The organism is Nonomuraea rosea (assembly GCF_039539705.1).
GTDB lineage: Bacteria > Actinomycetota > Actinomycetes > Streptosporangiales > Streptosporangiaceae > Nonomuraea > Nonomuraea rosea.
The window spans coordinates 1-54729 of sequence record NZ_BAABDQ010000044.1; the positions used below are offsets into that span (position 1 = coordinate 1).

Genomic DNA, 54729 nt, shown 5'->3' on the forward strand with positions numbered 1-54729 from the left:
TGACCCGCATCCTCGCGCTGACCAGCGTGATCTGGCACAACGACAAGACCGGCCAGCCGATCAAGCGATCCCTGATCGCCTATGACCACTAACCGCAGCCAGACCCCTTGGCATCAATCATCTAGGCGAGCTGGGCGACCGCGGTGCGTTCGGCCTCGTAGATGGCGCTCAGCCGGGAGCTGAGGCCGGCGAACAGGGGGCCCGTGTCGGCGAGGGTGGCCAGGGAGTCGTTGGCGGCGGCGCGGGCCACCCACAGCTCCTCGGCCGCCTGAGCCGCCTGGGGCCCTCCCGCGGTGCCGTCCGCCATGACGCTCTCCTTGATCGCCGCCGTCAGCTCGCGGATCCGGGCGAACTCCGGCACCTCCGACGGCAGCGCCGACTCCGCCAGCTCGTGCCACAGGGCCTGGATCTCCCTGAACCGGCCGGCCGACTCCGCCAGCGACGGCCGGTCCAGCAGGACGGCGGCCTCGTCGAGGGCGTCGGCGAACAGGTCGCGGAGGTTCCCGCCGTCGATGCCCACCGGCTCGGCCCCTTCCCAGATCGACAGCAGGGCGTCGGCCAGGGAGCGCTGGTCGGCGAACACCTTCGGCCAGGCCTTGGCGTTGCGGGTGTCGACCAGCAGCCTGGCCCATTTGCGCCAGGCGGGCAGTGAGAAGGAGTCCGAGGCGGCCGACAGGTGCGCGACACAGTCGCGCAGGCCCTCCTGGGCGGCCTCGGCCAGCGCCGCCTCGGTCAGCTTCGCCTCGCCCAGCACGTGCGTGACGTTCTTGTACGACCCCACCCGCGCCCGGGCCGCGTCGATCCGCTCACGCGGGAGACGGATCGGCGCCTGCCCGCGATCGTCCAGGTAGACATCGTCCTCGTCGCGCCGGTAGGCGACCACCGGATGCCCGCCGTGCCCGTCCAGCAGCGCCGGAACCTGCCAGTAGCCCGTGTGGTAGCGGTCGGGCAGGATCACGCACGGCCGTCCCGCGTCCAGCTCGGCGGCCAGCCGGTCACTGGCGGCGCGGAGGCCGGAGGTGCGGTGCTCCTCGTACGGGACGCCGAGCCGGGTGAGCGTCTTGGCCATCCAGCGGTCGTGATACTGCCACTGGTTGCGGAAGCCCAGGACGACGTGGCGGGACTGGTCGTGCTGGAACTCCCACAGGATGTAGCCGGCGCCGATCCCGCCGCCCGCCAGGAACACGAGCGGCTCGCTGACGGCCGCGCCCTGGTTGACCAGGACGGAGGTGATCGCTGCGGTGGACGGGTGGCGGCCGCCGGTGAAGCGCCAGCCGCCGTCGGAGGCGGCCCCGGCGTTGCCCGCGACATGGAGGCGGGCGGTGGTGTAGCTTTCCCCCGTCTTGGCCATGCGGGCCCGGACGCGGGCCTTGAGCTGCTTCTTGCTGGTCATGTAGGGCTCTTCCCGCAGCCATCGCCAGGGCCCGGCCCACGCCCGCGGCCCGTGGCGGCCGCGATAGAGCGTCGACCGTTGGAAGCGCGGCTCCCGAGGCGCGTGATGTCCCCTTTGCCCCCACGACCGGCGGGTCGCGTGGGGACCCGCGCCGGAGGTTCGGCGGGAGAGCACCGCCGTGTCTCCGGACAGTAGTACAGAATCGGCCGGCACTCCAGTGACGTTCCGCGGCCATGGCCCGAGCCGGCATCTACAGGCGGGTGAGGATGCGCTCTCGCTGGAACCGTCCGACGACCGTGCGGAAGATCGCGACGTCGATCGCGAGGAGCGCGACGGCGACGATGCCCGCGATCAGGGTGTCGAACAGCATGAGTCCGGTCGCCTGGCCGAGGATCAGGGCGATGACGGGCAGGACGATGAGGACCACCGTCCCCTGCGCGCCCTGCATGGTGGTGGAGCGACCGGAGATCGCCACGATGAGGCAGGTCGCCAGGAACGCCACGAGCGGCACCAGCGCCAGGACGCTGATGGCCCAGGTCCAGGTGGGGAAGAAAAGGCCGCCCATCAGCGACGCCCCGAGCGTGTTGACCAGGACGGTGTAGACCAGGAAGGACGTCCAGGTGAGCAGCACGGCGGGGATCACGGAGGCGAACACCTTGCCCAGCACGAGCTCGCGGTCGGTGAGCGGCGTGTAGAGGAGTCCCTCGATGGTGCCGCGTTCCTTCTCGCCGACGAAGCTGGAGCTGGCGGTGAGGCTGGCCACGATCACCGGGATCAGCAGGAAGAGCGGGGCCATGAAGTAGACGATGACCGCGTACACCATGAGCTGCTCGGAGGAGTATCCGGCCGGCAGGGCCTGCACGGGCAGGTTGTCGAGGAAGCCCTGCAGCCCGGCGACCGTCGTCGTCAGGGCGGCGGAGTTGTTCCCCAGCAGGAGCACGGCGCTCGGGATGATGACGACGAGCACCAGCGGCAGGATGACGAGTGACGCGATGACCTGCGTGTTGCGGGCGAGTTCGCGCCAGTCCTTGCGCATCAGGGCTCGGACCCGGTGGCGGTCGATCATGCTGCGCTTCCGTCGTTGATGGTGGCGAAGTAGAGGTCCTGGATCGTGGGCCGGCGGGGGATGACGGCCCGGACCTGGATGCGGCTGTGCACCAGCGCGGCGACTCCCGACGAGATCGTCTCCTCCTTCCTCAGGGCGAAGCTCAGCCGGCCCTCGACGGTCGAGAACTCCACCGCTCTGCCCAGGGCGGAGGCGATGACGTCGCGGGCCGAGGCGGGATCACCGTCGACTTCGAGGAGGTAACGCTGTTCCGGCCAGCGCTGATGGAGGAGGGTCCGCACCTCGCCGGTCACGACGAGGCGGCCGCTCTTGAGAATGCCGACGTCGTCGCAGAGCGTTTCGAGGCCGTGGAGCTGGTGGGTGCAGATGACGACCGTGGTGCGCAGGGTCTTGATCATGTCCTTGACGTGGTCGATCAGTTCGATCGACGCCTCGGGGTCGAGTCCGGCGGTTGGTTCGTCGAGGAAGAGGAGATCGGGCTCGTGCAGCACCGCCCGGCCGACCGACAGTTTCTGCCGCATGCCCTTGCTCAGCTCTCCGGCCGGCGAGCCGACGCGGTCGGCCAGGCCGAGCAATTCGAGTATTTCCCCGATCCGTCGCTCGATGACGCGCGGGGCGAGCCCGTACAGCTCACCCCAGGTCCGCAGGTTGTCGCGGACGCTGAGATTCTCGTAGAGGCGGGTGTCCGTCTGGACGCCCACCCTGGCCCGCAGCGCGTCCGCGTTGGAGCGGCCGAGCGTCTGGCCGAACAGCGTCACCGAACCGCGGGTCGGGGTGAGCAGGCCGGTCAGCAGTCGTACGGTGGTGGTCTTGCCGGTTCCGTTCGGCCCGAGGAGCCCGAAGGCCCGGCCGGCGCGTACCTCGAACGAGAGATCTGAGACGGCCTCGCGACTGCCGAAGTGCTTGGTCAGGCCCGTGGCCGCCAGCGTCTGGTCAGGGCTGTTCATGATGGTTCACCGTTTCGTGGAGTCAGCGCTTTCTCTCTTTTTCAGCCCGTTGATGAGGCTCGCGGCAGTGTCCGGGTCGGGGACCGTGACCACGAACGTCCGGCCGGACTGCAGGGTGACCGCCAGGGCCGGCCCGCCGGCCGTGATGATGCCGTGGCGCCGGCGCAGGCCGAGCCGCAGGCCCCAGCCGCCGAAGTCCGCCCAGGGCCGGACCCCGAGCACCTCGGCGTGGTGGATGCTGTCGAGCGAGTACGTGAACGACGGTCGCGCGATCAGCGGCCGCGCCTGGATGCCGGTCGAGTCGATCACCACGCGCCACGGCCCGAGCAGCACGACCGCGACAGCCAGGACGACGAACCCGCGGCCCGCTTCGGCCGCCGTGTGCACCGTCCATGCCTGCCAGGCGATCAGTGGAACGGCCGCCCATAGGACGTGCGCGCGGCGGGTCGACGATGTCCAGAGGACTCGTTGCGACGCCGTCAGCGGCAGTGCCCGCCTCTGCGGGGAGTCAGCGGCGGTGCCTGCGGTGCCTGTGGTGCCTGTGGAACGCCTTGGCACGAGCAGCACGCCCGCCAGGGCGATGCCGGAGCCGATCGCCGCTGCCGCCGCGACGAGCCATGGCGGCAGCGCCGAGCCGACCTGTGCCCACGTCGCACCGTAGGCCGTCCAGAGGAAGAACACCGCGGTCAGCGGCCCCCACAAGGTGCGCAGCCGTATCTGCCCGATGGTGGTGTCCGCATCCAGGAGGAGTTGCGTGGCGGCGTGGCTCATCCACGCGCCGATGACGGCGGTGGCGACCGGCGGCCCGAGGACGAGTAGCCACGAGGGCCGGTTCTCCTCCGTCCAGCCCCAGGACATCAGGTGAACCGCCGACGGCTCGGCGCCGTGCGGGAGCACGGTCACCGTGCAGAGCGAGGCCAGCAGGACGAGAGTGCTCGGGACGACGACCCCGGCGGCCGTGATCCGGCCCGCGGCCGGGTCGTCCCAGGATGCCCGCCGACGCTTCAGGCCGGTTCGGGGCACCCTCATCCGTACGACTCCTTGACGAGACGGGACAGCGTCTCCGCCGAGATGCCCAGCTCACGCGCCTCGCTGATGAGCCGTCCCACGGTGGCCGACAACTGACTCAGCCGCTCTGCCTGGGCGGTGACCGTCGCCCCGCGCCCTCGCCTCAGCTCGATCAGCCCTTCGTCGCGCAGCCGCTGGTAGGCGTGCAGCACCGTGTTGCGGTTCACGTCGAGGGACGCACACAGCTCTCTGGCCGTCGGCATCCGTTCCCCGCTCCGGATCGAGCCATCCACGATCCCGGAACGGACCGCGGCGGCGATCTGCTCGAACAACGGCGTGCCGTCCGCGTGATCGATGGCAATCAACATCAGCGATCTGGACCTCCTCGAGCCACCTTCAAATATCCCAATAGTCCTATCACAACTAGGACTATGTTCGAAGGGTGGATGCCGGTGGCTGGCGAGGCCTCCGTGTCTGGAGTACGGGCGGCATGCCCGTCGCAGCAACGCCTTACCGGGGGCAGACCAAGTACGGGAGAAGGGACAGTCGTGCCCACCGGGAGTGTCCAAAGGGTGGCGGGCGACGCTCTCGGGGCGCAGTCTTGTGTCGTGCGGTTATGGCGGGCGGGCCGGGCGCGGCGGATCCTGCTGGTGCTCGCGGTGGTTCTGCTGGCGGTGGGGCTGGCCGGGTTTCTCGCCGACGCGTTGGGCTTGCCCGATGATGTGCTGGCGCTGCTGGATCAGCGCGCCAGCGTGATCAGCATGGTTATCGGGCTCGTCGGCTTGATCGTGCAGGTCCGCTCGTCCCGCCGCTCGCCGGAGCCGCCGTCGTCCCCACGGGTGGTGGGATTGCCCCGGCCGCCCGCGCGGCGATTCGTCGGCCGGGAGCGCGCTCTGAGGCAGCTCACGGCTGCGCCGGAAGGCGGTGCGGGGGTGGTGAGTCAGGCGATCTGCGGGCTGGGCGGCATTGGTAAGAGCGAACTCGCCCTGCAGTACGCCCACGCACACCGTGACGACTACGAGCTGATCTGGTGGATCACTGCGGAGAACCCCGGGCAGGTCAGGAGCGGGCTGGCCGATCTGGGACGGGCATTGGCCGCCGCTACGGCCTGCCGCGGCCAGAACGGACCGGCTCCGATGCCGCCGCTGGCGGACCAGGACGCGCACGCGTACGCGTTGGCCTGGCTGGCCGGGCGCGGAGATTGGCTGCTGGTGTTCGACAACGTGGAGGATCCCTACGAACTCGACCCCTATCTGGGGCGGCTGGAACGGGGACACGTGTTGATCACCTCTCGGCGGGCGATCGGCTGGGAGGCGATCGGCAGCCTGATCTCGCTTCCCGTCCTGTCAGCGCGGGAGGCCATGGCGTTGCTGGCCGGCCGGATCGGCTCTGCAGGGCCTGATGTGGCGCACCTGCATAGCCTGGCCGACGAGCTGGGGTTTTTGCCGTTGGCCTTGGTACAGGCCGGTGGCTACATCGCCAGTACGCCCGGCATGAGTGTGGCCGAATACCGGCGTCTGCTGGCCGCGGCGCCTGGCCGCATGCACGCCGCGTCACCGGCTGGGGAGAGCGACGATGACCGCCGGGCGATCGCCAAGGTCTGGCAGGTCACGCGGGACGACCTGGCCGCACGCGACCCGCTGACAGTCGACCTGCTGCGCCTGCTGGCCTGTTTCGCCCCCGACGACCTACCGACGAACGTGCTCGGCGAGTCGGTGGACGTTGCCGAAGCCGTCGCCTTGCTGGCCTCGTACAGCATGATCACTCTCACCCGGCCGGAACCGGCCCGGCCCGGTGAAGCGCCCGAGCAACCGCTGGTCAGCATGCATCGCCTGGTCCAGGCCGTCATCAGGGCCGAGCTCGATGGCGCGCAACGCCGACTGCTGCGCGAACGCGCTGCCCGACTGCTGGATGCCGCCCTACCGGCCGACCCGGAACGCATCGCCTCCTGGCCGCGCTGTGCCCAGCTCCTGCCGCACATCCGCACCCTCCTGGCCCCCGACTCCGCTGGGACAGCCAAAGCGATCCAGTACCTGGTCGCCAGCGGCGACCCGCGTACTGCCCACGCCTGGCAACTCGACCGGCACGCTGCCCTCCACACCACCCGCGGCCCTGACCACCCGGATACCCTCGCCGCCCGGCACGACCTCGCCCGCTACCGAGGCAAGGCGGGCGATGCCGTAGCGGCCCGCGACGAACTCGCTGCGCTCCTGCCCGTCCAGGAACGTGTCCAAGGCCCAGGACATCCCCAGGTCCTGGCCACCCGGCATGCCCTCACTCTCTGGATGGGGAAGGCCGGCGACCCGGCGGCGGCTCGTGCTGGCGCGGCCGCGCTCTTGCCCATCCGCGAGCGTGTGCTGGGAGCCGAACACTCCGACACCCTCACCACCCGGCATGACCTCGCCTACTGGACGGGGCAGGCCGGCGATCCGCGATCAGCGCGTGATCAACTTCTGGCGCTGCTGCCCGTCAGCGAGCGCGTCCTTGGGCCTGAGCACCCACACGTGCTAGGGAGCAGGCACGTGCTCGCTGTTCTGCTCGGAGTGCTGGGAGACGCGGTGGCGGCTCGCGAGCAGTTCGCGGCACTGGCCCGCATCCGTGAGCGCGTGCAGGGGCCCGAGCACCCGGTCACGTTGAACGCGCGGCATGAGCTTGCCCGCTGGGCGGGGGAGGCCGGAGATGCGAACTCGGCGCGGAACCAATTCGCGGCGCTGCTGCCGGTGCGGGAACGTGTCCAGGGGCCCGACCACCCCGACACTCTGGTCGCTCGTGACGCGTTGGCGTACTGGGAACGGCAGGCCGGCCTGGGCGATTCTCCGCTGACTGAGACCGAGCGCGTTCCCTTCCGGCAATGGCGGAGACGGGCAGGAAGGTGAATATGCCGGAGATCAGTACGCGCCGCCCTCCTCGTGGCTGGAACCCCGCCGAGCACGGCTAAGGCGGGCCTTCCAAGAGGGACAGAGTCTGGATCTCCGAACCGGCGTCCCGGCACACGACGACGTCGCGGCCGGCCCGTTGTGGCCGGCGGAACGGCGGATCCGGGCGGAGGTCATTGCCGCCCTCTTGCTGAGCAGTCCCAAAGCGCCGCGGGCTCACTGCGGCCCACCTGCGTCCGCGTGACGGGCCGGCTTGTCGGCCGAAGCGCTGCGGACGCGTGACGCCCATGTCAAAAGGAACATGTGGATCCAGGGCAGCCACATCGATCTGGATCGGACCAGGGTCGGCGGGGTTTGGCTGCGGCGGGCCACCATCGGGTACCTGTGCGCCGCGTCCTCCACCGTGATCGGGCGTATTGACCTGCAAGGCAGTACGATCACCGGCGAACTCGATCTGATGGGAACGCTGGTACGGCCACCGTCCCCGGACGAAGTGATGATCGACCTGTCCGATGCCCAGGTGGGCAAGACCGTCCTCACTCCCGCTACGGACAGCATGGGCTTGGTATCGCTACATGCCCGGATCGGGACATTGCAGGACCTGTCGGAGGCCGGGCTGACACGGAACTCGACGGCGCCGACCGTCCTGCTCACGCTCGGCACGCTTTACTTCTCCGCACTCCGGTGTGGCACCACCGCATTAGGGACCGAAGGCATCTGCCCCTTGAAGCCCGGTGAACATCCAACCTGGGATCCCTTCCTCTACGCGCTGGACCTGCTCATTCCGCCCGCTCGTGAGTCTGGGACATGACACCGCTTGGGACCCTGTCGGCCCGGCGAAGCTCGTCTGTGATGGCCACTGCCAGCGTACGCGGCGGGCTCAAGATGATCTCCAGTACGCGTTCGATCTGGTCGACGGCGCTCATGCCGCCCGCCGGGCGGCGTTCAGGTGCCCTTGGGGCGGCGAAAGACGGACATAGGCTGGTCATGGGAAGCCGGGTTATTCCATGAACCGACCGACGAGGGGTGCAGGACATGGCCGACGCGACACCGGACCAACCCGACGGGACTTTCCGGCCGGAGAAGCATTTCCGCCGCAGCCGCGGTCGCAACGTGGGCGACGCGATCATCAGCGTATTCGTGCGTGCGGGCCTGGTGCCCAGCTCGTACATACTGACCACCAAGGGCCGCAAGACCGGCCGTCTGCGCACCAACCCGGTGACCGTCGTCGAGGAGGACGGCAAGCGCTGGCTGGTTGCCCCGTACGGCGTCGTGTCGTGGGTGCACAATGCCCGCGCCGCCGGCAAGGTCACGCTGCGCCGCCGGTTCGACGTGCGTGCTTACGCCGTACGAGAGGTCACAGCCCAGGAGGCCGGCCCCGTGCTCAAGCGCTACGTTCGCATCGCCACCGCCACGCGGCCGTACTTCCAGGCCACCAAGGACTCTCCGGTGGAAGACTTCATCGCCGAGGCGGATCGGCATCCGGTGTTCGAGATCACACCGGTCGCTGCAAAGCGCCTCGGAGACAACGGCTGAGTGCGCTTCCCCTTGCGGGAGAGTCCTGCCGAGACGATCACTGTGTTCCTGGGGGCGCAGGACCGGACACGCGCGAGCGGTCTGAGTTCCAGGATGGTGGCACCGATAGCCGCGAGGATCGTGGTGGTCATGTCCCAACGGTCCGGCCGCCCAGCGGGCTCATCGTGATCGGGTGGGCGCTGCCCACGAGCCTGATGCGGTCCAGTCTTGAAATCAGCTCACGGTGGCGGCAGGCGTTCCAGGATCCGGGCGACATGGGCTTTCGTGCTGTTGCCGACCTTCAGCACGAGGTTGCTCACCCGGACCCACATGATGTCCTTCTTGAGGGACGCCTCATCCCCGAGGCCCTTCACGGGCTTGAACGGCTTGCTTCCGTAATGGGCCATCATCTCCTTGGCCACGGCGATCCCGCTCTTGCCCCGCCATGGCGGGGCGAGCCGTACCTGGACGATCACATCGCCGTCGTCGCACACGGTCGGCAACATGGGGACGCCGTCCCCGAGCAGGGCGCACGCGTAGGGCGGCGCGCCGAACCGCCCGTCCGAGGGGTTGACCGCGGGCGCGGGCCGATCCATGGCCTGCGCCACCCACAGCGCCGCCTTCCGCACGTTGTCGCGTTGCCGTGGGTCGACCTTCAGGGCCTCGTCCTGTACCTCTCTGCCGTACTGGATGGTGATCACCGCGTTGCTGAGCCGGTAGATCAGGAGCGTGAACCTTGACGTCTCAAGAGGGACCGCCTCATCACGCACCCCCGAACCAACGGATGCCTTCCCCCTGACAAAAACCTCTCTGCCGCGAGGCGGGATTCGGTCTGCTCCTTCAGATACGTGCCCGCCGCCGCGACGCCGGTGGCCAGGTGGACGACGAGCGTGAGCTTGTACTGGGAGTTCGCCGGCGCTTCGTACGGCGGTCGAGGTGATCGACCTCGTGGGCCTCATCGCCCACGCCCTGCACCGCACGCGCCGCCGTCGTGGTCGCGCCGAGCCCCCTGTCGCCGGTCATCCCGATGCCGGGCTCCTGCCAGATGGTCAGCCGGGACGGGCGGAGGTCGTGGGCCAGGCGTTTCCGGTAGCGCTCGTGCGCCTGCGCGGAGGTGCGATCCCACGGCTCCGCGTCGTCACCGATGGCGTGGAACTCGATCAGTTCCTTGGTGGTGTAGTAGCCCAGCGGCTCACCGTCCACACTGACCGATTCAACCGTCAGGCCCACACCTCGGCTCGTCCAGGCGCAGTCGAGCCCGTCATGCCGCTCGCAGGCGACAACATTCACGTGCTGAAGATCCCGCCGCGGGCGCCTCGCGCAAACGCATTCGCCCTATGACTTCGACGTGAACCCGCTGCCGACGGCCGGATCGAGCGCCGCGAAGTTCTCGGCGGGCTGATCAACGAGTACCAGCGAGCCGGCTGACCGAAGAGGTGCCGTTGTACAGGGCCTTGGCTTAGTTCTGACACCCCTCAGGATTAAAAGCTTGATTCCGAAGGACCTCGCATGTGTGGCCGGTGGCTTGCTGGATCCGCTGGATGTGTCGTGGATCTGGATCGACGACGACACTGTGACATGCAGCCCGCAGGAGGGGTATGTCGGACGGGCTGTCGGAGTAGGCGTAGGCGACCGGGAGGCTGAATCCGGCATCCCGGAGTCTGTCTACTTTCGTCTCCGCGAAGCAGTGTTGATCCGGGACGTGTCCGCCGATGCGTTTTCGGAGCGTGGACGCCAGGACGTGCACCCCTGTGAGTCCGATCTGGCGGCAGAGAGCTTCGGCCAGTGGGCGTGGCGTGCCGGTGGCCACGATGACCGTGTCGCCGTCGTCCAGATGCTTCGATAGCCGGTTGAGGGTCGTGCTCATCAGGTTTCCGCTGTCGGGGCCCGCATGGAGTGCGGCGAATTCCTCGGCGGCCGTGGTGAGGTCGTCCTCTGAAAGCCCGAAGGTCCCTATCCAGAGTTGCATGGTGTGGCCCGCCATGTGGGTCGGTCGCAGCGCCATGAGGGCGTTGAAGATGGGGCTCGTCAGGAACGCGACCACATGGCGGGCTCGGCCGCGGTGTAGCAGCCATTTGTTGAACTGGCGGAGGGAGTCGCCGCGGACAAGTGTGCCGTCGAGGTCAAAGACGGCCACGCCAGTCGATGCCATCCGTCGCCTCCACGACCCTTTGTACGTCAGTCCTTCTGCCGTTTGTAGTGGCCGCTGCGTCCTCCGGCCTTCTCCTCCAGCCGGATGGCGTCGATCCGCATTCCTTTGTCGATGGCCTTGCACGTGTCGTAAATGGTCAGTGCGGCAGCGGAGACCGCGGTGAGCGCTTCCATCTCCACGCCGGTCCGAGCCGTCACTGTGGTGCGTGCGGTTATGGATATCCGATCTGGCGGCAGGGCTTCCAGGGTGACGGTGACGCCGTCGAGTCCGACTGGGTGACAGAGGGGGATGAGGTCGGGGGTGCGCTTCGCGGCCATGATGCCGGCCAGCCGAGCTATGGCGAACACGTCGCCTTTCGGGATGTTGCCGGTGATGATGGCGTTGAGGGTCTCCGGTTTCATCACCACTTCACCCGATGCGACGGCCTCGCGTCGCGTGACGGCCTTCTCCGTGACGTTGACCATACGGGCGTTCCCCGCGGAGTCGAGGTGGTTGAGTGATTCGCTTAGATCGACTTCTGCCGACATTCAAGACTCCTTAATTCAGATTCTTCGAGACTCAGCCGCCGCGGGTGTGCATCTCAAGACGCGGATCCTTCTTGAGCCGATCAAGGCCGACGAACACTGATCGCTCGTTCTCGTTGAGGCGGTTCACGGCACCCTGGTCACGGCGGCGACTCCAGATTGTCGCCACCAACTCCGTAAGTTCTTCGGCCGTCGCACCCTCTCGTAGCGGTTTCCTCAGGTCCGTGCCGGCCATGGCGTACAGGCACCGATACCAGGTGCCGTCCGCCGTCAAGCGGCTGCGGTCACAAGGGGCGCAGAAAGGCTCGGTGGTGGAGGAGATAATGCCGAATACGGTACCGTCGGGAAGCTCGAACTGGTCGGCGGGAGCACGGTCGAGCTTGGGTACCTCTTTGATGTTTCCGTACGTGGCGGTCAGGGACTCGAGCATCTCTGCGCGGCTGAAGACGATTTCCCGGTTCCAGTTGGTCGCGCCGCCCACGTCCATGTACTCGATGAAGCGCACCTCGGCGCCGACGTTCTTCCCGAATTCGATAAGTTGTGGCAATTCGTCGTGGTTGGTGCCACGCATCACCACGGTGTCGATCTTGGTGTGGGTGAAGCCTGCCTCGGTCGCTGCCTGGAATCCATCCAGGACGCTGGAATGAGTGGTGCGCCGAGAAAGCTTGACGAAGCGATCTGAACTCAAGGTGTCGAGGCTGATGGTGAGTCGATCGAGACCGGCAGAGTGCAAGGCGTGGGCGTGCTTTCGCAGGAGCACCCCGTTCGTCGTGAGCGCGAGGTCTTCAATGCCCGGGATGGCAGAGAGGGCCTCCACCAGCTTCGGCAGATCGGCCCGAAGCAGCGGCTCGCCACCGGTCAGCCGAACCTTGTCGACGCCCAGCCCGACGAACACCTCGACCAGACGCCGGTATTCGTCGAAATTGAGAATGTCCGACCGTGAGAGCCACTCGTATTCTTCTTCCGGCATACAATACTGGCATCTTAGATTGCATCTGTCAGTGACCGAGAGTCGCAGCTGGCCGAGTGGTCGCTGCATGGCATCCGTTATTTGAGCACGCTTAGGCAAGCAATTCCTCGCTTTCCGACCTGCCTCTATGAGGTGGCCAAGAAGTTTGCGGCAAAAGGACGCAGATAGGAGCGTGTTCGTCAGGGATCCCTGCCGCGGCAGGGTCATTAATCGCCTCCTTTACGTCCTGTTCGTCGCCATGGGGCCTTCCGGAGTGTGCACGAGGTCCGGGACATCCTCTTTGTGCTCCTTGTTGATGAGCAGGCATCCCACGGTGAAGAATGCGGCCAGCAGGAACGCCATGATGAAGAGGGCCTGGGGGGTGGCCGACACCAGCGCGGTGATCAGGAGCGCCGACCAGACCAGCACATACCCAATGTCACCGGCCATTTCCATCCAGAGCACGTAGCGCGCGCCGCGTCGCCGGGCGTGTGCGTAGTAGGTGCTCACCCAGGGGATCTGCTGGTAGCCGATGGCCGCCGTTGCCGCTCCGCCGATGAGGATGATCGCCACAGGAGTGGTGGCGGCCGCAAGTCGTGCGACGTGCAAGACCATGGTTGCCGCTGTGCCTTCAACCAGGACGCGCCGCGTGGCGCCTCGGTCTCCACGCTTGCCGGCGACCATCAACAGCATGAGGCCGATCGCCTCGGCTGCCGCGGTGAGGATGCCGATTGTGGCGAACTCGCCGATGACGACGGCGAGGTAGACCGGCCACACGAGGAAGTGGACCATGTTGTGCGCATTGAAGGAGAGGTTGGCCAGGAGATCGCGGGTCGGCGCGGGATGGCGGTCCCCGAGGCTGGGTGTGGGGAACCTGGGCAAGTGTCGAGCTGATCTTGCCGGGAACGCCGCCACAACGATGATTCCGATGGCTACATACAGGAGCGCCTGCTGTCCGACGAGGGTGATCAGGATCCCGCCCATCAGCGGGGCGGCCAGGAGGGCCAGGTGGGTAAAGGTGTTCAGCAGCGCCATGTCACGGCCGCGCCGTGCAACGTCCAGCGCCCGTGAGATGTGTATGTGCTGGGAGTTCCACAAGAAGGCGTTCATCCAGGCGAGGGCCGCCGGTGCCAGGACGATCAGCCAGTCTCCGGCACCGCTGACATACGCCTCAAGAAGAATCAGATAGAGCGCAGAGGCCAGCAGTGCAACCCCCAGGCCGAAACCCGGATGGTGTCGTTCCACGAGGACGATGCTGGGGTAGTTGATGAGGAGCTTGCATAAGGCGTAGCCGATGTAGAACAAGCAGATGTGCCACAACTCCGCGCCCCGCTCAAGCATCAGCAACGGCAAGAAGACGTTGACCAGTCCGAGGGCGAGATTCCGCAGGACCAACGCCGTGGCGAGGCCGCGTAGCGGCGCAGACAGGGCCATCAGCTACATCCAGCCGACGCAGTTCGCCGCGAACTCCGCCACGATGTGCGCGGGTGCGGTCGAGAGGTCCGCCCCTTCGGCCCAGAGTGAGGGGTCGATGTAGAAGCCCGACTGGTTGATGTAGATGTCGATGTCGGCGAGCGCGAGCATCTGGGCAAGTGGTGTGGAAACGCTGTGGTGACGAGGTGAGCCGGTGTTCCACTTCAACGGACTGAAGATGTTGTAGAGCCCGACCACGTGCGGACCGCCACCGTCTGGACGCACCGACAGGGCGGCGAGGTGCGTAAGTCCTGTGTCATTGCCGATCACCAACTCCGCTGATCCAAACAAGTCCACGCAGTCTGCCGCGTCCATTCCACAGACCACTCGCATCCGGACACCCGGCGCGATCGGCACCGGAGGCAGGTCTGGATCGTTGGTCAGCAGGGTGAAGCGCAGATCAAGCCCCGTCCGCATGAGAAGGTGGCGCGCCACTTCGGCAAATCCATCGACTCCGTAGTCCTTGCCGGTAGGGCTGCTCGTCGTGGCGACGAAGACAACGTGACCCGCATCGGGCTCGACGACATCGGATCGGTACCGCGGCACGATGTCTCCACTGCCGGGGAGGCGCACGCCAAGATCCTGCTCCATCTGGAGGTAGAGACGGAGCGGCAAGGTCGCGTGCACGTCTACGAGGTCGCCGGACGGGTCATGCCAGATCGGCATCGCCACGGTCATACGATCCGCGTAACGGGGAAAACCGACCCAGCGTGGCGGCCGCACGGGACGTACCTCGATCCTTATCGGATCTCGCCCCTTCGCGGTGACCATACAGCCCGGAGCGTCCTCCTCGACCGTCACCGGGATTTCACACCGGCGCATGAGCCGGCCGCGGGTGCCCGTGTAGGACATCGGTGGGACCTCCACACCGGCGATCTCGGCTGCCTCCCGCAATGCGCGAACGACGACCATGGACAGCAGGAAGTCACCGAGCCGGATCGGCTCGGCAGGAGGCCCGCTGGGTATCTCCGATCTGACGAGGAACTCCACCCGCCAGCCGTCCGCCAGCACCCGATCCAGCAGCTCGGAAGGACCGGTGGGCACCTCACCCAGGGCACGGCGATAGGGCAGGCGGCAGCCCACGGGGAGATCACCGCGCTGAACGCGAAGCGGCCCCCCGCGCAGGCACTGGGTGTCCCGAACGCGCCAACCGTTGAAGTTCACGTCAGGAACGCTCCCCATAGGACTTCAGGCCGCGCCAATCGGGAACCCGCCGGGAACCCGCGCGGATCTCACTCACCAGAATGTCGTACGCGTGGGCGAGTTCCTGGAGCTGTCGTGCGGCGTGTCGGCTCCGCGATCCGCCATCCTCTCGTCTCCCCAGCCGATCCGCACGGACCCAGGCAATGGACAGCCGATCCACCACGGAGCCCAGGGTCTCGGTGTGCAGCGGTGCCGACAGGTTCTGCGAAAGGCTCTTCGTCAGCCAAGCGTCCAGCTCATCGACCAACCGGCTGCGCGTCAGATTCATGGTGTCGATGTGTCGTTTGATCTTGGCGAGCACCTCATCCTCGTCGGCCGCATCCCGGGAGCGATCCTCGGCCTGCCACTGCTCGTCGTGATGCCACCTCAGCCGGCACGCAATGCCGGTCATCAACCTGTCGCCGGCATTCCCGCGATCAAAGCAGGCGAGCAGTTCAGTAGATTGCGGGATCCCATCGCCGGGCACAAGACCAGGCTGCGTGCCCGCAGAACTCGACGTTGTCAATGCCCGCGCCCCCTTTCATCGGCGGCCGCTTTCCGGGTAGATCAGAGCATTCGTACGTGTCAGGCCGTTATAGCACCGAGTCGATCACTCACGCCTCAAGATTCAAAAGATTGTGATCAATAGGCCCGGACCCTTGACTGCTGGGCGTGACAGCGTGGGTAGACGGGCTGTGCCCGTGCCTGCCAAGATCGCTGTCCGACGACACCAGTACCCCCTCCGGCAACGCCAGCAGGGCCCGACCCCTCGCGTTCCGATCAGACCTCGGGAGACCGCCATGGTGCTGCTTGCCCACATAAGTGACCTGCACGTGGGCTCATCGGACCAAAGCGCGGATCGCGTCCGCGCAATCGTGAGCTATTTGCTCGGTCTCGCACGGCCGGTCGATGCGGTCGTCGTCACCGGTGACTTGGCGGCAAAAGGGACCGACGAGGAATACGAAACACTACGGTACCTTTTGGGTCCGCTGAAATCGCTGATTCTGTGTCCAGGGAATCACGATCACAGGTCGACACTCCGTAACGCGATGGGATTCGTCAGCCCGGACAATGATGGCCCTTTCAATCAATGGCATCGCCTCGACGGTGCAGTCGTAATAACGTGCGATTCAACTATCCCCGGTCGCGACGAAGGCGAGATGTCCAGCGATACCCTGACCTGGTTGGATGCCACTCTGGATGCGGCGCGAGATGTACCGGCTCTGGTCTGCATGCATCATCCGCCTACGCCGTTGCATATTCCCAGCTTCGACGTCCTCGGCCTGCGCAACCCGGATGCTCTGGCCACCGTTGTCCAGCGGCACGATAATGTCGTTGGAATCCTCTGTGGACATGCTCATAGTGCCTCCGCCGCTCGATTTCACGGCATCCCCGTACTGGTGGCTCCAGGCGTCGAGTCCACGGCCATTCTCCCTTGGGAGTCGCACTACGACCGAATGAAAGATGAGAAGGCGCCACCCGGAATCGCTTTCCACGTTCTACGCGACGGCAAGCTCGCGACGCACTTTCGAGTGATTACATCATAGTTCGTAAAAGATAAGTCGCTAACTGTTGTGCACTATCTCGGCCTGGATCTCGGGGCAAAGGCCGGGAAACACGTGAGATGCTCTGTGAGCTGGGAAGACGGGAGTCCTCTACGCCGCCATCAGCCCGTTTCAAAGGACGCCTTGTGGGCCTTGGTGATTCGCCGCGGCCGAGGAGAGTTCGGACCGGGTGATCGGCTGGCCGGCAAAGAGCGCCCCTGATCTGGAAGCTTACGGATTGTTGAGCTCAATAACCTTCCAGAGCGAGGAGCGCTCTTCGCGCGCAGACTATCCCGGAGTGGACGCAAGGGCTGGCAGTCACGGTCGGCGGTCAAGGCGTGGTCTCTCACGTCGGTACAGCGGGCCTTCGGATGCCGAGGTCAAGTCGGCTGACGGCCGTGTTGCGGGTGAGGGCGTCAGGTGGTGCACGATGAGCACACGATGCCGCTTCCACCGCGCCAACCCCATCGACCTCGCCCGCCATCGAGTCCACCGCAGGTCCATTCTCGGCGGCCTCATCAACGAGTACCAGATCGCCAGCAGGCACCACCCGAGAACCGGCAGGTCAGCCCCTCAGGCTCGCCAGGTGGCGCAGGGACTGTTTCGGAGCCCGTTCAGTAGGGCCGGGCGGCCTCCGAAACGGTTGGCGCCCGGTCGCGAATGGAAGCCCATGCGATCCTGGATGAGCCGCTGGTGCGCGGCCCTTCGCCGTGGCCGAACAAGCGTCCGAACGGGCGTGTCCCTGAAACTATTCGTGCTGGGTACCTGCCCGCCGTGCGCGCGAGATCACCTCGATGATCACGATCGGGATCTGTCTTGACGCCTCTCGCTGGTAGCCGATGTAGCGCGGCCATATCCCGGTCATCGTCTCCCACAGGCGGAGCCGCTCGCCCTCGGCCGCCGGGCAGGCGACCGCGTCGAGCACCTCGGCCCCGATCTGCACCTTGACCTGTGGCTGAGCGAGCAGATTGTGGAACCAGAGCGGATGGTCGGCGGCACCGCCATTGGAGGCGACCACGAGGTAGCGGTCGCCGTCACGGCCGTAGATGAGGGCGGTGCGCCGGGGTAGTCCTGAACGGCGGCCGATCGTCGTGATCAGCAGCGTGGGCGCGCCGTGGAAGAGGTGACCGCGGGCGCCGCCGGACTCGGCGTAGCTCTTGACGTGCCTGGCCACCCACCCGGTCGGGCTGTCGATCGGCTCTTGGCTCATCGCGCCGCTCCACCCACGCGCCGGTCGGCCCACTCGCGTGCCTGGGCGAACCAGTGGGGCGCGGTGCGGTGGCCGTTGAGCACGTGCCCGGTGCCGGGGACCAGGACGGTCTCCAGCTTGGCGCGGGGACTGTAGAAGGGGGCCTCCTGGGCGTGCAGCGCGGCGGAGGAGGAGCGGGCTCCGGCCAGCAGCTTGTCATGCTCGCCGTTGACGATCAGTACGGGGGCTTGGATGTGCTTGTTGATCGAGGGCGGGGTGTAGGAGTCGCCGGGCGGGAAGACGTCCGTCATCTTGGTGGCCTCGTCGGCGGCGATGACCTTGGAGTCGGCGTTGGGCCGGTGGTAGAACCAGGTGGCCCGCAGGCCGGGCCGGGTGGTGAGGTAGCCGTCGTCGAGCCCGCGCCCGGCGAAGCGGGGGTCGTCGGCGGCGCGGTGGATTCCCGCGCCCATCTGCTCGAATGCGGCCTCGTTCGGCACGCTCGACTCGCCGGTCAGGATGACGCCGTCCACCTCCGCCGGATGGGCGGCGGCCACCGTGCGGGCGAGGGTCGAGCCCAGCGAGTGGCCGACCAGAACGACCTTGGCGAACCGGCCGCCGCCCAGACGGCCCTCGCGCAACTGCCGGATGAGCCGGCGGATGACGATCTGGTGGGTGTCCTGCCCGAAGCGGGTGCTCGGCGGGTAGGAGCTCGCCCCGGTGCCGAGACGGTCAATGGTCAGTGTGGCGTACCCGGCGGCGGTCATCGTCTCCACGTAGGAGGGGCGCTGCCGGTCGCCGCGCATCCGCCAGTAGGTCTGGCCGTAGAAGCCGCCGGGAATGAGCAGCTGAACGGTGGTGGCGCGGCCGCGCGGCAGGCACAGGGTGCCGGCGATGCGCTGGTCGGCGGGGCCGCCGGCGGTCATCGCCACCTTGGCGTTGACTGTCCGGCAGGTGGGGGTGGCGTGCGCCGCTACCGGGATCGAGGTTGCGGGGATCGAGGCGAGCGCTAGAAGTACCGCTGTGGTGATGCGCATAGAACTCCTTAGGGATACCCAAATTTGGTTAACCAAATTTGGGTATCGAACTATGACTGATCCACCTTCCCCCCGTCAAACCGGTCCGGGACCGGTCAGGTCGGCTCCTCGCCGCGTTCCAGCCGCCCGATCATGTCCCGGATCCACGCTGCCTCGCCCGCCGCCTGCGCCGCGCGCAGGGCGAACACCTCGGTCACCTTCCTTGAGCGCTTTCCCTCCCGGGCCGTGACCATGATCTGCGCCCGCTCGTCCTCCAGGGCGCGCACCCGTTCCTTGAGCAGCGCGATCACCTCCTGCTCGGGCAGCGCGGGTAGCAGCACAAGGGCTGCGTTGAGCAGTTCCGGACGCCGATCGGGAACCCTCAGGGCGCTTCTGAGCAGCCCGAGGAACTCCGCCTCGCCCTTGTCGTTGATGGCGTAATCGACGCGGCCCGGCCATTCGTGCACCTCGCTGGTGTCCAGCAGACCTTCCTTGGCCAGCTGACGCAGCGCGTGGTAGATCGAGCCCGATCTGAGCCCTGCCCATTGCCCGGCTTCCCACGACTCCAGTTCGGCGCTCACCAGATAACCGTGTGCCTGACCGTGCAGCCGTACCGCGCCAAGGACCAGCAGTCGCGTCGCCGACATCGTCTCCCTCACTCGCCGGGCCCCGGCACCCGCCAAAGCCCTGCCGAACAGGCTAGCTGTCGTGCCCGTGGGGCCAATTCTCGGCACTACTGCCTGAGCGGCCGGTCTACCACCCAGACCACCCGCTGCGCTGCCACCGCCCGCGTATCAACGATCGGATCGTGTCCGACAAGCCCCTGTAGCTGCTGGTGATGTGCCAGTGTCTGGCCGTTGTGTTCGCCTGAAGGACCGGGCGGCAGTTGCTTATCCGGCTGTCTCCCTGACGTCGTCCGGGGCGGGGCAGCGGGGGCTGCTTGGGTCAGGGCTTGGTGGGCGCGGTGCAGGTTGTGGAACCGTTCGTACTCGCTTAGGGCGCGCCGTAGGTGGCGTTCGTTCCATTGGAGCTCGTGGACGTAGCCAGGCCGGAACGGCTCGCCCGTCGCTGCGCATCGCGCGGCTTCCACCGGGGCAGGCCGGAGTACGCCCGAAAGGGGCGGCCCTCCGTGGCCGCCCTGGTCATGGGCCCGACGTTCCGGCTCGAACGCCGATGAATAATTCGGGTGCCGCTCCGCGACAGTCCGTGTTTTCCCAGGTCGCGCCGCTTGACATCCACTCTCATGTCAACTGGCGGGACGCCTCAGGCGTATTCCGGTCGCACCCCCTGCAGGTACCCCCGAATGCTGATCTTCCGGTGTCATGTGGCCGATGGGGCCATACGATGATCCGCATGTCTGCCGAACGACTTATCCAAAGCGGCACGCTGCCGTCCGAAAGCCCCGTGAACGATCTTGCGGTGGTCGAGGTGGACGGGCGCGCATTGGTGGTCTGCACAGACCGTTGGAACGACGTATGGACCTGGGACGTGCTCCAGGACGAGTGGACCGCGCGCGCACTGGAGGATCTTAGGGAGTATGACGACGAGGGAGTGGACGAGGAGGAAGAAGAAGACGAGATCGCCCCTCACCTCTACCCCGACTTCATGTTCGTGGGTGCGGAGGTCGTCGGCGGGCGGGTGATACTGGCCACGGGCGGCCACCACCAGAGCCCGGCACTGTGGGACTTGATGAGCGGCGAGTTGCTCAGCGGTGTCATCTTGAGCCACGGCGGCGTCCATGCCCTGGACACGACCGTGCTGGACGGGCGCCTGGCCCTCGTCGCGGGCGGCTTCATTCCTGATCATTTCGAGTGGGATCCGTCGTCCCCAGAGTGGATCGACGAGCGGTGCCGGGAGCTTCCCGGGCACTCGGACGACATGGGAGACATCGCGGTCGCACGGGTCGGCGAGCGGGTGCTCGTGGCGTCGGTGTCCGGCGAGGAGGTGCTGGTGACGGACCTGGAACGCGGCGAGCGGCGGCACACGATGATCGGCGCAGGGCTGTTCCACGCCGTCGCGCTGTCGGAGACCATTGTGGCGGCGGCGAACGACGGCGGTGACCTCTGGCGCTGGAGCCTGAGCGACGCCAGACCGGTGGGGGATCCGATCAACGCGCACGAGACCGGCATCCTGGCCATGGATGCCGCGATGATCGGGGGCCGGACGCTGGGGGTGACCGGCGACGGTCACGGGACTGCGCGAATCTGGGACCTCACCCACGGCGTCCAGCTCGGCACACCCCTGGCCCGTCACAAGGGCGAAGTCACCGCGGTGACCATTATGGAGATCCGAGAACGCCCGGTCGCCCTGACCGCCGGCCAGGACGGCGTGGTCCACATGTGGGATCTTGCATTTTGAGTGCGCCACGAGTGTAGAAGGTGAGCTCGTTGTGCAGGTGACCTTGCTGGACGCGGTGCTGTGCAGGAGATGAAGGTCTGGCCCTTCGGCATCGCCTTGGGGGAGATGTCAAACGGTCAACGAGATCAGCGACCTGACGAGGAAGCTCGCCGATTGGAGAGCCCGCGCGTGTCGGCGTACAGCCTCACGTGCAGAGCCAGGTACGGCTGATCGTGCAGGCGTGTTGTGGTGGGTGGTGCGTCACTGACGTGTGCGACGGCTGTCGCGATGGTGGCTCTGCTACCGATCGGCCGCCGCGTTCGTGGTTGGACGAATCAAGACGATGAGCGCCGGCAGCGGGAACAACAGCAGGAACAAGTTGGGCAGCCACCAGGTGAGGGTGAAGTCGCCGCGCAGCGCCCAGAAGGCGACTGCTTGGAGGCCGGCGGTGCTGGTCAGGGTGAGGGACACCGTCATCAGAGGCCGCGGCGAGGACGTGGTGCACAGAGTCGCCAGCCCGGTCAGGCTCGCGGCCAGGTCGAGCAGGACGAACGAGACGTTCCAGTCGGTCAGGATCGGGTTGGTGTAGTCCTGATAGGCCAGTTCGGGCGGGATCAGGCCGGCGAACACCACCGCCCAGTACAGCAGGAGTGCGATGTCGGTGACCAACATGGCGATTTTCGTCGCGCCCAGGATGCGGTTCACGGCTGCCTCGCCTCGCCGCCGAGGGTCGTGTCCTTCACTGTGGTGATGCGGGTCGGCTCGCCGGCAACAGTGCTGCGCCGACGAACGGTGTGGCGAAGACCCGCGAGGGGGATCACGAGACCGGACGGCGTGCTGGGCGGCATCAAAGGCCTTCCTGGATCATTGAGGCCAGCCGCGCGCGAACCTGGCGATGCAGGTCGTCGTGGGGCGGTGCCAGGTCCAGCAACCGCGCCATCCACCATCCGTCGACGGCCAGCCGGACGAGGTAGGCCGTGCTCGGATCGAGGCCGTCGTCGGCGAGCCTGTCCTGCCAGGCCTCATAGCGGCGCCGGAACGCCTCAAGCACGTGCGGGCCGCCGGACAGCGCGGCGAGCAGGGCCACCGCCACCCGGTCGGTGTGCGCCCGTGCTGGGACGTCGGTGTCGGGAATGGTGGCGTCCAGCCAGGCTCGTGTGAAGGCACCAGGCTGCGATCCCGGCGGCGGCAGCGCGGCCTGGAACCGTTCCACCTGCCGGTCGAGCACTCCTTGGAGCAGTGCCTGCTTGGACCTGAAGTGATGGAGCAGGCCGCCCTTGCTGACTTCGGCCTGCGCCGCGACCGCGTCCAGCCGGATCGCGTCCGCCCCTCCGGAGACCAGCATTCGCTCGACAGAGTCCAGAATTCGATCTCGCATCGTCCCTCCCCATGACCAAGTACCGACCGTCTAGACGGTCGGTACTTTAGCGGCGCGGCTTGCCGCTGTCCACGTGAAGCCGATGGTCAGCTTGTGTACGTCTGGCTGTACGTTGGCTCTGCAGCCGGAGCCGTACGCCGACACCGTGCTGACCCATGAAGACCTGGCCGCGTGGGTCGGCGCCGAACGTGTCCGCAGCGCCGATCCATGAAGTTGATCTCTAAACAAGGTCACTTCTGCCAGGGGCTTCGCGGCGTTCCAGGGCCTTCGCTCAATCCAGCGGGCCGTCCGGACGATCACACACCGCGGCTGATCGTTGCCGGAGAAGGCTCAGCGTCAGGTTGCCGGCGCGTCCTCGATGATCCACTGGATCCCGTACGGGATGAGAAAGTCGAGGAAGGCGGTCGGGTGGTAGGCCTGGGCGGGTGCGAGAACCCCCGGCTTGGCAGGGTCGGCGATGAGACGGCGGGCGCTTTCGACGGCGATCACCGCGGTTGTGCCGTAGGTGTCGGGGCCCTGGACGATGCCGCGGGCGCGGCGGCCATCGGTACTGGTGGCGTCGAGCACGTAGGTGAAGTGCTGGGTGCGGCGGCTGTCCTCATCGGGTCCTTCCGGCAGGCTTTCGATGATCTCCGGTGTGAGCGGGGTGTTCAGCCGGTCGCCCAACGCCGCCTCGGTCAGGCCCTCGACATGCCGGACGCGGATGTGACGGGGAATGGTCACCACCTCCGACACGGGGAAGGCCATCACCGGGGTCGCCTCCGACTGTCCCGGCAGCCGGATCGCGGTGTGGCGGGCGGGCATGCCGGGGCGCCAGTCGCCGTCGTCGTAGGACAGGCCTCCCGCCTTGATGGCGTCGATCGTTTCGACCAGCGAGCGCAGTGAGCCGCGCGACATGCCGCCGCCGCCGACGACCACGTGGGTGGTGATGATCTCTTCGACCGGTTCAAGGCGGCCGGCCAGGATGTGGGCCAGGAGGTCTACCGGGACGCAGCCGTCGTTGGCGGCGGGTACGACGGTGACCCCGGCGTTCTCCGCCTCCGTGGTGAAGGTGTCGAAGATCTTCTTGACGTAGAGCTGCTCGCCTGAGGTGTCGACGTAGTGACAGCCGGCGGCGATCGCGGCGCGGACCACGGCCTCACCTGAGGAGGTGAAGGGTCCGGCGCAGTTGATGACGCCGTCGCAGCCGCGGAACGCGCTCACCAGCGCCTCATGGTCGCCGGTGTCGGCCACGCGCCGTTCCGCGTCGGGAAGGCCGACCGCCGAGGCGGCCTCCTCCAGGCGCGCGCGATCACGTCCGGCCAGGACCGTCTCGATGTCGCGTCGTGCCAGCTCGGTGAGCACGAGCTTTCCCTGGTATCCACTCGCGCCATAAACGGCGATCTTCATGTCGTCTCCTCACGATGGGGCTGCGCGGTTGCTCAGCCCATCAGCACAGTAAGGCGCTGGCACAAGACGATTGAATGCGTGATGCGCTCTGGAGTTTGCGTCATCGTCTTTGTCGAGGTCGTCGTTGGTTATGCTGGTTGCGTGGATGTTCTGTCTGATGTGGTGAGTGCGGCGCGTACCGGTCGACCCCACTCGGGCCGGGTGACCAGGTTCGCTCCCTTCGCCGAGCGCTCTCCGGCGATGCCGTCCGCCGGGTTCCACATCGTTCTCCAGGGAACGTGCTGGCTGCTCCCGTCGCAGGGTGAGCCGATCGCGCTCGGGCCGGGCGACGTGGCGTTCCTGCCGCGCGGCTCCGCGCACGGTCTGGCCGACGAGCCGTCCACCCTGGCGAGCGAGCCGCCCGCAACGCTCACCGGAGTCGATGACGGCCGCAACGACGAGACGCCGGCCGACCGGCCGCCGACGGTGGTCATGCTCTGCGGCGCCTACCTCCTGGACGGATCCGGGCCGCATCCGCTCCTGAACGACCTGCCCGAGGTCATCCACCTACCGACGCGGGTAGGGCGCCACAGGGAACTCCGCGCCGCGGTCGAACTCCTCGGCGTGGAGCTGGACAGCGACGAACCCCGCCCAGGCTCCGACACCATCCTGCTCACCCTGCTGGATCTTCTCCTGCTCTACATCCTGCGCGCGTGGTTCGAAGAACAGCGCGTCTCCGGCCACTCCGCCACCGGCTGGGCCGCGGCCCTGCACGACCCCGCCGTCGCCGCCGCCCTCCGCGCCATCCACGCAGACCCCAGCCGGCAATGGACCGTCGAGCAGTTGGGCGCGCAGGCACGTCTGTCCCGCGCCGCCTTCGCCCGGCGGTTCACCCATCTGGTCGGCCAGCCACCGCTCACCTACCTGACATGGTGGCGGATGACCACCGCCGCACGGCTCCTGCGCGCCTCCGACGCCCCCGTCAACACGATCGCCCAGCAGGTCGGCTACAGCTCGCAGTACACCTTCACCCATGCCTTCAAACGCCAGTACGGGTCACCGCCCGGCAGTTACCGGCACCGCACCGGGGGTATCACGACACCCGCGTAGGGATCTTCGGGGAGGTTGCCACTTCAGGAGTGATGCCCCCGCTGAAGATCGGTCACATGCGGAAAACGGGGTTGACCGACGTGTCCGCCAAACCTCGAAGATCCTTAGCCTGACCTTCTGTAATGTCGAAGGGCCTGGCGAGCACTGGACTTGAGGCGCGGGCGCGGCGTGGCTAGGAAGGCGGCCGCTGCGAGGGTGACCTGTTGCCGCGCAACGCGGTGATCTTCGGTGTCACGTTCATGCCGGTCGCCAAGCGTGAACAGCGCCCGGGCGCGATGCGCCGCCGAGGCGCAGGTAGGTGTGGTCGACGCGCCCGAGCCGGCCCGTACAACGACGGCTACCCCGACCTGATCGGCCGCACCGGCGACATACTGGCCACATACCAGAGCTCGCTACGCTGACGGGCCCGTACTTGATCATGCCCGAAGGAACTCTCGTGATCCGTCTCGCGCTCGTGGCCGTCTTCGCCGTGCTGCTGTCGATGATCCCCGGCGTGTCTCACGCCAGGGTTCCGGGCGCGCTGGGCACGGCGGGCAACCTCATGCGTGAAGAGCAGCCGCGCGCCGACGGGATCAGGCACGTGGATACCAAGTCGATCATCGCGGGACTGAAAGCGCTCAACGCGAACACCTACGTCTATCCGATGGCCGGTGACGACGTGCACTGGACCGACCTGCGGGATGAGTTCCTGCCCGCGGCGGCCGCCGCCGGGATCGACGTCTGGGTGCTGGTGTACTCGCCGAGCCAGGCAGGCTGCTGCGTGTCCCGGCCGTTCAAGCATGACTACGTTGCCTGGTCCCGCGAGATCGCCACCCTCGCCAAGAGCCACCCGAACCTGGTCGGCTGGACGGTGGACGACTACGCCTACGACCTCATGACGTTCACCCCCGCCTACGTCGGACAGATGCGGTCGGCGGCCAAGGCGATCAGTCCCGCGCTCAAGTTCGTCCCGACCGTCTACTACGGCCAGTTCACCGACGCGTTCATCGCCGGGCAGATCCCGCTGGTGGACGGCGTGGTCTTCCCCTTCCGTGACGAGCCGTACCGGGACGTCTCCTGGCCGTGGAGCCTGTCGTACCAGGTGCAGCAGCTCGCCAAGCGGCTGCCCGGCACCGAGGTCTACCTGATGCCATACGCCTACCCGCTGAGCCACGCCGCCCAGAAGCCGACGGTGTCCTACGTCGAGGCGGTCACCAAGAAGGCGGTCGAGCACATTCGTAGCGGTGAACTCGCCGGGGTCCTGCAGTACAAGCTCCCGTTCGTCTCCCGCGACCAGGCATGGACGCGCCCCTCGGCCGACAACCTGGCCCGCACGGGCGACGGACGGCTGAGCTTCGTCGTCCAGAAGCAGACAGCCACCAAGGCGGGCATGTCGTGTGGCGCGACGCGGAACACCGTCCTGACCTCAGGGGCGGCCAAGCGGGTGGTGAGCTTCTGGCACCGTGACGCCCGCGGGCCGGAGCATCCGGCTGGGTACCACATCAAGCAGCTCCTGCTCAACGGCAAGGTGGTCTGGGAGCGGGACGTCGCCGCCGATGCAGCGGGCACCTGGGTGAAGGCGACGGTCGACCTCACGGCCAAGCTGAGCGGGACGACGAGCGCGACGCTGCAATGGCGCCTGTACGAGCGCAAGGGCGTGAGCGACTACTTCATCGACGTCAGCGTGGACGACATCGCACTCATCGGCCTGGCGATGAACGACCCCGGCGTGGAGAACGCCGCCGTCTGGACGCCCACCCTGGCCCGCCAGGGCGGTGCGGTCTACTGCTCCGCCCAGGTCTACCACGAGAACTACGGCGCCGACCTCGGTGCACGCATCGCCAAGCTATATGCCGCCGGGTGAGCCCTGAACTCGAGTTCCTGGTCCTTTGGGACAGCGCGCGTACCCGATGCCGACGCTGGTCGGCGACTGCTGTGGCGGGTCGCAGATCATAGCTCCGTCCCCTGTCCTCGGAGACGATCGGAAGGTGAAGGGCGGCGCCCATACCTGAACGGCCGGGGTATCCCGGCCGTTCAGGTTGTCACCGGTATCAGGGTGACCGTGGAGGGCGCCGGTCAGTTCGCCATGCCGGCGAACATGCCGGGCTCGTAGGAACCCCCGGGCTTGCGTACGATCACGTTGAGCCGGTTGTTCGCGTTGATCATGGCAACCAGGGAGACCAGCGCGACGGTCTGATCGTCGTCGTAGTGCTTGCGCACCTCGGCCCAGGTCTCATCCGACACGCCGTGATGGCCGTCGGCGAGCCGGGTGCCCTCCTCGGCGAGCGCCAACGCGGCCCGCTCGGCCTCGGAGAACACCGTCGATTCGCGCCAGGCGGCGACCAGGTGGATGCGGGTCGCGCTCTCACCGGCGACCGCGGCGTCCTTGGTGTGGTAGTCGACGCAGAAGCCGCAGCCGTTGATCTGACTGGCGCGCAGCATCACCAGGTCCTGGGTGGTTTTGGGCAGCGGCGACTTCTCGATCAGCACGGCGACGTTGTAGATACGCTTGGCGATCTTGGCGCCGAGCTCGTTGGTCAACAGGTCGAAACGTTCCATGACGGGGTCCTTACTCGCGAATTGTGTGACGTTCGGGATGGTCATGCGGATCGCTACCGGGCGGGCTGGTAGGCGCCGCCCCGCTGCCGGTTCATGACGGCGAAGCGATTGGTGGCGTTGATCAGGGCGATGAACGCCACCAGCGCCGCGAGCTGGTCGTCGTCGTAGTGCCCGGCGGCGTTCGCCCAGGCCTCATCGGTGACCCCACCGGCACCGTCGGCGATGCGGGTGCCCTGCTCGGTCAGCTCCAGGGCGGCGCGCTCGGCGTCGGTGAACACCGTCGACTCGCGCCAGACGGCGACCAGGTTCAGCCGCGCGACGGTCTCACCGGCGTGCGCGGCGTTCTGACCGTGGACGTCGGTGGCATAGCCGTCGCCGTTGATCTGGCTCGCGCGCAGCATCACCAGATTCTGAGTCGTGGCCGGCACCGCCGACTCCTGGATGAGCACCGGGGCCGCCGCCCCGTAGTGCCCCAGGGCCTTGGCGACGACCGGGCTGGCGAAGAGGTTCAGGCGGGTTTCCATTGATGTGCTCCTTGCTGCTGTCACTGGCTTGCCCATGAGATGCCGCAGGCCCGGATCCTGTGACACACGCATACGTGACATGCGCCACAGCGCCCGAGCCCTGGTGGAGCCAGCGATCATCGAGGAGATGCCGGCCCGCCTTCTCCGTCCTGGTCTCCGTACACCTTCACCGGGCCCACCAGGCATTGACGTGGGTCGGCCCCCGATGGATCCTTGCGATGCCTCCTCCACCTTCCTGGCCGTCCTCGCGTGCGGAGCCAACCGATGAGCAACCCCAAACAGACCTCACTACGCCGGAAAGACGTCGGCAGGCCAAAGAGTGACGACGCGAAGGTGGCCGTCCTCGAGGAGCAACATTTCATCGTCAACGAGGCGGTAACCGGCGACACGGGAACAATCATCAAAAGCAGACGGATGGAGGCCTTCGAACCCCACCTCCCCGTCGCCGCGAAGACGGCTGATGTGATCAGGCTGATCGAGACCAAATCCCAGGAAGAGGTCGAGGCCTTCATCCTGCAGCCTGCCGTCACTCAGAAGCTGGCCGAGGAGGTGGTGCTGCACTTCGCCGCCGAGGATCACCTGGGCGACTGGCCGACGGTGCTGCGGGCGTGGGCCGACTGCTCGAAAGAGAGGAGAAAAGCGGCCCTCCGCATACTTCCCAACGAGGTCAAAACGGTCTTCAAAGACCTGGTCGAGGAGTATGTGAAACAGAATCCGGAAGATTCGGATCCGGACCACGACGATCTCGCCATCACCTACGAGGTGGCCATCGCGTACTACCGGCTCATGGTGCACGGCGACCTGGACGAGGCCGCGAACGCGACCGGCAAGTCGCTCGTTCTCGGACCGCCGAACGTCTACGCGACCCTCCAGGGTGCCATGGCCAAGGTGCCGATGCCCGAAAAGCCCGGCGACCTGTACGTCCACCACTTGGACCCGGTGCTCGACGAGTCGGATGACGCTCCCCGCGCGGACCTCCCCGAGGTGGTGACGCTGACGGCCAAGAACAAGCTGTGGCTGCAGGGCGGCCCGAGCGCCGACGACGTGTGCCAGGGAGAGCTCGGCGACTGCTATTTCCTGGCCCCGCTCGGCGCCATCGCCCACCACGACCCCGCCAACATCAAGCGGATGGTCAAGAAGAGCGACGACAGGTACGTGGTCACCTTCACCCGGACGATCCGGCACCAGAACAGGGCCTACCGCATTCCGCAGCAGGTCGAGCTGCCATCGGCGATCTTCGCGCACAACGACCAGGGCGTCCTGCTGGGCGCACGCGTCCGCGTGCAGCGCGGAGACCCCGTCCGCCGGCGACTCAAGACGATGGGCGGCATGAACGACCAGACCGGGCAGTACGAGGACGGCATCGAATACCTGCAGACGACCTACGAGCTGAAGACCGCCCTCTGGGCGCCGATCGTCGAGCGCGCCTACGCTGCCCTGGCCGGCACGTACGGCCTGCTGGCCGACCAGCCCCCCGTCAGCGACACCGCGAACAACGGCTATGCCGAGATCGGCCAGGGCAGCAGCTCCGGTTACGCGGTCCTCGGCTGCCTGTACGGCAACCGCTTCCGGTACAGCCGATCGATCGAGGTGACCGACCCGGCCGCCGCCGACAAGCCCGGCGCGGAACTGTTCAACCTGCTGCTCATGATCAACGACCAGGCCAAGGGCACATCCCCGTGCCTGGCGATTCCCACCGCGAGCGTCAGCTGGCGCAACGTCAGCAAGGAACTGATCAGCCTCTGCACGCAGCAGTTGCACTCTCACGACGGGCTCCGCGACGCCGCGGATCTCGACCCGCATCTCGGCGTCCTCGTCAAGAAGCTGGCGGAGACCGCGGACGGGGAAGATGACGCGCTGAAGGCTCTGGACTCCGACAACGAGTACAGAATGGCGTGCACTGAGATCATGAACGCGGTGATGTCGCGCCGGTTGGAGGCCCCGTGGGCCGAGCGGGTCGTCAAGCTCCTCTCTGCGCTGGCACTACCGGGGAGTATGCGGGCGGATCGGCCGTACCTCTACGCCCGGCACGCCTACGCGATCGCCGACGTCGACCTCCAGCTCTTCGGGAGGTGGCCCGTCCCCGACTACGAGACCAACCCCGTGCTCGGCACCCCATTCGGCAACCTCGCGGAAATGGCCGCCGCCCTCCCCACGCTCGACACGCACGCCTCGACCATCAGCCTCGTCAACCCCCATCACAAGAACGCCCCCAACCTGAACGGAAGGCTCACCCCCGAGACGGACACCGGGACGTTCCGCCTGTCCCTCGCGGAGTTCCTGGACTTCTTCCACAGCGTCGATTACGGCGTCGTCGACCGCTAGGACACTTGACGCGAAATCAGAAGGGCGTCCCGATACGTGTCAGAACGCCGACCCGAACAGGACCTACCAAGCAGGCGCAGATGCGAATAGTTGAGCAGCAATTCGGGGACGGGTGAGGGCGGTCCCCGAGACGCAGGAGGTCGCCGGGCCGGGAAGGCGGTGGCGGGCCAAGCGTCCAGGTCGGCCGGCAGCACGGCAGCTCGGGCGCGGAGGCAGTTGCTGAGGTACGACCGGTTCTATCGGTTGCGGCACCCTGCTCCCGGCCGGGCAGTCGGTAAATGTCGGCGTTCGGCGGCAGGTAGCCGTTACCGTGCCTCCATGGTGAATGCGCACGAGCGATTTGTGCCCTCCGGGCCGTTGCGGATTTGGACTGAGCGGGTCGGAGATCCTGGGCTTCCCGCTGTTTTGATGATCGCGGGGTCGGCTGCTCAGGGTGTCAGCTGCCCTGACGCGCTGGTCGGCCGGCTTGTCGAGCGTGGGGTTCAGGTGATCCGGTTCGATCATCGGGACACCGGCCGGTCCAGCGTGGTCGACTTCGATGCTCATCCGTACACGATCGGGGACATGGCTCGCGACTGCCTGGCTGTGCTGGACGATTATGGACTGGGTTCCGCCCATGTGGCGGGGACTTCCATGGGCGGCATGATCGCGCAGTGGCTGGGTGTGCACGCGCCGGACCGGGTCCGGTCTTTGACGGTGATGTCCAGCTCGCCGATGGGTCATGATCCGAGTCTGGTGTGGGCACGGGCGCGGGCCGGGGAGCCGGCCGACCCGGATGATCTGCCGCCGCCGTCGCCGGCGTTTCTCGCGCATCTGGCCGCCGGGCTGCCGCCGGATGTGGAGTCCGACGTGGCCTTGTTCCGGGTCTTCAACGGGCCGGTTCGGCCGTTCGACGAGCCGGCCGCCCGGGCGATGCTGGAGCTGGCGCTGTCGCGGGCCACCGACCCGGCGGCCGCGGCCAACCATCACCGGGCCGCGTGGATGGACGCCCCTGACCTGCTCGCCCCGCTGTCGTCGATCACCGCGCCGACCTCGGTCGTGCACGGCGACCAGGATCCGGTCTATCCGCTCGGTCACGGCGAGGCCCTGGCCGCCGCGATTCCGGGCGCGGTGCTGCACGTCGTGCCCGGGATGGGCCATGTCATGACGTCACCCGGCCTGCCCGAGGAGGTCGCCGACCTGATCCGGCTGTGACCCGCCTTGCCGGGGCGGGACCGCGCCACTGAGTCCTCCGGCCTGCGAACCCGGCAACCGGTGAAACCGGCCGAGGGCGCCGTGAAACCGGCGTCGCCGAGAGTGAGGCCATGAGCATCACAAAACTCGGACGTACCGGGGGCGGCCCGGCCTCCGACGAAGGAACCGATCTGGCCGTACGTGCGGAAGGGCTGGTGAAGACGTTCGGCGAGCACCGTGCCGTCGACGGGATCGACCTGGCCGTACACCCCGGAGAGATCTTCGGCGTCCTCGGCCCGAACGGCGCCGGCAAGACCACCATGCTGCGGATGCTGGCCACCCTGTTGAAGATCGACGCGGGCCGTGCCGAGATCTTCGGGGTCGACGTCGCCGGCAACCCGCACATGATCCGCCAACTGGTCGGCGTCACCGGACAGTACGCGTCGGTCGACGAGAACCTGACCGCCCGCGAGAACCTCTGGCTCTTCAGCCGCCTGCAGGGCATCGCCGCGCCGCGCGCCCGGCGTGTCGCCGTCGAGTTGCTGGGCCAGTTCGGCCTGGAGGAGGCCGCCGACAGGCCGATCGCGCAGTTCTCCGGTGGCATGCGCCGGCGCCTCGACCTGGCGGCCAGCCTGATCACCAGGCCACCGCTGATCTTCCTCGACGAGCCGACCACCGGTCTCGATCCGCGCACGCGCGGCCAGATGTGGGACACCATCCGCGGCCTGGTCGCCGATGGCTGCACGGTGCTGCTGACCACGCAGTATCTGGACGAGGCCGATCAGCTCGCCGATCGCGTCGCCGTCATCGACCACGGCCGCAAGGTCGCCGAGGGCAGCCCCGACGAGTTGAAGACGGCGGTCGGCAACTCCGCCCTTCAGCTGCTGCTCGCCGAGCCGGGCGAGGTGGCCACCGCCGTGGAGGTCGTGCGGCGCGTCCTCGGCTCCGACCCGGTGTTCATCCCGGAGCAGGGCCGTCTCAACGTCGCACTCGACCAGGCCGACCTGGCTGCGGACGTACTGATCGCACTGCGCACCGCCGGGGTGTCGATCTCCTCGGTGAACGTGGCCAAGCCCAGCCTGGACGAGGTGTTCCTCGCCCTCACCGGCCACGGGACGAACGGGGACGACGAGACCGGCACGGAGGAGAACCGATGAGCACCATGACCACACCCGCCCGCGAGGCGGTCCGGGCCGCCGATCGCGTGGCGGCCGCCCGGCGGCGCGTCTCCATGGGGGAGACGCTCGGCCAGACCCTGACGATGGCGTGGCGGGCGCTCATGAAGATGCGCCGCAATCCGGAGCAGTTCTTCGACGTGGCGCTGCAGCCCATCTTGTTCACCGCGATGTTCGCCTTCCTCTTCGGCGGCGCCATCACAGGTGACGTGGAGAGCTACCTCCCCCTGATGATCCCCGGCATCCTCGCCCAGACCGTGCTGACGACGTGCATGGCCACGGGCACGCAGCTCCGTGAGGACATGGAGAAGGGCGTTTTCGACCGGTTCAAGTCGTTGCCGATCGCCCGGATCGCCCCGCTCGCCGGTCCGATGGTGGCCGACCTGCTGCGCTACACGATCGCGGCCACTCTGACCTTCGGCATGGGCCTGGTGATGGGCTATCGCCCGGGCGGCGGAGCGGGCGGCGTGCTCGCCGCGATCCTGCTGGCGATCATCACAGGCTGGTCGCTGGCCTGGGTTTTCACCTGGGTCGGCACGATCGTCCGGAGCGTCCAGGCCGTCCAGGGCATCTCCATGATGATCTTGTTCCCGCTGACGTTCCTGTCGAACGCGTTCGTCCCCGTCGAGACCCTGCCCGGCTGGCTAGCCGCGTTCGTACGGATCAACCCGGTCTCGCACCTGGTCACGGCCGCCCGCGACCTCGCCAACAGCGCCCTCGTCAGCGGAGAGGTGGCATGGACGCTCCTGGCGTGCCTGATCGTCATCGCGATCTTCGCGCCGTTGTCGGTCCGCAGCTACAAGCGGCACATGTGACCTCAGCCCGTTACGGCCGGAGATCTGCTCGACGAGACGGCGTGCCTCGTCGAGCAGGTCGGAGCCGCGTCGATCGGCGTACTCGGCCCGCACGGCTGCGAGCAGTCCGGGCGCGGCCCGCTCCGCGTACGGTTCGATCCGCTCGAAGGTCATGGAGGGCATGCTGTCGTTGTACGCGAACCGCTCGGCCAGCACCAGCAACCCGATCGAGTCGCGGGGGGCCATGGCTCCCCGCAGCAGCCCCCAGGCGCCCAGCCCGAAGAGCATCGAGCCGCACACCGGGTAGTCGAAGATGGGGTTCTTCGCGGTCAGCAGGTCGTAGCCGCGGAGGGTGGCGAACAGCTCCTCGCCGTAGCGGACGTCTTCCTCAAGCGCGTGGTACGCGTACGCCGTCAGAGTGACCGACATCGCGATGATCGTCCACGGCGCGAGCTCCGTGCGCGGCACCCCGGGCAGGCGCAGGTCGTGCGCCCGCTGAACGGCCAAGCGGTATTCCGCCAGCGCGGCGGCCGGCTCGCCGCGGGCGAGGGCGAGCTCGGCCGAGCACAACGAGACGATCGTCACCCCGCCGAGCACTGCCTCGTTGTCGTTGATCCGGGTGATCTCGGCGAGCTCGGCCTCCGCGGTGCCGAGGTCGCCGTCGGCGAGTGCGGAGCCCAGCAGCAGCGCGCGGAGCTGGGTCTCATCGTCTGTGGCACCGAGCCTGCTCAGCACCGGGATGGCGATCCGCGCGTGCCCGACCGCCCGCCGGCGATCGCCGAGCTGCATGACCAGGTGGGCCAGCACAGCGTTCATGATCGCGATCGACCAGGGTCCCTCGTCCTCGGGGAGCATCGTGAGGGTTCGCTCGGCGGCCTCGGCCGCCTCGGTCACGTCTCCCGCGTTCTCCAGGACCTGGACGTACATCTGCATCGCCGCCAAGGCCACGTCACGGTCGGCGTTCCGGCACAGCTCCGCCAGCCGGCGGCGCACTTCGGCGCCATCGGCCACGTCGCACGCGATCAGCACCGTGGACATCGCCGCCACGCGGGGATCCGTCGTGTCACTGGTCGGCAGCGTACGGAGGAGATCGCGCAGCGGATCGTCGTGGCGGTCGGCGACGATCATGATGTTCATCAGCGTGATCAGCATGGCCGCCCTGGTCACCCCGACGAGGTACGGCGGCGGCACCCAGCCGGTGATCACCTGGGTGATCGCGTCCCGGTGAACGAACACCCGGAAGTGGTCGCCACGGATCGACCACAACGCGCCGACGCCGGCCAGCAACTGGACCGTCGTGACGGGATCGGACTCGCCGAGAGCCTGCCGGAGCAGCTCGGCGAGGTTACTCTCCTCGGCGTGCAACGCGTCGGCCGCCGCGAACTGCGCCGGGCTGAACAGCGCGGAGGCGTGTTCGAGGCCGTACGCCGTCGCCCACGCCCGCTGCGCCGCCCGGGCGGGCGCCTCCTCGCCGGCCTCCTTCAGCCGCATCCGCCCGAACTCCCTGACGGTCTCCAGCATCCGGTAGCGCAGGCCGTACGTCGTCTCGCGGACGTTCAGCATCGACTGCTCGGCCAGCGCGTCCATGACGTGCAGGGTGTCCGGGCCGAGAATGTGCTCAGCCGTGGCCAGCGTGAAACCGTCGCCGAACAGCGACAACCACCGCAACGCGTGCCGTTCCGGCTCCTCCAGCAGATTCCACGACCAGTCGATGACCGCGAGCAGCGTCTTGTGCCGGCCGGGAGCCGTACGGTTCCCTCCGCGCAGCAGGGCGAACCGGTCCGCCAGACGCCGCGCGATCTCCTCCACCGACATCACCCGCACCTTGGCCGCGGCCAGCTCGATCGCGAGCGGCAGCCCGTCAAGGCGGGCGACGACCTCCTCGACCACTCCCTCGTCGATCCGCACACCCGGGCGGGCAGCCGTGGCGCGCTGGCGGAACAACTCCACCGCGTCGCCCGTGAGCAGCTCGCCGAGCAGGTAGACGCGTTCGGCGGGGATCGACAAGGGCGCGCGCGAGGTGATGAGCACCCGCAGGTCGCGGGTCGTCACGGTCAGGAAAGCCACCAGGTCGGCGACGGCCTCGATCACGTGCTCGCAGTTGTCCAGGATCAGCAGCGCCGGAGCCTGGTCGAGATGCTGGGCGATCCGGGTGCGTACGTCGGAGCGCTGCTCGGCGGTCAGGGCACGACGCCCGCTGACCGAGTCCCGGACCCCGAGCGCCGAGCCCACCTCGCCCACCACGCCCTCCGGCGAGGAGACGCCGACGAGCTCGACGAAGTGAGCGATGGGCTGCGTGGCGTTCCTGCCGACGACATGGGCCAGCCGCGTCTTGCCCAGTCCGCCGGGACCGACGATGGAGACCGCCCGGTTGGTCTGCAGCAGGGCGTGCACCGCACGGATGTCGCCGTCGCGGCCGAGCAGCGAGGAGCCGTCGAACAGGATGCCCGCACGCACCGGCCGATCGGCGACGAGGAGCTCGGCGTACACGCGGGCGAGCTCAGGCCCTGGTCCGGTGCCGAGCCGCGCGACCAGGCCCGCGCGATACCGCTCATAACGCTCCAGAGCGGCGGCGGCACCTCGTACGGCGGCCTCGCTGCGCAGCAGGCAGGCGAGCAGCTCCTCGTCGTGCGGCCGCTCGGCCGCGGCCTCCTCCAGCAGCGGCAGCGCGCCCTCGTGAGCGCCGCTGCGGCTCCGCGCGATCGCCGCGACCCGCCGCGCCTCAGCCACCCACCCTGCCGCGACGCCTCTCAGCTCGGCAAGCGGGCCCGCGGCGCCGTCCACGCCGCTGGCCGCGATACCCATGGCGTCTTCGGCACGGTGACGCGCGAGCACCATGTCGCCCTCGCCCAGCGCGGCCCGTGCCTGCTCCACCAGCGCGCTGAGCAGCAGCGCGTCCACCTGACCGGCGGGCAGCCCGAGCCGGTAACCACGCGGGATGCGCACGACGACGTCGGCGCAGGTCACCGCCCGGGTCCGCGAGACGACCACCTGCAGAGCCTTAGCCGGGTTGGCCGGCTCCTCGTCGGGCCACAACTCCTCGACCAGGCGCTCGACACTGACCCCTGCGTGGCCGTGCATGGTGAGTACGGCCAGCAGGGTCTGCGCGCGATCGCCGACCACGCGCACACCCCGCCAGCGGACGTCGTCGAGCAGGACGAGTGCGGGAGACACACCCTCAGCTTACGGACGACTCACAGGTAAGGAGCATGATCGAGAGGCCGCTGCAGGTGAGGACGTCGATGGCCGGGTCCGTCTTCACCACCGGCAGTGGCCGGCCGCAGCTTCGCGCGGAAGAGCTACGCCGACGTGACGGCCAGGGTGCGTCGCCTGCTGGTGCCGATGCTGCCGGCCGGTGTCGGCGCCGGACCGCACGTGACGGCGCTGTGGATGCTGGCGGGTATGAGTGGCGGGTACGCGGGGTGGTAGTTCCCACCAGGACTGCGTGGCTCACCGTCGCCGCTCTGGCCGGCCTGCTCTTGGGGGCCTTCCGGCGACGCTGGTACGTCACCAGCGTCTGGCTGGCGATCTTCGGCGCCGTCGCGTTCGCCTCGGCCACCGCCGGCGACCCTCCACCCGATACCGGCTCCATGCCGGGCATCGAGGCGCAGAACGCCTATGACCTGATGGCGGTCGGTGAGCGCCGCCGGCCGGATGGGCCCGAGGTTCGTCAGGCCCAGGGGTCGAGGGGGATGCCTGGGGGCTTGGCCTGCGCGAGCGACCCCTTCATGGACTCGGTGCCGATCTTGATGGTGGCGTGGCCGTGGTAGATGAACTTGTTCCGGAAGGCGATGCTGCCAGCCCACCAGCCGGGGGAAGACCCAGCCGCCGCTGACGTTCTCGATGCGGTCGTCGGAGGCGTTGGCGGGGCGGAACACGTGCGAGCCACCGCCCTGCTTGTTGTAGACCGCCTTCACGTGCGAGCCCTCGAAGCGCAGGTCCCTGGGGAAGAGCCCTCTCCAGTCACCGTGCACGAGACGAGCTGGATGGCGTTGTCGTGCACCCACACGATGATGTGCTCCCAGTCGTGCCGGTGGCCGCAGCCGGGCTCGCTGCTGCAGCCGTCCACGGTCTGGTCCTTCTCGAAGTAGCTGGCGTACATGATCGCGCACCAGCCGTCGTTGCACTTCGCCCGCGCGTAGGTGTTCGCCTGATCCAGCTGTGCCCGGTCGTGGCAATGGCCGTTCACGGCACCGCCGAGATGCAGGCCGGAATTGACCTGACCGGACATGGTGATGGCGGCCGTGGCGTAGCAGCCGTCATTGTCGTAGTCATAGGCGGGAGAGTACGTCTGTTCCAGGCCATCGGCGTTCTGCGGCATCTTGGGGACGACGTCGCCCCAGGCGACGCCGGACATGCTCAGGACGAGCGCGAGAGCGCCGAGCACGGCGCGCAGGCGCTTCCCGCGTCCGGGAGGTTCCAGGACTGAACCGAGGTCCGGTCAGGGTCATGATGATGCGCTCCTGTCTGATTCGGTGCGGTTGCACCGATGGGTGCCGCGGGCGGGCATGGCGGGGCCACCGCTTGCCTGCGGGACTCGCCGCCGCTGACCGCGGTGTCGATGCGGCCTGGAGGTCGTGGACGGGCTGGGCTCCGTCACGGGGACCGCGCTGCAGATCGCTAGCTTCGGGCGGTGCGCACAGGGTGCCGAAAGGGTGACTGCGGCGTGCTGCGGGCGCCGGGCCCGTTCACTGTGCGGCGGGTCGCCGGGCCGGTTCGCCTTGCGCCGATTCCGGCGTCCGGTGGCGGCTGGAACGGGATGGCACGCCCATGGGGTGTAGGCCCATCACTCGAACCATGGGGAAATCCATGAAGAAGTCGTTCTCCGCGCGAGCGGGCGGTGCCGTCCTGGCCGCCGTCGCGCTGCTGGCCCTCACCTCTCCCGCCCAGGCCGCAGGACCGGTCCTGCCGCCGTCCGGCGCCGTGGTCTATGTGACGAACGCCCGCTCCGGCGACGTCTCCTCCTTCGCGATCGGCCTGGGGGCCGTTCTCTCGCCCATCGGCAAGCCCGTGAAGACCGGGGGCGAGTTCCCCCGGGGCATCGCGCTCGCCTCGAACGGCGCCACCGCGTACGTCGTCAACAGCGACTCCGACGAGCTCTCGGTGTTCCGCGTGGGGGCGCGGGGTGCGCTCCAGCCGGATCCGCTGATCGTCAAGACCGGCGACGAGCCGTGGGGGGCGACCATGTCCCCGAACGGGCGGACCCTGTACGTGACCAACACCGGCGACGGAACGATCTCGGCGTACGACATCGGCCTTGACGGGACGCCGGCCCATCGCCGCGACGTCCGTACCACGTCGACCTTCCCCAAGCAGACGGTGCTTTCCCCCGACGGGCGCTTCCTCTACCTCTCGTACGCCGACGTGGACGAGACCGGCGACAGCCCGCCGCGGGTGATCACCAGGTTCGCCGTGGCCCCCGACGGCTCGCTCGGACCCGCGCAGGACGTGGCGAAGGTCGCGCAGGCCAACTTCGGGATCGCGATGAGCCCGAACGGCGCCTTCGTGTACGTGCCCTCCTCCGTCGGGCAGAACGTGTGGGGCTTCCGGCGTGGCGCGGACGGCTCGCTGACCCCCGTGCCCGGCTCGCCGTTCGCCGCGCCCACCGGCCCGGTCGGTCTCAAGGTCACGCCCGACGGTCAGCACCTGTACGTCGCGAGCAACGACACCGACGTCGACGCACCCGGCGGTCTGCTCGGCTTCACGATCCTGCCGAACGGCGCGCTCAGGCCGACCGCCGACTCGCCCGTCCCCACCCCGGAGGCCGAGGTCGCGGCGGTCGCGATCTCGCCGGACGGACGGGACGTCTTCGCCGCCGTCCGGGACACGAGCCAGGTGGCCGCGTGGCAGATCGGGTCGGGCGGCCTGCTGAAGGAGGCCACGGGATCGCCGTTCGCCACGGGCGGGGAGTTCCCGCTGACCCAGTCCATCATCGTCCGTCCCGCGCCTGTCACCCAGCGGTAATCAGCCCGGTGATCGACGCGCGCACGCCATCGGCGACCGCGCAAGCGGTGCCGCCGATGGCGTGCGCGCGTCTGCAGGCGCGGCAGGAAACGGTGCGGTGTGGAACGCCCATCCTCATGAGGCTCGACACGAGCCGACGGGGGTTTCGACGACCAGGACGGAGATCAGAGGGAACGACCGCCGCCGATGAGCGCGGACGGCGGGCTGGGCCGCAAGCCCCGCGCGCCGTCACCGCCGCCCCTCCGTTTGCCTCCGCCCGCCGAGCTCAGGGGATGAGGCCTGCCGTTGGACGGCCCCATGCGCCTCCCTATGCTCACGGTCGCTGTCCTGGCGGGCGGGGGGTCTGCCGGCTCAGGCGGGGAAGGCGTAGTTCGCGATCCACAACCCGGGGATCACCTCGACCTCGCCGGTCGGCCCGAACCCGAGGCGTTCGTAGAGCGTGCGCGCGGGCACGTTGTCGCGCCCGGTCGACACCACGACCCGCCGCTCGCCGGCCCTGGCCAGCACCTCCTTGACCAGGGCCCGCCCGATCCCGCGCCGTGCCGACTCGGGGCGTACGACCAGTCGGTTGACGTCCACCTCGTCGTCTGTCTCCTCCCAGGCCACGGCTCCGGCCAGCCGCCCGTCCGCGTCCATGGCGCCGAGCCACTGGAGCGGCTGGGCACGGAGGTCGGCCAGGCTCTCATGCAGGGGTGGGATGCGATCATCCTGAATGATCTCCGCCTCGACGGCGTAGGCGGCCTTCTGCAGAGCGAGCAACTCAGCCCCGAGAGGATCGTTAACGGGCGATATTTCGGAAATCAGCACCGGAGGATTATCTCCCGGCCACCCGTCAGGCCTGGCCCGGGATCGACCCCCTCTGCCATCCGTCCCCACTCACGGCTGGCAGGCCAGACGCGAAAATGTGTTGCCGCAGATCCCCGCAAAACGTATTGTTTTGCGCTCGTGATCACAGTGGTGGAGAGGATCCTGCCTGCCCGGCTGGGGACAGGGTTCCGATGGTTGCTGGCGTCGAGCTGGCTGACGAATCTCGGTGACGGGGTCGCGGCCGCCGCGGGCCCGCTGCTGATCGCGACGTTGACCAGCGATCCGCTGATGATTTCGCTGTCGGCCCTGGCGAGCTGGGCGCCGCCGCTGCTGTTCGGCCTGTACGCGGGCGTGCTGTCGGATCGGCACGACCGGCGCAGGATCGTGCTCATCGCGAACGCGGTGCGGGCTCTGGTGCTGGTGGCGCTCGTCGCGCTCATGGTGACCGGCACGGTGACCGTGATGACGGCGCTGGTGGCGCTCACGCTCCGGTCCATCGCCGAGGTGTTCGCCGACAACGCGACGGCCACGCTGACGCCCATGATGGTCGGCAAGGACGATCTCGTCATCGCCAACGCCCGGCTGGGCACGGGATTCATCACGCTCAATCAGCTCGCCGGGCCGCCGATCGGCGCCGCGCTGTTCGGGCTGGGCTTCACCTGGCCGTTCGCGGGCCAGCTGCTCCTGGTGGCGGCGGGGATCGTCCTGGTCTCCCGGATCACGTTGCCGTCGCACGGCCGGCAGGGCACCGATCCCAAGCCCGACACCGTACGGGAGCTCATCGCCGGGTTCAGCTGGACCATCCGGCATGCGGCGGTCCGCACGCTGGCGCTCACGATCCTGATCTTCAACTTCACCTTCGGCGCGGCCTGGTCGGTTCTCGTCCTCTACACCCAGGAGCAGCTCGGCCTCGGCGCCATCGGTTTCGGCCTGATGACCACCATCGGCGGGATCGGCGGCCTGATCGGCACTGGCCTGTACGGGGCCATCACCCGCAGGGTGAGCCTCGGCGCCCTGATGCGGATCGGGCTCATCATCGAGACGTTCACCCACCTGGGCCTGGCCCTGACCCATTCGCCGTGGGTCGCCGGGGGCATCTTCCTGGTCTTCGGCGCGCACGCGTTCATCTGGGGCACGACCTCGGTCACCGTCCGCCAGCGCGCGGTCCCGCGCGAGCTGCAGGGACGGGTGGGCAGCGTCAACACCATCTGCGTCTACGCCGGTCTGGTGGTCGGCTCGCTGATCGGCGGTGTTCTGGCCACCCGCTTCGGCGTCGCGGCGCCGTTCTGGTTCGCCTTCGCCGGTTCCGCGGTGTTCGTGGTGCTGTTGTGGCGGCAGCTCGCGCACATCGCCCACGACGACTGAGTGCGAAGGACCCGTCTAGTGGCCCGTCCCGGAACGTTGACCGGGTAATTGATCTCGGCTGGTGAACCCGTAGGGCTGGCTGCCTCTGCAAACCCGGGAGGTAGTTGTGGCTCGTCCACCGGATGTGTTCGTCCGGCCCTTGTCGATGGAGGAGGGCCGCAGAATCCAGCCGCATCACCCGGACCGCCAAGGACCCGGTCAAGCTGCGCCGGGCGATTGTGGTGATGATGTCCGGGCAAGGCCAGAGCGTTCCGGACATCACCTCGTTGATGCAGGTCGGCGACGATTATGTACGCGATGTCATTCATGCCTTCAACGAGCGGGGGTTCGACGCGCTGGACCCAAATGGAGCGGGGGCCGACCACCGGCGATCAGTGGGCAGGTGCGCGAGCACATCTGCCTGATCGCCCGGACGGTCCCCGCCGAATGGGGCATCACCGGCCGCTCCACCTGGAGCCTGCGCACCCTGGCCGAACATCTCATCGCCCGCGGTGTGGTGGCCGCCCTCAGCCGTGAGCACCTGCGGCGCATCCTGCGTAAGGACGGGGTGAGCTGGCAGACCACCACGACCTGGAAGGCATCCAACGACCCCTACTTCATCGCCGAGATGCAGCGGGTGCTGGAGTTGTACGATCACCCGCCCGCCGATGGACGGGTGATCTGCGTCGATGAATTCGGGCCGCTGAACCTGATGCCGCGCAAGGGCAAGCGGTGGCGGCCGGCCCGCAGTCCGGCCCGGCTGCGGGCCACCCACAACCGCTACTTCGGGGTCATGCACATGATCGCCGCACTGGATCTGGCCACCAGCAAGCTCTACTACCGCATCCGCCGGCGCAAGCGGTGGCGGGAGTTTCTGTCCTTCCTGAAGACCCTGCGCTCGCGGTGGCCCGGCGAGAGGCTGTATGTGATCATGGACAACTACTCACCGCACAAGCATCCCCAGGTCCGCGCCTGGGCCGCCGACAACGACGTCGAGCTGGTGTTCCTGCCCACCTACGGCTCATGGCTGAACTTGGATCGAATCCGAATTCGCCGCGCTGCGCTACGACGCCCTCAACGGCACCGACCACCGCACCCACGACGAGCAGAACAGGGCAATCGGTGGCCACGTCCGCTGGCGCAACGCCCGCGCCCAGCCAAAGACCAGCTTCGCCGCCAGCTCACCCATCCGAAGCTGGACCAGTTATCCGGCAAAGGCTGCGTGACGGGCCACTAGGTTGGACGTTTGGCGCATGAGGTGCAGCGCGACGGCGCTGACCCACCCGAACCCCACCCCGATCGAAATCCGCTGCACCAGCCCATGCAGGGACTGATCCAGCGTTCCGCCTTGCTGGGCGACGGTGAGCAGCTGCCCCGCGACAACGATACTCACCGGCACCACGATCGCTGTAGCAATGGAATAGGCCGCCCAGAGCCATTTGCGCTCGCTGACAAAGCGGCTGCTTACCGTGATGACGGCTGCCGTCAGGGCGAAGAAGCACGGCAGTGCGTTGGCATCGTGGATCGCTCCGTGCCAGGTGGGCTGACCGGCAACCGCTCCTTCCGGAACGAACCCAGGCTGTGGGTCCGTCGAGAAGATGCCTGCCACCATCAGGCTCAACCCGAAGATGCCAATGAAGATCGGGCCGAAAGTCGATCCCCTGCCCGGACGCAGCGCTCTTCTTAGGCCGAACGCGAAGGCGATCGTCAGCGCCCCGGTAATGATGAAGTTGGCGATCTGGATCCAGCCGAGATCGCCGACGCTGAGCTCACTGCCCCAGTGGTGGGTCCACGAGTAACCAGGGCGCAGAAAACCCTCGACCATGATCACCACAAAGAACCCGGCTGGTGCCAGCCCGTAGGCCAGTCTTCTGATCATTTAACGCACTCCTTAGCAGTGCTAAATCCTGATGAGTATTCGATCTGCTCGGCCAGGCCGGGGCAGCGGGCCCAGGCGGCCCGCAGGCCGGTTGCCGGATCCTTGACTGCGACGCGGCGGGCCAGCTCTTCGCCTGCTCATGTCTGTCAGTCTGCATTGACAAGCACGTGCTTGTCAACTCAGACTGACAGACATGGCAAGAATCAGAGGCGTCAACTACGACGTTGGCATCCAGTTCGACGAGCGCTACCTGTCCCGCCCAGTGTTCGATCCGCAGGTCGTACGCCGAGAGCTGGAGATCATCAAGAACGATCTGCGCTGCACAGCGGTCCGTATCTCCGGAACCGACCCCGATAGGCTCATGACTGCCGCCCAGCAAGCCGTGGATCTGGGGTTGGCGCCTGTGAGCTCACCTTGTTCATGCAGGGAATCCTCAAAGGCGACAACTGGCGCCAGCGCATCGGCAGCCCCCTGGCGCTGGCCCGACTCAAGATCTTCAAGACCCACAACCGGCCGTTGAATGTCTTCCTCGCCCAGGCAAGCCGCGCCGTGCGCGACGTCTTCAGCGGCCGACTGACCTACGCCTCGGCGCCCATCGAGGACGTCGACTGGAGCCTGTTCGACATTGTTGCCCTTGACTACTACCGAGCGGGTGGAGCCTCGTAGCTCCATTCCTGCTCCGTAGCGTCACCAGTGACACCACGTCATGACTTCATCTGCGGGAATGTCATGGCGAGGTCATGACATGGTCGCACTGCCCGGTGAGCGCGGTGACGGCTGAGATTGACGACATGTCCTCGACACAGCCATCGAACGGCTCACCTTCACGTACGGCGAGTCGTACGCCCGACCTCAAGAAGCTGCCCTTCGGCACCCCGGCGTTCACAGTGCCGACGAGCAACCGCTGACCGGCACTCCACCGGTACACGCCGGGCCCGGTGACACCCGTTGAGACCACGAGAACAAGGAGCTCACCACCATGTCCACTGACCATGCCGACCACCGATCCGGCCGGCACCACCTCCCCGGCGCGCCCTGGCTGGCCGGAGATCGTGGTCGGCCTGCTCGCGATGGTGGCCGCCACGGCCGTGGTTCCGTTCTTCGGCCCGCTGGGGCTGGAGCTGGACGCGGTGACGTACGGGCTGATCCTGACCGCCTGGTCGGGCATCGCCGGCCTCGGCGGCTTCGCCGCGGCCGCGCTGATCCGCATCCGCTCCTGGAACGCCTTCAGCGTGCTCCGTACCACCTGGCGCTGGATGGGCATCGGCGCGGCCGCAGGAGTGGTCGCGTTCGTGCTCAAGGGCGTGGAGGACGTCTTGGTGAGCAACAGGGAACGTGTTCTCTTCGGGCGACGGGCGGCGTCGGGCTGGTGATGACGCTGTCAGGCCGCGTAGGTGTAGTGGTGCGGCCAATCGCCGGTCTTCGACCTTCCCCTGAAGACGGCCCGCAGAGCGACTCGGGCCTGCTCCGGCAGGGCGTCCTCATCCACTGGGGTGCCGGTCGCCTTGTGAATGCTCACCACGCCCACAAGGTCGTCGGGGCCTGCGCCGTATTCGTAGGTCACGGTCTCCCCGGTTTCGGTGGCCTTGCTGACAAAGATCAAAAGTCCCATTTCACACTCCCACGACGGCTGCCGCCGCCCGGCTCGGCTCGGCAGTGCCGATCAAGTGTCCCTGAGGGCCAGGAGACCGTTGATCACCTTGCCGAAGTCTTAGAGGTCAAAGCGGCCGCTGCCCGCGCCGCGTGCGGTCCGGTGCCTTCGGAGATCGTCCGCAGCATGGTGCGCGCCGGCTCCCGGTGGCCCCTGGCCATGGTCCAGCGGGCGTAGCGGTAGGCGGCGCACGTCTCGGCTCCGGGCGCGGTGCTCGGCTCCAGGGATTCGCCCGCCAGTTCGTACGCCGTCCGCGCGGCCTCGTCCTCGCCGACCTCGGCGAGCAGATCCCCGAGCTTGCGGATCGACCACTGAGCGTGCTCGTCGCCCCCGAGGTCGAGCCAGGCCTGGTGGAACGCGGCCCGCGTCCAGGCCGCGCCCGCCGCGACACGTTCGCCCTGCCCGTCCAGCAGCCTCGCCAGGCTCAGCGCCGCCCGTACGCGATCACCGAGGTAGACGAACCCCCTCTCCGCCTGGCTGAACGCCGCGCGAGCGCCGTCCAGGTCGCCCTGTTTCGCGCGGACGACGCCGAGGTCGTACGCGGGGCCCGCCGCCGCATCCTCGTCGGGCTCGGTGAGGGCGGCTCCGCGCCGCAGCCATTCGGCGGCCGCCTGGAGGTCATCGCGTTCCTTGCCGGCGATGCCGAGGAAGTGGCAGCCATGCGCCGCCACTCTCGGGTGCGCCTGTTCGGCCGTCCGCACCAGCCGGGCGACGCCGTCGAGGTCGTCATTGTCCTTCAGCAGGCGTAACAGCTTGAAGGCGACCTTCTCCGACCGCGATGTACGCCCTGACACGGCGTCGATGAGGCCCTCGGCGAGGGCACGACGGTATCCCTCGGCCGGCCTGCCGGTCGCCATCACCACGTCGATGACCTGGTCCGCGGCGTCATCGTCGTTCTCGCGCGTCCAGAGGGTCGCGAGGTCGAGGCAGAAACCGGCGGCGCACTCCAGGTCGGCGGGCTCGGTGAGCCGGGCCAGCGCGGCTCGGGCGCGATCGAACTGCCGTCCCGCCAGCACCGTTCCGAACCGAGCCACCGCGGCGGACCCGCAGGCATCGGTGAGTGCCCGCAGCGCGGCGTCCTGATCCGTGTCCCGGAGGGCGCGGCAGGTTCGCTCGGCCCAGGTCTCCGTGCCGGCCAGCCGACGGGCCTCACGGATCAGGTCGATGCCGCCCAGCTGCTCGGCGAGCGTGAACGTGGCCTGCGCCTCCTCCTCCGCGCCGCTCTCCCGCAGAAGAACGCCGAGCCTGAGGGCCGCCCGGGAAGCATGTCGCGTATTCCCGTCCCGCGAGCTGCCCTGGCAGGCGACGGCCTCCTCGTACGCCGCCCGGGCCGCCTGCGAGTCGCCCTGCCCGGCGTGCAGATTCCCCAGGTAGAGCAGCGCTTTCGTCCGTTCGTCCAGGTCCTGTGTGCCGGCCGCCAGCCGGTAGGCCGTGGCGGCGCCTGCGACGTCGCCCGCTTCCTGGCGGAACCAGCCGAGGACGAACGCGGCGCGCGTGTCCCCGCCCGCGGCCAGACCGGCGTACTCGGTCTCGGCGTCGACCGCCTCCACGGCCTTGCTCTCGTAGGACGTGGTACCCCAGCCCTGGCCCAGCCGCAGCGGGGCCAGCCAGCGGGGGTCGGTGACCTCGACGTCGTAGTCGCCCTGGGCGAGCAGGTCCTCGTCCTGCCAGCCTCCGTCACGCTCGTAGTAGAACATCGCCAGGCTGTCCCAGGCGTCGTCGTCGAGGGGGTGGTTGCGGGTGGCCACGCGTTCCACGCCCGCGACGAACAGATGGGTGTGGCGCTCGACCCACGCCTCGTCGAGGAACTCATCGACCCCGACCAGGTCGGCCAGCGGCCCGCCATCGTGGCCACGGCTGTCGTCCGCGCCCTCCCACAGCACCCGGAAGAAGAAGCTCGGGTCCTTCGGCAGCAGATCGTCCGTTCCCCAGGACGGCTCGTAGTAGACGACGAAGACCCGGAAACGCACGCGTCGCCGCTCGTGGTCGAGATCCAGGACGCGCACGCCGAACAGATCGGTAGACATCAAGGCCTTCCTGGCCGATGCCGGGCGCATCGGCCTCTCCAAGTGCTGCGAACGATGATCGCAGGCACGGCCGACAAAAGACGGACGCTCGTTAGGCATTGCCCACTACTCCGTGGTACTTTGTAGCAGTACTCGTTAGCACCGAGTACCAAGAACGGAAGAGGATCCACGATGGACGACCTGACGGAGATGCTGAAGGGCACGCTTGAGGGTTGCGTGCTGGAGATCATCGGTAGCGAGGAGACCTACGGGTACGCCATCACGCGCCGGCTGAACGAACTCGGCTTCGCCGACGTCGTCGAGGGGACGGTTTACACCATCCTGCAGCGACTGGAGAAGAACGGGCTCGTCCAGGTGACGAAACGACCGTCCGGGCAGGGTCCGCCGCGCAAGTTCTACGCGTTGAACGAGGCGGGGCGCGAGCAACTCGCGACGTTCTGGGCGAAATGGGCGTACATCACCACACGGATCGACAAGCTCAAGGAGGGCGGGAGATGAACTTCTGGGAGAGCATGACCGGCAGCGATCTCACCAGGGAGTACAAGGCGTTCGAAGCTCGGGCCGAGGCGTTGCCGGCCGACTACCGGGCGGCGTGGGAGGAGATCAAGGGTCATCTCATGCTCCACGGGGACTTCACGGGCCGCAACCTGATGCCGATTCTCGACGGTGCTCTGGGGCTGCTCGAGGAGACGGCGGCCGATGGGCGGAGCATTCACGAGGTGCTGGGTGACGACATCGCGGGGTTCTGCGCGGCGCTGGCCGGCGGGGAAGGGTCTCGGAGCTATCGCGACCGGTGGCGTGAGCAGTTGAACAGGAACGTGGCCAGGAAACTGGGCCGGCTAGGAGGCTGACGTGGGCATCCAGGACATCATCGAGGGCAAGAAGCAGTGGCGGGCGCACCTGGCGCGGGTGAAAGCGCTTCCGCCGGACTATCAGATCGTCTACAAGGAGATGCAGCGGTATTTCTTCAAGGTGGGACCGGTCGACTTGCCTGACGGGCCTCTGCTCCCGGGGATCGTCGATTTCTTCGAGGAGGGTGTCGCGACCGGCAAGGGAGTTCTGGAGCTCATCGGCAACGACGTCGCCGCCTTCTGCGACGACCTCATCAAGGACTCGCGCACTTACGCGGACGTCTATCAGGAATCCATCACCGGGAAACCCGGCACGGACAAGAAGTAATACTCGTTGACCCGGCCTTATACCGCTTGATCAGCGCCGGCACCTCGACGATCTGAATGTCACCCGAGTCTTGTAGCCGCCGGGCACCACGGGATAGCTGACGTCCTCGACCGTCTCGGTCGATGCCTCCAACGCGGCCTCGGTCATCGTCAATCCTGAACGGCAGGCGTCACTCATATCTCCAGCGGCAGCGGCGAGCTCCGCGTCCACGCGATCGGCGTCTGCGGGGCCATCAATCCACTCCGGCGGACACCCCGAATCGGCGAGTTCACCGGCGACCTGCCGGGTGAACTCGCCGAGCGGCGACATCGTCGCCGACCGTCCGCACGGCGCGCTCCACCGCGAAGACCGGGCCCCCTCCGGGTCGGAGAGGCGTTCCTCCACACCTACGCCGGTGTCGAGCACCGTAGCCGTCACCCGCTGTGGACTGTGCCAACCCTCCCTTTGGGCTCAGGCACGAATTCGAGCGGAGGGACTTGCGGTGCTGACCCCGATCGGGTCATCCGGCTGGCCTGTCGCCGATCCTGGGCTACCACGGGCCGGTAGGTGCGCTTTCCTTCGATAATCCTCGAAGTGGGCCTTCCCTGGATATGGCGGAGATTAGATTTCCTCCGCACAGGATTTATCGGGGTGACAGGTGGGGGACGAAGAGCTCTTGCGAATGGGGACACGGTGGCGCCGCAACAGAATTGGCTGGGTCGCGGTCGCGCTCGCCGGCGGGTTGCTCGCCGGAAGCGGGTGTGCGGCGGAGACGCCGTCGTTGCGGGAGCGGCTCGTTCAGGACCTGAGGTCGGATCCCGAGTACAGCGACTACTCGGACAAGCAGGTGGAGTGCGTGGCTGACGCGTTCGTCAAATACGTCAAGCCCGAGGCGATCGAGCAGGTCATCCAGGGCCAGACGCCGGCTGGCAGCGGTTGGAAGGACGGAGTGGACGGCAGGACCGTCACCAGCGAACTGGCCGCGTGCGGGCCCTACCCCCTTCCGCCTTCGACGACCGGCTGAGGCCCCATGCTCGCTGGCACTGCCGGCTGGAGCACCCACAACCGGGGCGACCCCGAGCAGGCCCCGGACGGTGGGCCGAACGCTCAGCTTTCCCCAACCAGGCAATTCATCGGCGATGGATAGCTGGGGCTAACACGTGCGACCTGGCGGAAACGCTCGAGATCGAGGTGTGGTGCCGGACTTATTCCGCCGTGTTGGAGCCGAAAGCTCATTCTCTTCAGTAACGCTGAACCAACGGCCGATGGTCTTGGCGGCGTAGCGGCCGGGCTGATGATATCGCCATGCGGTGAAGCCGAGCTGAAGCTGCTCCGGCATACCTTTGCTTGTGGCTTGGAGAGCCTCTTCAAAGAGGAGGCCTCATGCGCTCCGCATTCACGAAGGTATCGGAAAGAGGTTCGGTGCGGAAATTACTCTCCATCGTGGCGTTGTCCGCCGCACTCACGCTGGTCGCCGCGCCGGTGCCTGCCGGGTCTGCGTCGGCCTCGCGCACGTCGCCGTCCGCGTGCGACCACATCGGTGACAAGGACGCCGCCATCCGCGATTTCGTGGAAGGCATCAAGAAGGACTGGAACCTCGACGTCAAGGCCCGCGACTACGAGATTCAGGCGCACGGCGGTGAGTGCGCCATCCAGCCCAAAGGCGCTCGCCCCGTCGCCAATGGGGCCGAGGCGCGATCCGGTGGTTCGACGACGAGCATGACCACGGTCGAGACAATGCCCGCTTCGGCAGCGTCCGCGGCCGGCGACGTGACGATTCAGCAGGATGTGGCTTGGCAACAGCCCAGTTGCTACGAATGGGAGGACGCGGAGCACATCGGCTGGATGAGGGCTTGCGGGCAGTGGGGCCGCATGGACTACGCGGCGGCAACGCACAAGAACTACGCCTACCGCATGTACGCGTCATGCCATGCGCTGGCGGGTCACGCCTTCGATCAGGTCAGCGAGTGTTACGTGGCCGCGGAGCCCTACGGGAACGACCCGAACATCGTGTGGAACGACTGGGATCCCAAGGCGACCCTGCAATTCGATCCCTGCGGATCTACCTTGCCCATCGGCCTCTCTGTGGGCCCGTTCTCGACGTCCTTCGCCATCACCAGCTGCGACAAGATCGTCCCGTCGGAGAGCTCGAGCCCGGGGGTTCCTGACTTGCGAGCAACCTGGATAGGCAAGTCGTACTACGCGGAGGACGTGCGGCAGACGGCGGCCCTCGTCGCCTTCGGTGTTCCCAAGAGCTACCAGTCGTCACCGAGTCTCTACTTCAAACGAGGATTCACGCACGAGGAATGCGTCTGGCCGCCGACCCCCTCTCCCTATTACCCCTGGTGCGCCATTTGATCGATGCCTTCCGCATGGGAGATGACATCAACCATGTGCAGGCGGTGGGGCGGAGGTCACGTGGTGCAGCCGACTGTCACTTGGGCACGGTAGGTGACCGGGAAGCCAGGTCGCACCATGCTTTGCACGATCGGGTCGCCTGTGATCGCGTAGTCGCCGAACCTGGCGGCCGCGGCCTGCGCCGTCGCGTCGGCTACGGCGTCGTCCAATGCGGCCTCGGCGGTCGCTCCGGTCCCGAGCCCACCGAAGATCGTGGTGCTCGGGAAGATCTGTCCGTCGGCGGCCGGCGCGCTGGTCGCGGCCGCCGACGGCATCCCGGTCAGGACCGTTGCCACGACCACGGCACCAGCGGCGGCCGCTGTCAAAGGGACCTCACGTTCATGATCGTTCCTTCCTGTCTCTCGGAGAAGCGCACCGATCGGATGCTCGGGTTCCCGCGCCGGAGTAGGACTCCTCGGGGAGGGTGTAGAGGGCTCCGTCCACTCCTCTCGACAGTACGACGGTGGGTTTGAACAGCACGGGCAGACCTTCTGAGTAAAGAGAAAGAGCCGTTGCACGGATAGGCCCCACGACGCCTGGCGAAGAATGAATGTATTGACTTCATTACTTTCAGGGAGAAAGAGTGAGGTCCCTCGGAAGACCAAGGAGGTCGTCGTGCGCGTGCGCGTAAAAGTAGTCCTGACGCTGATGGGCGCTCTCTTCCTTTTTGTGCTGGCCAACCGGGATGCGGATGGCATATGGTCCCTCGTGCTCTTCATCTTCCTGGCCTACCTACTCTTTGTGTTCACGTCTGACGATTCACCGGCCGGAGGTGGCAGCGACGGAGGCGCCGGATACGACGGAGGAGGGAGAGGCGGAGACGGGGGATGGGGTGACGGCGGAGACGGCGGCGAGTAAGAAGGGGGCCTCGGCCGGGAGGGTGTTGATCGGGGCCCTGATCGTGGGGGCGGATTACTCGTTGAGTGCGTCGATGTCGGAGAGTTGTTTGCGTAACCGCGCCTCGGTCGGCACGTCCGGAGCCGCGTTGACCGTGATGTCGCCGACCTTGGTCACGCCGTTCGAGCTGGAAGCTTCGACGGCATCCCGAGCCCGGAGGCTGCGGGAGCAGGTGACCATGCTGTCCGACAGGTCCGAGGCTGCCTGGCTGGCCAGGATGCTCGCGGATGCCATCATCACGGGGGCCGCCATCAGCAATGCCGGTTGGTCATCCGTCGCCGAGGCCAGGAGCGCATGAGCATGGGTCGATGGACGATCGGGCTGGTTCTCGTGCTGACAGCATCGGTCTGGGTTATCGGCCCGCATGCCGAAGCGGTCACCCGTCTCGATCCGGTCACGGCGCTGAAGCGGCAACTCAACGGTCACGGCAGAGTTCGGTGTATCGGAACGTCTGGGGGCCGAAGAAGGATCACGTCACCAGCCGATCGCGGGCCGTCTATGAGTTCGCCGGCGGTGGGATCGTGGCCGTCGACCTCCGCTACTCGAAGTTCTCGTCCTCGACTCTCGGAGCATCATCTTCCCCGACCGCGCCTACGGCTGGGAGTCAGAACATCACGGCGGCGCCGGGCGATCACGAGCCACACCGCGAGCGGCGGGCCGAGCACCGCCATCAGCACGTACAGGTTGAAGCGTTCTTCATTGTCGTCGGAGACGGACTTCTCGCGAGACCATGTGTACGCCGTGAACCCATGGCGCGATGTAGGGCAGCACGACAGGGATGATGTGGGGCGCCGCGGCAGGGGTCACTGTGGGCCGAGGATGGTTTCCGCCCATAGGGAATCTGCCGAGGTGATCGCGCCGTCACGGACCTGGAAGCTCGCGAGGATGCCGCGGCACAGGTCGCGGTAGCCTTCGTGGTTCCGGTCCGACTCGGTGGGTTCGAGTTCGCCGCGGGCAGCCTGGTCGCGGTGTGCCCTGAACCACGCGACCTCCTCATCGTCGATCTGGATCTCGGCTCGCACCAGGACCGGCAGCAGCCAGTGCCACCGCCATGCGCAGTCGATGAACGCCGCGACCGACGAGTTGGCCGGGGAGGGGTTGATCCCTTCGGGGTACAACTGCTGGAGCTGCGGGTGAACCTCGGTGTATCTGGGGAGGTAGAAGACGCTTCCCGCGCCCGCTACGGCGGCGAGCCGTCCTACACCGAAGCCGCCGAGCAGGTAAAGGCTGAAGTCACCGATCGCTTCGTCCGGCCGGGTGTTGTCCTGGAAGGCGGCCCCGACCCCCAGGAGGCCGTCATCACGGTCTGGCGGAAGCCCGTAGGTCCACAGCGCCGTAGTGTCGCCACCGGGCAGTTCCCAGGTTCCCCAGGGTACCGGCGGGAGGGTCGACAGGCGTCCGGAGCCGGTGAGGTCATCGAGCGAGGCGTTGAGAATCTCGGTGACCTGGGTCGTTGTCGTCGCTAGATCCACGTTCGGGGTCTTTCTGCCACGAGGGTGCGTTCGAACCGGTGTCGGGTGACGTCGATTCGAACGGTCGTCACGGTGAGGATGTCACCAGTCTCCACGACAGCACGTCCCGCTCGATGATCGGCACCAGCCCGCCGTTCATGTCAGGGCCGCACCGCCGCCAGAGCGTGATGAGGATGCGGGCGCAGCGTCCTCGGCTCTTGCGGCTGGACTGACGGCCCGTTCGAGGACCCAGCGACCGGACGGCCGCCAGGGCCTGGTCCAGACCGGCCGTTCCCGGTTAATCCCGGGCAGGCCCTTGTCGAGGTAGATCCGATGGTCGGCGCTGCCGTTGAGCGGGCACGCTGTCGGCCGGCCGCCTCCCATCACGGTCCCTCCGGCCGCGCGGGAGCTCCGGTGGCTTCGGGCGGATCTGTCTTCGATAGGCGGGGGCGCATGAACCTGAAGTCCTGAAGATCACCAGCCCACGGGGCCGTTCGCGTCGAAGAAGCTGCCGCTGGGACCGTCCGCCGGGAGCGTGGCGGCGCGCACGACGACCTTCGCGCCCTGTGATGGATGCTGCGTTCCGAGGTTGTTGTTCAGATCGGTGGCGTTGTATCCGGGGCAGACCGAGTTGATCTTGATCGGCGTGTCGTCGAGTTCGATGGCGAACCATCCGGTGAGCGCGTTGACGAGCACGCGGACGTGGCGCACCGCTGGACGCTCAAAGAGCTTGCCGGTATCAGCCGCATGTCACGCTCGACGTTCGCCGCATCCTTCAAGAACCAGGTCGGAGCCGCGCCACTGGAATACCTGATCGAGTGGCGAATGAGCCTTGCCCGCGATGCCCTGCGCCGCGGCACTCGATCGATCTCCGAGCTCGCATTCGCGACCGGTTATGAATCCGAGAGCGCGTTCAGCACCGCATTCCGCCGCGTGGCCGGCTCCTCGCCCAAACAATTTCGCGATGCGGCACAGCGGGCCGAATCAGGAGGCTTTCGTCGGCTCTGACGCAGCTCGATAATGCTGCAAACCCATGGTGGGCAGCCGGGCGGTGACAAGCGCGACAGGCCGGTGAGCTTGATCTCGCGTACATCGTCGTCGGCCTACTCGTCACCTGACGGCCCCGCCGTCCGTCGAAGACGGCGGGGCGGTTACCGTGTCCTGGGCCTTCGCCGGCGCAATGCGGGCGGGTCAGGCGACGGCTCCTATCCGGTACAGGCCGGGGCCGCCGCCGAACAGATAGTCCTTGGTCCTGTCCCCGTCGATGGCGACGACGCCGAGGTAATCGTCGACATCGAGGGTGTCCTCCTCCCAGAGGTAGAGGACGGCGTTGGGGGCGACGCACTTGTCGACCTCGACCCGCTGGCCCGCGGCTATCGACACGTAGTCCGTGGTCACCGGCCAGACTTTCGCGCCGGCCTGGGTGGTGATGTACACCTCGTCGTGGCCGTTCTCGGTGATCTCGAGGGCCCGGAGACCATCGAGGAACACGTTGCCGCCACAGGTGAGCGCGGAGGCATTCTGGCCGGCGACCGCCGCGGAGGTTCCGGTCAAGGCGAGGCACGCGGCCGCTATGCCTACGGCCGCGAGTTTCGACAGGT

58 protein-coding genes and 2 pseudogenes (1 of these 60 only partly in view) are annotated in these 54729 nt (G+C 67.6%); 27 read left to right on the forward strand and 33 right to left on the reverse strand.

The genetic code is table 11. The features are described from left to right. Positions 1–121 precede the first annotated feature (121 nt). The 5 genes from ABEA43_RS55135 to ABEA43_RS55155 form a co-directional block, all read right to left on the reverse strand. The gene (locus tag ABEA43_RS55135; protein ID WP_345575148.1) at positions 122–1393 is read right to left on the reverse strand and encodes a BtrH N-terminal domain-containing protein; all 1272 of its coding nucleotides are present in this window, start codon (positions 1391–1393) and stop codon (positions 122–124) included. Between the two features lie 250 nt (positions 1394–1643). Beyond that, positions 1644–2459 carry an ABC transporter permease subunit gene (locus ABEA43_RS55140; RefSeq protein ID WP_345575150.1) on the reverse strand — a complete coding sequence of 272 codons (816 nt, stop codon included), beginning with the start codon at positions 2457–2459 and terminating at the stop codon, positions 1644–1646. Beyond that, positions 2456–3406, reverse strand: coding sequence for an ABC transporter ATP-binding protein (locus tag ABEA43_RS55145; RefSeq protein WP_345575152.1), 951 nt, complete (start codon positions 3404–3406; stop codon positions 2456–2458). Before ABEA43_RS55145 ends, ABEA43_RS55140 begins: the two co-directional genes overlap by 4 nt. A gap of 6 nt (positions 3407–3412) precedes the next feature. Then, on the reverse strand, positions 3413–4435 hold the full coding sequence (locus ABEA43_RS55150; RefSeq protein ID WP_345575154.1) for a hypothetical protein: 1023 nt from the start codon (positions 4433–4435) through the stop codon (positions 3413–3415). Continuing rightward, the gene (locus ABEA43_RS55155) at positions 4432–4782 is read right to left on the reverse strand and encodes a GntR family transcriptional regulator (protein ID WP_345575156.1); all 351 of its coding nucleotides are present in this window, start codon (positions 4780–4782) and stop codon (positions 4432–4434) included. The genes ABEA43_RS55150 and ABEA43_RS55155 overlap by 4 nt, the downstream gene beginning before the upstream one ends. Before the next feature lie 240 nt (positions 4783–5022). Between ABEA43_RS55155 and ABEA43_RS55160 the strand changes: the two genes are divergently transcribed. The 3 genes from ABEA43_RS55160 (at position 5023) to ABEA43_RS55170 (ending at position 8826) form a co-directional block, all read left to right on the forward strand. Beyond that, positions 5023–7290, forward strand: a complete 2268-nt coding sequence (locus ABEA43_RS55160; protein WP_345575158.1) for a tetratricopeptide repeat protein — start codon at positions 5023–5025, stop codon at positions 7288–7290. Positions 7291–7591: 301 nt separating this feature from the next. Beyond that, on the forward strand, positions 7592–8101 hold the full coding sequence (locus ABEA43_RS55165; protein ID WP_345575160.1) for a hypothetical protein: 510 nt from the start codon (positions 7592–7594) through the stop codon (positions 8099–8101). Between the two features lie 224 nt (positions 8102–8325). Then, complete coding sequence (locus ABEA43_RS55170; protein ID WP_345575162.1) at positions 8326–8826, forward strand: nitroreductase family deazaflavin-dependent oxidoreductase; 501 nt, start codon at positions 8326–8328, stop codon at positions 8824–8826. Positions 8827–9044: 218 nt separating this feature from the next. Here the strand turns inward: ABEA43_RS55170 and ABEA43_RS55175 are convergent, their stop codons facing one another. From ABEA43_RS55175 to ABEA43_RS55210, 8 genes are all read right to left on the reverse strand, one after another. Further along, on the reverse strand, positions 9045–9575 hold the full coding sequence (locus tag ABEA43_RS55175) for a hypothetical protein (RefSeq protein ID WP_345575164.1): 531 nt from the start codon (positions 9573–9575) through the stop codon (positions 9045–9047). Positions 9576–9645: 70 nt separating this feature from the next. Further along, complete coding sequence (locus tag ABEA43_RS55180) at positions 9646–10095, reverse strand: hypothetical protein (RefSeq protein WP_345575166.1); 450 nt, start codon at positions 10093–10095, stop codon at positions 9646–9648. A 169-nt stretch (positions 10096–10264) separates the two neighbouring features. After that, positions 10265–10957 carry an HAD family hydrolase gene (locus ABEA43_RS55185; RefSeq protein WP_345575168.1) on the reverse strand — a complete coding sequence of 231 codons (693 nt, stop codon included), beginning with the start codon at positions 10955–10957 and terminating at the stop codon, positions 10265–10267. A 26-nt stretch (positions 10958–10983) separates the two neighbouring features. Then, on the reverse strand, positions 10984–11484 hold the full coding sequence (gene moaC / locus ABEA43_RS55190; RefSeq protein WP_345575170.1) for a cyclic pyranopterin monophosphate synthase MoaC: 501 nt from the start codon (positions 11482–11484) through the stop codon (positions 10984–10986). 31 nt (positions 11485–11515) lie between these two features. Further along, positions 11516–12658 carry a GTP 3',8-cyclase MoaA gene (gene moaA / locus ABEA43_RS55195; protein ID WP_345575172.1) on the reverse strand — a complete coding sequence of 381 codons (1143 nt, stop codon included), beginning with the start codon at positions 12656–12658 and terminating at the stop codon, positions 11516–11518. Positions 12659–12670: 12 nt separating this feature from the next. Beyond that, positions 12671–13864: an MFS transporter gene (locus ABEA43_RS55200; protein ID WP_345575174.1), complete on the reverse strand. Its 1194-nt coding sequence runs from the start codon at positions 13862–13864 to the stop codon at positions 12671–12673. Between the two features lie 3 nt (positions 13865–13867). Beyond that, positions 13868–15067, reverse strand: coding sequence for a glycosyltransferase family 9 protein (locus tag ABEA43_RS55205; protein ID WP_345575176.1), 1200 nt, complete (start codon positions 15065–15067; stop codon positions 13868–13870). A 1-nt stretch (position 15068) separates the two neighbouring features. Next, positions 15069–15572 (reverse strand): DUF4254 domain-containing protein, encoded by a 504-nt coding sequence (locus ABEA43_RS55210; protein WP_345575178.1) that lies wholly within the window; start codon positions 15570–15572, stop codon positions 15069–15071. 313 nt (positions 15573–15885) lie between these two features. Between ABEA43_RS55210 and ABEA43_RS55215 the strand changes: the two genes are divergently transcribed. Continuing rightward, positions 15886–16632: a metallophosphoesterase gene (locus ABEA43_RS55215; RefSeq protein ID WP_345575180.1), complete on the forward strand. Its 747-nt coding sequence runs from the start codon at positions 15886–15888 to the stop codon at positions 16630–16632. Between the two features lie 745 nt (positions 16633–17377). Here the strand turns inward: ABEA43_RS55215 and ABEA43_RS55220 are convergent. The 3 genes from ABEA43_RS55220 to ABEA43_RS55230 form a co-directional block, all read right to left on the reverse strand. Continuing rightward, positions 17378–17839 carry a nitroreductase family deazaflavin-dependent oxidoreductase gene (locus ABEA43_RS55220; RefSeq protein ID WP_345575182.1) on the reverse strand — a complete coding sequence of 154 codons (462 nt, stop codon included), beginning with the start codon at positions 17837–17839 and terminating at the stop codon, positions 17378–17380. Next, positions 17836–18852, reverse strand: coding sequence for an alpha/beta hydrolase (locus ABEA43_RS55225; RefSeq protein WP_345575184.1), 1017 nt, complete (start codon positions 18850–18852; stop codon positions 17836–17838). The genes ABEA43_RS55220 and ABEA43_RS55225 overlap by 4 nt, the downstream gene beginning before the upstream one ends. A 95-nt stretch (positions 18853–18947) precedes the next feature. Then, positions 18948–19478 (reverse strand): PadR family transcriptional regulator, encoded by a 531-nt coding sequence (locus tag ABEA43_RS55230; protein WP_345575186.1) that lies wholly within the window; start codon positions 19476–19478, stop codon positions 18948–18950. A gap of 706 nt (positions 19479–20184) precedes the next feature. Here ABEA43_RS55230 and ABEA43_RS55240 point away from each other — a divergent pair. Continuing rightward, positions 20185–21189 carry a WD40 repeat domain-containing protein gene (locus ABEA43_RS55240; protein WP_345575188.1) on the forward strand — a complete coding sequence of 335 codons (1005 nt, stop codon included), beginning with the start codon at positions 20185–20187 and terminating at the stop codon, positions 21187–21189. 279 nt (positions 21190–21468) lie between these two features. Here the strand turns inward: ABEA43_RS55240 and ABEA43_RS55245 are convergent, their stop codons facing one another. From ABEA43_RS55245 to ABEA43_RS55255, 3 genes are all read right to left on the reverse strand, one after another. After that, the gene (locus tag ABEA43_RS55245; protein WP_345575190.1) at positions 21469–21873 is read right to left on the reverse strand and encodes a DUF5360 family protein; all 405 of its coding nucleotides are present in this window, start codon (positions 21871–21873) and stop codon (positions 21469–21471) included. A 142-nt stretch (positions 21874–22015) separates the two neighbouring features. Beyond that, the gene (locus ABEA43_RS55250) at positions 22016–22546 is read right to left on the reverse strand and encodes a TetR/AcrR family transcriptional regulator (protein ID WP_345575192.1); all 531 of its coding nucleotides are present in this window, start codon (positions 22544–22546) and stop codon (positions 22016–22018) included. A gap of 336 nt (positions 22547–22882) precedes the next feature. Further along, a complete protein-coding gene (locus tag ABEA43_RS55255) occupies positions 22883–23935 on the reverse strand; it encodes a saccharopine dehydrogenase family protein (RefSeq protein ID WP_345575194.1) in 1053 nt (350 codons plus the stop codon). Between the two features lie 141 nt (positions 23936–24076). Here ABEA43_RS55255 and ABEA43_RS55260 point away from each other — a divergent pair, with 141 nt between their 5' ends. The 3 genes from ABEA43_RS55260 to ABEA43_RS55270 all read left to right on the forward strand — a co-directional run bounded on the left by ABEA43_RS55260 (position 24077) and on the right by ABEA43_RS55270 (position 26867). Continuing rightward, positions 24077–25024 (forward strand): AraC family transcriptional regulator, encoded by a 948-nt coding sequence (locus tag ABEA43_RS55260; RefSeq protein ID WP_345575197.1) that lies wholly within the window; start codon positions 24077–24079, stop codon positions 25022–25024. 203 nt (positions 25025–25227) lie between these two features. Continuing rightward, complete coding sequence (locus ABEA43_RS55265) at positions 25228–25425, forward strand: hypothetical protein (protein ID WP_345575198.1); 198 nt, start codon at positions 25228–25230, stop codon at positions 25423–25425. Positions 25426–25460: 35 nt separating this feature from the next. Further along, on the forward strand, positions 25461–26867 hold the full coding sequence (locus ABEA43_RS55270) for a hypothetical protein (RefSeq protein WP_345575200.1): 1407 nt from the start codon (positions 25461–25463) through the stop codon (positions 26865–26867). A gap of 212 nt (positions 26868–27079) precedes the next feature. Here ABEA43_RS55270 and ABEA43_RS55275 read toward each other — a convergent pair whose 3' ends face one another. Both ABEA43_RS55275 and ABEA43_RS55280 read right to left on the reverse strand, forming a co-directional pair. After that, the gene (locus ABEA43_RS55275) at positions 27080–27562 is read right to left on the reverse strand and encodes a carboxymuconolactone decarboxylase family protein (RefSeq protein ID WP_345575202.1); all 483 of its coding nucleotides are present in this window, start codon (positions 27560–27562) and stop codon (positions 27080–27082) included. Positions 27563–27615: 53 nt separating this feature from the next. Then, a complete protein-coding gene (locus tag ABEA43_RS55280) occupies positions 27616–28086 on the reverse strand; it encodes a carboxymuconolactone decarboxylase family protein (protein WP_345575205.1) in 471 nt (156 codons plus the stop codon). 414 nt (positions 28087–28500) lie between these two features. Here ABEA43_RS55280 and ABEA43_RS55285 point away from each other — a divergent pair, with 414 nt between their 5' ends. The 4 genes from ABEA43_RS55285 to ABEA43_RS55300 all read left to right on the forward strand — a co-directional run bounded on the left by ABEA43_RS55285 (position 28501) and on the right by ABEA43_RS55300 (position 33574). Then, positions 28501–30411: a C2 family cysteine protease gene (locus ABEA43_RS55285; RefSeq protein ID WP_345575207.1), complete on the forward strand. Its 1911-nt coding sequence runs from the start codon at positions 28501–28503 to the stop codon at positions 30409–30411. 318 nt (positions 30412–30729) lie between these two features. Then, the gene (locus ABEA43_RS55290) at positions 30730–31605 is read left to right on the forward strand and encodes an alpha/beta fold hydrolase (protein WP_345575209.1); all 876 of its coding nucleotides are present in this window, start codon (positions 30730–30732) and stop codon (positions 31603–31605) included. 110 nt (positions 31606–31715) lie between these two features. Beyond that, the gene (locus tag ABEA43_RS55295; protein ID WP_345575211.1) at positions 31716–32741 is read left to right on the forward strand and encodes an ATP-binding cassette domain-containing protein; all 1026 of its coding nucleotides are present in this window, start codon (positions 31716–31718) and stop codon (positions 32739–32741) included. Next, on the forward strand, positions 32738–33574 hold the full coding sequence (locus tag ABEA43_RS55300; RefSeq protein WP_345575213.1) for an ABC transporter permease: 837 nt from the start codon (positions 32738–32740) through the stop codon (positions 33572–33574). Before ABEA43_RS55295 ends, ABEA43_RS55300 begins: the two co-directional genes overlap by 4 nt. A 2016-nt stretch (positions 33575–35590) precedes the next feature. On the opposite strand, the pseudogene ABEA43_RS55305 reads toward ABEA43_RS55300, so the two are convergent. After that, positions 35591–36634 (reverse strand): annotated as a pseudogene (locus tag ABEA43_RS55305) (AfsR/SARP family transcriptional regulator); the annotation flags it as partial. A 189-nt stretch (positions 36635–36823) separates the two neighbouring features. On the opposite strand from ABEA43_RS55305, the gene ABEA43_RS55310 reads away from it, so the two are divergent. Next, a complete protein-coding gene (locus tag ABEA43_RS55310) occupies positions 36824–36982 on the forward strand; it encodes a hypothetical protein (protein WP_345575214.1) in 159 nt (52 codons plus the stop codon). Beyond that, complete coding sequence (locus ABEA43_RS55315) at positions 36976–37323, forward strand: hypothetical protein (protein WP_345575217.1); 348 nt, start codon at positions 36976–36978, stop codon at positions 37321–37323. The genes ABEA43_RS55310 and ABEA43_RS55315 overlap by 7 nt, the downstream gene beginning before the upstream one ends. Positions 37324–37466: 143 nt before the next feature. Here ABEA43_RS55315 and ABEA43_RS55320 read toward each other — a convergent pair whose 3' ends face one another. Further along, the gene (locus ABEA43_RS55320) at positions 37467–37940 is read right to left on the reverse strand and encodes an NPP1 family protein (RefSeq protein ID WP_345575219.1); all 474 of its coding nucleotides are present in this window, start codon (positions 37938–37940) and stop codon (positions 37467–37469) included. Positions 37941–38362: 422 nt separating this feature from the next. Between ABEA43_RS55320 and ABEA43_RS55325 the strand changes: the two genes are divergently transcribed. Further along, on the forward strand, positions 38363–39517 hold the full coding sequence (locus ABEA43_RS55325) for a lactonase family protein (protein ID WP_345575221.1): 1155 nt from the start codon (positions 38363–38365) through the stop codon (positions 39515–39517). Between the two features lie 351 nt (positions 39518–39868). On the opposite strand, the gene ABEA43_RS55330 is transcribed toward ABEA43_RS55325, so the two are convergent. Next, positions 39869–40276: a GNAT family N-acetyltransferase gene (locus tag ABEA43_RS55330; RefSeq protein ID WP_345575223.1), complete on the reverse strand. Its 408-nt coding sequence runs from the start codon at positions 40274–40276 to the stop codon at positions 39869–39871. Positions 40277–40462: 186 nt separating this feature from the next. Here ABEA43_RS55330 and ABEA43_RS55335 point away from each other — a divergent pair, with 186 nt between their 5' ends. From ABEA43_RS55335 to ABEA43_RS55340, 3 genes and pseudogenes are all read left to right on the forward strand, one after another. Further along, positions 40463–41689, forward strand: coding sequence for an MFS transporter (locus ABEA43_RS55335; protein WP_345575225.1), 1227 nt, complete (start codon positions 40463–40465; stop codon positions 41687–41689). Between the two features lie 122 nt (positions 41690–41811). Beyond that, positions 41812–42093, forward strand: a complete 282-nt coding sequence (locus ABEA43_RS68425; protein WP_425570619.1) for a helix-turn-helix domain-containing protein — start codon at positions 41812–41814, stop codon at positions 42091–42093. Continuing rightward, positions 42021–42905 (forward strand): annotated as a pseudogene (locus tag ABEA43_RS55340) (IS630 family transposase); the annotation flags it as partial. The gene ABEA43_RS68425 and the pseudogene ABEA43_RS55340, both read left to right, overlap by 73 nt. Here the strand turns inward: ABEA43_RS55340 and ABEA43_RS55345 are convergent. Beyond that, positions 42873–43547 (reverse strand): DUF998 domain-containing protein, encoded by a 675-nt coding sequence (locus ABEA43_RS55345; RefSeq protein ID WP_345575227.1) that lies wholly within the window; start codon positions 43545–43547, stop codon positions 42873–42875. The pseudogene ABEA43_RS55340 and the gene ABEA43_RS55345 sit on opposite strands and share 33 nt — an antisense overlap. A gap of 420 nt (positions 43548–43967) precedes the next feature. Here ABEA43_RS55345 and ABEA43_RS55350 point away from each other — a divergent pair, with 420 nt between their 5' ends. Further along, on the forward strand, positions 43968–44213 hold the full coding sequence (locus ABEA43_RS55350) for a hypothetical protein (RefSeq protein ID WP_345575229.1): 246 nt from the start codon (positions 43968–43970) through the stop codon (positions 44211–44213). 326 nt (positions 44214–44539) lie between these two features. Then, complete coding sequence (locus ABEA43_RS55355; protein ID WP_345575231.1) at positions 44540–44920, forward strand: hypothetical protein; 381 nt, start codon at positions 44540–44542, stop codon at positions 44918–44920. A gap of 8 nt (positions 44921–44928) precedes the next feature. On the opposite strand, the gene ABEA43_RS55360 is transcribed toward ABEA43_RS55355, so the two are convergent. Both ABEA43_RS55360 and ABEA43_RS55365 read right to left on the reverse strand, forming a co-directional pair. Continuing rightward, a complete protein-coding gene (locus tag ABEA43_RS55360) occupies positions 44929–45159 on the reverse strand; it encodes a hypothetical protein (RefSeq protein ID WP_345575233.1) in 231 nt (76 codons plus the stop codon). Between the two features lie 83 nt (positions 45160–45242). Then, positions 45243–47225, reverse strand: a complete 1983-nt coding sequence (locus ABEA43_RS55365) for a tetratricopeptide repeat protein (protein ID WP_345575235.1) — start codon at positions 47223–47225, stop codon at positions 45243–45245. A gap of 171 nt (positions 47226–47396) precedes the next feature. Here ABEA43_RS55365 and ABEA43_RS55370 point away from each other — a divergent pair, with 171 nt between their 5' ends. The 3 genes from ABEA43_RS55370 to ABEA43_RS55380 are packed head-to-tail and all read left to right on the forward strand — an operon-like array spanning position 47397 to position 48404. After that, complete coding sequence (locus ABEA43_RS55370) at positions 47397–47723, forward strand: PadR family transcriptional regulator (protein ID WP_345575238.1); 327 nt, start codon at positions 47397–47399, stop codon at positions 47721–47723. After that, positions 47720–48076: a DUF1048 domain-containing protein gene (locus ABEA43_RS55375; RefSeq protein WP_345575240.1), complete on the forward strand. Its 357-nt coding sequence runs from the start codon at positions 47720–47722 to the stop codon at positions 48074–48076. The genes ABEA43_RS55370 and ABEA43_RS55375 overlap by 4 nt, the downstream gene beginning before the upstream one ends. Before the next feature lies 1 nt (position 48077). Next, a complete protein-coding gene (locus tag ABEA43_RS55380; protein ID WP_345575242.1) occupies positions 48078–48404 on the forward strand; it encodes a DUF1048 domain-containing protein in 327 nt (108 codons plus the stop codon). Positions 48405–48434: 30 nt separating this feature from the next. Here ABEA43_RS55380 and ABEA43_RS55385 read toward each other — a convergent pair whose 3' ends face one another. Next, on the reverse strand, positions 48435–48809 hold the full coding sequence (locus ABEA43_RS55385) for a hypothetical protein (protein ID WP_345575244.1): 375 nt from the start codon (positions 48807–48809) through the stop codon (positions 48435–48437). Between the two features lie 256 nt (positions 48810–49065). Here ABEA43_RS55385 and ABEA43_RS55390 point away from each other — a divergent pair, with 256 nt between their 5' ends. Then, on the forward strand, positions 49066–49407 hold the full coding sequence (locus ABEA43_RS55390) for a hypothetical protein (protein ID WP_345575246.1): 342 nt from the start codon (positions 49066–49068) through the stop codon (positions 49405–49407). A 359-nt stretch (positions 49408–49766) separates the two neighbouring features. Continuing rightward, entirely contained in the window at positions 49767–50741 is a 975-nt protein-coding gene (locus ABEA43_RS55395) for a hypothetical protein (protein WP_345575248.1), read from the forward strand. A 56-nt stretch (positions 50742–50797) separates the two neighbouring features. Here the strand turns inward: ABEA43_RS55395 and ABEA43_RS55400 are convergent, their stop codons facing one another. After that, positions 50798–51076 carry a hypothetical protein gene (locus ABEA43_RS55400; protein ID WP_345575250.1) on the reverse strand — a complete coding sequence of 93 codons (279 nt, stop codon included), beginning with the start codon at positions 51074–51076 and terminating at the stop codon, positions 50798–50800. A 319-nt stretch (positions 51077–51395) separates the two neighbouring features. Here ABEA43_RS55400 and ABEA43_RS55405 point away from each other — a divergent pair, with 319 nt between their 5' ends. Further along, positions 51396–51638: a hypothetical protein gene (locus tag ABEA43_RS55405; protein ID WP_345575252.1), complete on the forward strand. Its 243-nt coding sequence runs from the start codon at positions 51396–51398 to the stop codon at positions 51636–51638. A 54-nt stretch (positions 51639–51692) separates the two neighbouring features. On the opposite strand, the gene ABEA43_RS55410 is transcribed toward ABEA43_RS55405, so the two are convergent. The 3 genes from ABEA43_RS55410 to ABEA43_RS55420 all read right to left on the reverse strand — a co-directional run bounded on the left by ABEA43_RS55410 (position 51693) and on the right by ABEA43_RS55420 (position 53839). Beyond that, complete coding sequence (locus tag ABEA43_RS55410; protein ID WP_345575254.1) at positions 51693–52103, reverse strand: hypothetical protein; 411 nt, start codon at positions 52101–52103, stop codon at positions 51693–51695. Positions 52104–52480: 377 nt separating this feature from the next. After that, positions 52481–53149, reverse strand: coding sequence for an SUKH-4 family immunity protein (locus ABEA43_RS55415; protein ID WP_345575256.1), 669 nt, complete (start codon positions 53147–53149; stop codon positions 52481–52483). 453 nt (positions 53150–53602) lie between these two features. Continuing rightward, positions 53603–53839 (reverse strand): Rossmann-fold NAD(P)-binding domain-containing protein, encoded by a 237-nt coding sequence (locus tag ABEA43_RS55420; RefSeq protein ID WP_345575258.1) that lies wholly within the window; start codon positions 53837–53839, stop codon positions 53603–53605. On the opposite strand from ABEA43_RS55420, the gene ABEA43_RS55425 reads away from it, so the two are divergent. Beyond that, positions 53831–54136: a helix-turn-helix transcriptional regulator gene (locus ABEA43_RS55425; protein WP_345575260.1), complete on the forward strand. Its 306-nt coding sequence runs from the start codon at positions 53831–53833 to the stop codon at positions 54134–54136. The genes ABEA43_RS55420 and ABEA43_RS55425 overlap by 9 nt on opposite strands. A gap of 183 nt (positions 54137–54319) precedes the next feature. Here ABEA43_RS55425 and ABEA43_RS55430 read toward each other — a convergent pair whose 3' ends face one another. Continuing rightward, on the reverse strand, positions 54320–54729 hold the 3' portion of the coding sequence (locus ABEA43_RS55430; protein ID WP_345575262.1) for a hypothetical protein. The gene runs 7 nt beyond the window's last position; 410 of the gene's 417 nt are visible here — the last part of the coding sequence; the start codon falls outside the window, past its right edge — the gene reads right to left on this strand; it ends in the stop codon at positions 54320–54322.

Excerpts from the sequence above, each read along its gene's own strand:
- ABEA43_RS55135 (WP_345575148.1), bottom strand. The coding sequence starts at position 1,393 with ATGACCAGCAAGAAGCAGCTCAAGGCCCGCGTCCGGGCCCGCATGGCC.
- ABEA43_RS55140 (WP_345575150.1), bottom strand. The coding sequence starts at position 2,459 with ATGATCGACCGCCACCGGGTCCGAGCCCTGATGCGCAAGGACTGGCGC.
- ABEA43_RS55145 (WP_345575152.1), bottom strand. The coding sequence starts at position 3,406 with ATGAACAGCCCTGACCAGACGCTGGCGGCCACGGGCCTGACCAAGCAC.
- ABEA43_RS55150 (WP_345575154.1), bottom strand. The coding sequence starts at position 4,435 with ATGAGGGTGCCCCGAACCGGCCTGAAGCGTCGGCGGGCATCCTGGGAC.
- ABEA43_RS55155 (WP_345575156.1), bottom strand. The coding sequence starts at position 4,782 with ATGTTGATTGCCATCGATCACGCGGACGGCACGCCGTTGTTCGAGCAG.
- ABEA43_RS55165 (WP_345575160.1), top strand. The coding sequence starts at position 7,592 with ATGTGGATCCAGGGCAGCCACATCGATCTGGATCGGACCAGGGTCGGC.
- ABEA43_RS55170 (WP_345575162.1), top strand. The coding sequence starts at position 8,326 with ATGGCCGACGCGACACCGGACCAACCCGACGGGACTTTCCGGCCGGAG.
- ABEA43_RS55185 (WP_345575168.1), bottom strand. The coding sequence starts at position 10,957 with ATGGCATCGACTGGCGTGGCCGTCTTTGACCTCGACGGCACACTTGTC.
- moaC (WP_345575170.1), bottom strand. The coding sequence starts at position 11,484 with ATGTCGGCAGAAGTCGATCTAAGCGAATCACTCAACCACCTCGACTCC.
- moaA (WP_345575172.1), bottom strand. The coding sequence starts at position 12,658 with ATGACCCTGCCGCGGCAGGGATCCCTGACGAACACGCTCCTATCTGCG.
- ABEA43_RS55200 (WP_345575174.1), bottom strand. The coding sequence starts at position 13,864 with ATGGCCCTGTCTGCGCCGCTACGCGGCCTCGCCACGGCGTTGGTCCTG.
- ABEA43_RS55215 (WP_345575180.1), top strand. The coding sequence starts at position 15,886 with ATGGTGCTGCTTGCCCACATAAGTGACCTGCACGTGGGCTCATCGGAC.
- ABEA43_RS55220 (WP_345575182.1), bottom strand. The coding sequence starts at position 17,839 with ATGAGCCAAGAGCCGATCGACAGCCCGACCGGGTGGGTGGCCAGGCAC.
- ABEA43_RS55225 (WP_345575184.1), bottom strand. The coding sequence starts at position 18,852 with ATGCGCATCACCACAGCGGTACTTCTAGCGCTCGCCTCGATCCCCGCA.
- ABEA43_RS55230 (WP_345575186.1), bottom strand. The coding sequence starts at position 19,478 with ATGTCGGCGACGCGACTGCTGGTCCTTGGCGCGGTACGGCTGCACGGT.
- ABEA43_RS55240 (WP_345575188.1), top strand. The coding sequence starts at position 20,185 with ATGTCTGCCGAACGACTTATCCAAAGCGGCACGCTGCCGTCCGAAAGC.
- ABEA43_RS55250 (WP_345575192.1), bottom strand. The coding sequence starts at position 22,546 with ATGCGAGATCGAATTCTGGACTCTGTCGAGCGAATGCTGGTCTCCGGA.
- ABEA43_RS55255 (WP_345575194.1), bottom strand. The coding sequence starts at position 23,935 with ATGAAGATCGCCGTTTATGGCGCGAGTGGATACCAGGGAAAGCTCGTG.
- ABEA43_RS55275 (WP_345575202.1), bottom strand. The coding sequence starts at position 27,562 with ATGGAACGTTTCGACCTGTTGACCAACGAGCTCGGCGCCAAGATCGCC.
- ABEA43_RS55280 (WP_345575205.1), bottom strand. The coding sequence starts at position 28,086 with ATGGAAACCCGCCTGAACCTCTTCGCCAGCCCGGTCGTCGCCAAGGCC.
- ABEA43_RS55285 (WP_345575207.1), top strand. The coding sequence starts at position 28,501 with ATGGAGGCCTTCGAACCCCACCTCCCCGTCGCCGCGAAGACGGCTGAT.
- ABEA43_RS55290 (WP_345575209.1), top strand. The coding sequence starts at position 30,730 with ATGGTGAATGCGCACGAGCGATTTGTGCCCTCCGGGCCGTTGCGGATT.
- ABEA43_RS55295 (WP_345575211.1), top strand. The coding sequence starts at position 31,716 with ATGAGCATCACAAAACTCGGACGTACCGGGGGCGGCCCGGCCTCCGAC.
- ABEA43_RS55300 (WP_345575213.1), top strand. The coding sequence starts at position 32,738 with ATGAGCACCATGACCACACCCGCCCGCGAGGCGGTCCGGGCCGCCGAT.
- ABEA43_RS55325 (WP_345575221.1), top strand. The coding sequence starts at position 38,363 with ATGAAGAAGTCGTTCTCCGCGCGAGCGGGCGGTGCCGTCCTGGCCGCC.
- ABEA43_RS68425 (WP_425570619.1), top strand. The coding sequence starts at position 41,812 with ATGTGTTCGTCCGGCCCTTGTCGATGGAGGAGGGCCGCAGAATCCAGC.
- ABEA43_RS55345 (WP_345575227.1), bottom strand. The coding sequence starts at position 43,547 with ATGATCAGAAGACTGGCCTACGGGCTGGCACCAGCCGGGTTCTTTGTG.
- ABEA43_RS55350 (WP_345575229.1), top strand. The coding sequence starts at position 43,968 with ATGCAGGGAATCCTCAAAGGCGACAACTGGCGCCAGCGCATCGGCAGC.
- ABEA43_RS55355 (WP_345575231.1), top strand. The coding sequence starts at position 44,540 with ATGCCGACCACCGATCCGGCCGGCACCACCTCCCCGGCGCGCCCTGGC.
- ABEA43_RS55360 (WP_345575233.1), bottom strand. The coding sequence starts at position 45,159 with ATGGGACTTTTGATCTTTGTCAGCAAGGCCACCGAAACCGGGGAGACC.
- ABEA43_RS55365 (WP_345575235.1), bottom strand. The coding sequence starts at position 47,225 with ATGTCTACCGATCTGTTCGGCGTGCGCGTCCTGGATCTCGACCACGAG.
- ABEA43_RS55370 (WP_345575238.1), top strand. The coding sequence starts at position 47,397 with ATGGACGACCTGACGGAGATGCTGAAGGGCACGCTTGAGGGTTGCGTG.
- ABEA43_RS55375 (WP_345575240.1), top strand. The coding sequence starts at position 47,720 with ATGAACTTCTGGGAGAGCATGACCGGCAGCGATCTCACCAGGGAGTAC.
- ABEA43_RS55390 (WP_345575246.1), top strand. The coding sequence starts at position 49,066 with ATGGGGACACGGTGGCGCCGCAACAGAATTGGCTGGGTCGCGGTCGCG.
- ABEA43_RS55395 (WP_345575248.1), top strand. The coding sequence starts at position 49,767 with ATGCGCTCCGCATTCACGAAGGTATCGGAAAGAGGTTCGGTGCGGAAA.